Below are 56,124 nucleotides of genomic sequence, written 5' to 3'. Positions count from 1 at the left end.
GCGGAGCAGGTGACCCAACAGGAATAGCGCAGCGATCCGGCCCGGCAGAGCATGCCCCCCACCGAGATCAGGCCTGCGCCCTCCCGGAACACGTCGGTCGGTCGATATGGCCGCCCGCGCCCTTTGCCCCAGTAGATGCGGGCGTGGCCATCGGACTTCCGGCGGACCATCAGGTCCGGCGTCCCGTTGTTGTTCAGATCCAGAGGCTGGGGTTTGGAGCGGAGAGTCGGCCGGTCCGACTTTCCGCTCCCCCGCGCGCCCGCGGGGCTCGCCCGCCCGCGCGCCGGCCACCGCAGGCGGTGGCCGGGAAGCACGATGGCCTGCCGCTCCACCGGGGAGAGGCAGGCCATCCGCACGAGTTCGGTCAGTCCAGGCCGAGGGCCGGGAGCATGTAGTAGAACGCGAACACCGCGGCGACGGCGTACAGGGCGATCGGTACGCTGCGGCCGCGGCCGGCGGCCAGGCGCAGGACGCAGAAGGTGATGAAGCCGAAGCCGATGCCGTTGGTGATGCTGTACGTGAACGGCATCATCACCATGGTGAGGAAGGCGGGTACGGCGATGGTGTAGTCGTCCCAGTCGATCTCGCGGATGGAGTTGGCGAGGATCAGGAAGCCGACGGTGACCAGGGCCGGGGTGGCGGCCTGGGCGGGGACCATGGTGGCCAGCGGGGTGAGGAAGAGGGACACCCCGAAGAGGCCGCCGGTGACGATGGCGGCGAGGCCGGTCCGGGCGCCCTCGCCGACGCCCGCCGTGGACTCCACGAAGCAGGTGTTGGCGGAGGAGGAGGTCGCGCCGCCCAGGGCGGTGGCGACGCCGTCGACCATCAGGATCCGGTTGATGCCCGGCAGGTCGCCGTTCTCGTCGAGCAGGTGGGCCTCGTCGGCGACGCCGAGGATGGTGCCCATCGCGTCGAAGAAGCAGCTCATCAGCACGGTGAAGACGAACAGCACACCCGTCAGGACACCGACCTGGGAGAAGCCGCCGAACAGGCTGACGTTACCGAGCAGCGCGAAGTCCGGTGCGGCGACCGGGTTGCCGGGCCAGGCCGGGACGGTCAGGCCCCAGTCGAGCGGCGCGATGTCGGCGATCTGGTCGATCACGACGGCGACGCCGGTCATCACCACGATGCTGATCAGGATGGCGCCCGGCACCTTGCGGACCAGCAGCACCAGGGTCAGCAGCAGGCCGAGCACGAAGACCAGCACCGGCCAGCCGAGCAGGTGGCCGTTGCCGCCGAGCTGGATGGGCACGGTGGTGTGCGCGGCGTCGGGGATGCGGCTGACGAAGCCGGAGTCGACCAGGCCGACCAGGGTGATGAAGAGGCCGATACCGATCGCGATGGCCTTGCGCAGGCCGAGCGGCACGGCGTTCATGACCCGCTCGCGGAGCCCGGTGGCGACCAGCAGCATGATCGCGAAGCCGGCCAGCACGACCATGCCCATCGCGTCCGGCCAGGTCATCCTGGGGGCGAGCTGGAGGGCCACGATGGTGTTGACGCCGAGTCCGGCCGCGAGGCCGATCGGGACGTTGCCGATCACGCCCATCAGCAGGGTGGTCAGCGCCGCGGTGAGGGCGGTCGCCGTGACCAGCTGGGCGCTGTCCAGGTGAGTGCCGTTCACGTCGACGGCGCTGGACAGGATGATGGGGTTGAGGACGAGGATGTACGCCATCGTGAAGAAGGTGGCGACTCCGCCGCGGAACTCGCGGACGAGGCTGGAGCCCCGCTCGGAGATCCGGAAGAAGCGGTCGACGGCGCCGGCGGGGGGCGACGACGGGGACGGCTCGGGCGACTCGGTGGTCGGCTGGGCCACTGGCATTCGTGCGTCCTCTGGTGGGGGCTGAGGAGGGGGTCCTTGCCCGGGGCGACGGTGGCCGGGCGGTTCGGAGGGCTCGGGGGGGTCACGCTGGCAGGTGGTCATGCTCGCGTGCCGGGGCCGACCGGAGCCTCAAGTATGGAATCCACGATCGTGCACGCGCTATCTTCGCGCGTAGAACGATCATTCGAGCCGACCCTCGATCAGGCCCCACCTGCTCCCGGCGCGCCCCCACCCGGCCCGCCGCCGGCCTGCGGCCACGCCCGAGCGGCCGCTGCCGTGTGGGCGCTGCACGCCACCCCGGCCCCCGCCGTACCCTAGCCACATGCCCAAGACCCCACTGCGCCCCTCACCCCCACCCCTGGAGGCCAACGACGTCGCCATCGTCGGCGGCGGCACGGCGCTGTGGTTCGTCGCATTCCTGGCCCTCCTCCCGTTCTGGGGCACGCTCTCCGACCACGGCCACGGCAGCTGGCCGTGGATCTGCCTGTCCGGCGGCGGCCTCGGGCTGATCGGCCTCTGGTACTGCCGCGCCCGCCGGGACGCCATCGCACGCGGCCGGGCGGCGGCCGGGAGCACCTCCCCGACGAACGGCGAGGCCCCGGCCACCCGGTCGGACTGAATCGGTCTTCGGCAGGGCGCATCGGACATATCGCCCCCGTAGAGTCGGTGCCATGACGCACCCCCCGGGAGAGACGGAAGGCTCTGGGAGCACCGGTCCGGGGGGCGACACGCCCGGGGCCCGCCCGCTCGGCCCGGCCGACGGCGGCCGGGGGGTCGTGCGGCGCGGTGGCCTCAGCACCGCCGAGGTCGCCGAGCGGGTCGCGCGCGGCGAGGTCAACGACGTTCCGGTGCGTTCCAGCCGCTCGGTCAAGGAGATCGTCCGGGCGAACGTCCTCACCCGCTTCAACGCCATCATCGGCGTCATGTTCGGCATCATCCTGGTGGTCGGCCCGATCCAGGACGGCCTCTTCGGCCTGGTCATCGTCGCCAACACGGCGATCGGCATCGTCCAGGAGCTGCGCGCCAAGAAGACCCTGGACAGCCTCGCGCTGATCGGCGAGGCCAGACCACAGGTCCGCCGGGACGGCCGGTCCCAGCAGGTGGCGACCGCCCAGATCGTGCTGGACGACACCGTGCTGCTCGGCATCGGCGACAAGGTGATCGTCGACGGCCGGGTCACCGAGGCGGACGGCCTGGAGATCGACGAGTCGCTGCTCACCGGCGAGCCGGACCCGGTCCTCAAGCACCCCGGCGCCGAGGTGATGTCCGGCAGCTTCGTGGTCGCGGGCGCCGGCGCGTTCACCGCCACCAAGGTCGGCCGCGAGGCGTACGCCGCCCAGCTCGCCGAGGAGGCCAGCCGGTTCACGCTGGTCCGGTCGGAGCTGCGCAGCGGCATCAACAGCATCCTGAAGTTCATCACCTGGCTGCTGATCCCCACCGCGATCGGGCTGGTCGTCAGCCAGCTCGCGGTGGAACGGAACGACTGGCGGGAGGCGGTCCGCCGGATGGTCGCGGGCATCGTGCCGATGGTGCCCGAGGGTCTGGTGCTGCTCACCTCCGTCGCCTTCGCGATCGGTGTGGTGCGGCTGGGGCGCAAGCAGTGCCTGGTGCAGGAGCTGCCGGCGATCGAGGGCCTGGCCCGGGTCGACACCGTCTGCCTGGACAAGACCGGCACCCTCACCGAGGGCGGCATGGACGTGGTGGAGCTGCGCCCGCTGGCCGACGGCCTCCCGCAGGCCGACGGGCAAGGGCGCGCCGGGAGTCGGGCCGCCGGGCCCGCCGCAGACGCCGCAGACGCCGCCCACGCAGCCCACGCAGCCCACGACGATGTCCGGCTCGCCGACCGGGCGGTCCTGCAGACCGCCCTGGGGGTGATGGCCGGCGCCGACGCCCGCCCGAACCCCAGCATGCAGGCCGTCATCGACGCGTACGGCAGCTCCGCCGCCGAGGCGGACGGCGTCTGGCGGGTGCTGGAGGCGATGCCCTTCTCCTCCGCCCGCAAGTGGAGCGGGGTCCAGCTGCTGGAGCCGCAGGGCGGCGAGGCCAGCTGGCTGCTCGGCGCGCCGGACGTCCTGCTGCCCGCCGGTCACGACGCGCTCGCCGAGGTGGACGAGCTGGGCGCCAAGGGCCTGCGGGTGCTGCTGCTCGGCCGCACGCTCGTCCCGCTGGACGCGCCGGACCCGGCCGCCGGCCTCCAGCCGCTCGCCCTGGTGGTGCTCCAGCAGCGGCTGCGCGACGACGCCGCCGACACCCTGCGCTACTTCGAGAGCCAGCAGGTCGAGGCGAAGGTGATCTCCGGCGACGCGGCGGTGGCGGTCGGCGCGGTCGCCGCCCACCTGGGCCTGCCCGGCGCCGAGCACCCGCTGGACGCCCGTAGGCTGCCCACCGAGGCCCGGGCGCTGGCCGAGGCGGCCGACCGCACCACCGTCTTCGGCCGGGTGACACCGCAGCAGAAGCGCGAGCTGGTCGGCGCCCTCCAGGCGCGCGGGCGGACGGTGGCGATGACCGGTGACGGCGTCAACGACGTGCTCGCCCTCAAGGACTCCGACATCGGCGTGGCGATGGGCTCGGGCAGCGAGGCGACCCGCGCGGTCGCGCAGATCGTGCTGCTCGACGACCGCTTCGCCACCCTGCCCTCGGTGGTCGCCGAGGGCCGCCGGGTGATCGGCAACATCGAGCGGGTGGCGAACCTGTTCCTGGTGAAGACGGTCTACTCGGTGCTGCTGGCGCTGCTGGTGATCTTCACCCACTCGCCGTACCCGTTCCTGCCCAGGCACTCCACCGTGCTCTCCACGCTGACCATCGGGGTGCCGGCCTTCTTCCTGGCGCTGGCGCCCAACAACGAGCGGGCCAGGACGGGCTTCGTCCGGCGGGTGCTGCGCCTGGCGGTCCCCGGCGGGGTGATCGCCGGCACGGCCACCTTCACCGCGTACGCGCTGGCCCGCGCCAACCACAGCACCGACCTGGAGGCCGACACCAGCGTGGCCACGCTGACACTGTTCCTGGTGGCCATCTGGGTGCTGGCCATCGTGGCCCGGCCGTACAACTGGTGGCGGCTGCTGCTGATCGCCACCATGTGCGGGGCGTTCACGCTGGTGCTGACGGTGCCGTGGCTGTCCGACTTCTTCCAGCTCTCGCTGGCCGGTGTCCGAGACGCCTGGGGCGCCGTGGGCATCGCGGTGGTGGCCGGAATCGTGCTGGAAATCGTCTGGTGGGTCATCAACCGCCGAACGGACGATTGACGGCCGAGGGGGGTGGCGACATGGGCGCGCCGGGGCCGGAAGCGATGAGAGCCGGGGCGAGGGACAAGCGGCTGAGGACACCGAGGACGCGACCCGGGACACGGCGCGCGACGCCGCGCAGGCGCGGGCGGTGCCCGCCGCGCGCCGGCCGTAGCGCCGGCGGGCGGCGGGTCGCCGCGGCGGCCGAGGCGGTCAGGGCCGCCACGGTGGGCCGGTCAGCCCTCGAAGTCCCGCGCGGCGGAGAGCTCGTACGCCCGGTCCGGCTCGGTGAGCGCGGCCAGCACCTCGAACCGGCGGTGCCACTGCCCGACCGACCAGGCCAGGCCCGCCGCCAGGCCCTCCGGGGTGGCGGCGTGCAGCAGCCCGGGTACGGGCGGGACCTCGAACTCGTCGTCCTCGTCCGCCTCCTCGGCCGTCTCCGGGTCGTACGGCACCTCCGGGGTGCCGGCCGAGGTGTCCCAGCGCCAGTCGACGGCGGCCTCCCCGCCGTCCGGGCCGACCACGAGCAGCTCCTCGTGCTCCTCGTACGCGGCCGGGCAGCCGGGCAGCAGCTCCCGCACCACCGCCGGGACCCGGTGCAGGACGCCCTCGGAGAGCACCCGGCCGCCGGCCACCTCGCTGGCCAGCGAGACGTGCAGCCGCTCGGCGAGGTCGGCGGCCAGCGCCGGGGCGACGGGCAGCAGCGGGTACGGGTGCAGCAGCTGGACGAGGTCGGGCGCGTCGGCGACGACCGCGTCGGTGGCGTCGACCAGCACCGTGCCGTCCGGGCGGCGGCCGGTCTCCGGATCCAGCGGCGGCACCGCGCGGACGGTGTCCAGCGGCTCGATCCGCTCCACCGGCACGGCGGCCAGCGCGCTGTGGATGCCGTGCAGCTGGCGGTGGCCGACCTCGGAGGCCGGGTCGGTCAGCCGGTCCAGCAGCTCGTCCGGGCCGTGCGGCTCGGCCAGCAGCGCCGCCAGCGTGGTGCGTACGCCCAGCGCGTGCAGGAACTGCTCGTCCAGCGTGGTGCGGGCCTCGTCGTACAGCCCGCGCAGCAGCGGGTCGGCGCCGGCCGCGCGCAGGCCGGCCGGCTCGCGGCCGTCCAGCACCGGGTGGTCGCGCAGCCACCAGGCGGTGTACGGCGGCAGGTCGGTGTAGCTTCCGCCCGGCAGCAGGGTGCGTACGGGGCCGACCACCGCCTCGCGGTACGGCGGGCGGGCCAGCAGGGCCAGGGCCTCGGGCCAGGCGTCGTCGTCCACCAGGTCTAGGTCGCGCACGGCGAGCAGCTCGGCGGCGACCGGCGGTGCGCCGAGTTCCCCCGAGTCGTCGGCGTGCAGGGCCTCCAGGGTGTCCTCGCACCACTCCGCCAGCCCGTCCGGTGCCTCGTCGATCAGCCCGGTCGGGGAGCCGCCGGCGGCGCGGTCCGCGGGGGCGGTGGGGTCGAGCCGCTCCAGGTCGTCCGGGTCGAGAACCACGTCCTCGGCGCGCACCAGCACGAAGTCACCCAGCACGCCGACGGCGGCCAGCACCTGTGGGCCCCAGCGCTCCAGCAGCTCGTCGTCGACGTAGCCGGCGTCGTCCTCGCGCACCAGCGCGGCGAGCGGGCTGTCGGGCAGGATCAGCTCGCCCGCGCGGGAGGCCTCGCCCTCGTCGTCCAGCAGGGCGAGCCGGGCCAGCCAGGGGTGGTCTCCGGGGGCCGCCTCGGCGGCCTTGACCAGCGCGAGGACGGAGTCGGCGAGGTCCGCGGCGGCGTCGAAGTCGTCCTCGGCCAGCTCGTAGGAGCGGGCCACGGCGGCCCGCACCTCGGGGGTGTCCAGCACCCCGGCGGGGGTGGCGGTGGCGGCGCCCAGCTTGGCCAGCAGCGGGTGGGCGGCCTCGGGGTGGGCCAGCCGCAGGTCGAGCCGGGCCAGGGCGCCGGCCAGCGCGTCGGGGTAGCCGGGGAAGGCGGCCCAGTCGGCGTCGTCGGAGGGCAGCAGGACGCGGCGCGGGCCGGTGACGATCCGCCCGTCGGCGAGCGGGACGGGCAGCGCCCCGAGCGACTCCGGGTCGGCCGCGCCGAGCGCCGCGTACAGGTTGCGCCACCAGGCGGGCTCCCGCTCCAGGCCGCCGAGCTGGTCGACCACCTCGGCGAGCGGGATCCGCCGGACGTTCAGCACCCGCAGCTCGCTGCGGCGTTCGAGGCCCGCCGGCAGCAGGCCGGGGAAGATCGGGGCGAGCGCCTCGACCACGTCCCGGTCCGCGCCCTCCAGCAGGGTGGCGTCGCGCGGACGCAGCGCCGGGGTGCCCTCCTCGACGGGCGCCGGATGCGGCAGGAACGGGATGCCGGGCAGCCGGCTCAGGACGGCGGCGCGCAGCGCGTTGTCCAGCGCACCCTGGCCGAGCGGGCCGGGCACCAGGCCCAGCGAGCCGAGGTCGCCGCCCCGGGCCCGCAGCAGGTCCGCGTAGCCGTCGGCGGCGCGCTCGGTGAGGAAGTCGGTGAGCGGCCCGGGCGCGACATGACGGCGGGTCGGGTCCAGCGGGTACGAGGCGATCAGCAGCGCCGGGATGCCGAGCGGCTCGTCGCTGGGGGTGGGGGCGTGCACCACCGGCGCGACCCGGGGCTTGCGCGGGCTGCCGTCCTCGTCGACGGGCACGGCCCAGGTCACCGTCCAGTACGGGCGGGCGCGCTCCTCGGTGGGGCGGTCGGCGAGCAGCGCGGGGTCGGTGGTGCCGGCGAGCGTGACGCTCTGCCAGACGGTGCGCGCGGCGCCGTCGGTGAGGGTGATGGTGGTGATGCCGTCCGGGCGCTGGTCCCCGGCGGAGCGGGTGAGGACGCGGGTGCCGTCCGGCGTCTCGACCACGACCTCGGCGAGGCCGGGCAGGGTGAGCAGCAGCGCGTCGTCGATCTCGGCGAGCAGCCGGCGGGTGAGGTCCTCGGCGGCGGAGTCGCGCAGCGGGAGGACCACCACGGTGTCGTAGCCGGTGGGCGCGGCTCCCTCGGCGGGGAACGGCAGCCGCAGCAACGGCACATGGCCCTCGCGTCGGCGCAGTTCCTCGGCGAGCGAGGGCCGGGCCTCCACCAGCGTGTGCGCCTCGCTCAGCGACCAGCGCACGCCGCCGTGCGAGCCGAGCACGGCTGGCTCGTCCGTGACGGCGAGGACGGCCGCGAAGCCGACCCCGAAGCGGCCGACGGTCGGGCTGCGGTCGGCCCGCTTGGAGGAGGCGCGCAGGGTGGAGAGCGACTCCACGGCGGCGGCGTCCAGCGGGGCACCGGTGTTGGCGGCGGCCAGGACCCCGTCACGCAGGGTCAGCCGCAGGCGCCCGGGCTCACCGCCGGCGCGGGCGGCCGCGTCGGCGGCGTTCTGGGCGAGTTCGACGACCAGCCGGTCGCGGTAACCGCCGAGCGCGAGCTCCTCCTCCGCGTTGGCGTCCTCGCGAAAGCGCGCCGGGGCGGCCGTCCAGGCCTCCAGCACCCGGTGGCGCAGCCCTGCCGTGTCGAAGACGTCGGCGGCCTGATCGTCCGTACCGCTGCCGATGATCCGAGGCTCCACTGGACTGCCACCTTCCGCCGCTGCCACCCTGCCGTGCCGTACGGGGGCATTCTTCCCTGCCCCGGACGTGCCGCAGGACCAGGGGCGCGCCCCGGCCGCCGCGCCCGGCTCACGAGCGGCCCTGTCACGTGCGACACGAGGCCCGACAAGGCCGCTGACGCCGCCTGAGGAACGGACCCGCGAGCGGTCCAAGGCAGCACCGGCGTCCACCCCGCGCCCGCCCCCACGCCCGAAGGAACGGCAGAAGCAGACCCGCGAGCCGAGCCGAGCCCCAGAAGTACCGCGAGCCGAGCCCCCAACAATCAGCTGTGCCCGAGCTCCTCGGCCGGGGCGTCGGGCTCGACGGAGCCGCTGGAGCGGTCCGGGTGGAGCTGGAGCGGCTCGATCACCAGCTCGTCGAGGATCAGCTCGGACGGCGCCGGCGGAGCCGGGATGACGGCGGCCTCGGAGTGCCCGCCGCAGCCGTACGCGAAGGAGACGATCTGGCCGTCGGCCGGGCCGAACTCGTTGCCGCAGACGCCGAACGCCTGGCCGAGCGAGCCGCCGATCGGGATCAGGAAGCCGCAGCTGTTGCAACTGGCCGGGGCGGCCTGGGCCATCGGCGTCTGCGGGCCGTGCGCCTTCTCCCAGCGGTCGGCCGCCAGGTGCAGGCCGAGCCGGGAGAGCACCCGGGAGCGGCCCATGCCGAGCTCCTCGGCGATGGCGCCGATCCGGGCCCGGGCCGGGGCCGGCTGGATGTGCGGGTCGGTGATCTCCAGGTCGTCCTCGGCCACCAGCGCGGCGACGGAGTTCGGCGCGGGCTCGTCCTCGCCCGTCCAGCCGGGCTCCAGCCGCAGGTCGTCGGCGTCGGTCGGCAGCAGGTCGCCGGGGCCCATGTCGCCCGGGCGCAGCCGCTCGCTCCACGGCACCCACTGCGGGGCGAGCACCGCGTCCTGGCCGGGCAGCAGCACGACCTCGTCCAGCGTGATGTTCTTGGCCCGGGGCGCGCGGGCGACGGTGACGGCCCAGTGCCAGCCGCGGTAGGCGGCGTCCAGGCACTCGAAGGTGTGGGTGACGACCCGCTCGGCGTCCGCCTGGGCGCCCAGGTGCGCCCCTACCGTCTCGGGGCCGACCGCCTCGACCGCTGCCTGCCGGGCGAGCTCGACGGCCTCGGCACAGAGCCGATCGGGGGTACGGCTTCGCATCGCAGCACTCACGGCGTCGATTCTCTCCCAGTTCTTCTGTTGCCTACGGCGTGTTGCCTGTTCCGTCGCGGCCAGGGGCTTCTTCCCCTATTCTGCGCGACTACCGGCCCCGTCGGGTACCGACCGCGCCGCCCACCCGCCCGGTTCCCCCTCGGCGGCCCTGGCGCACGGATGGCGACGTACAGGACAATGACGCAAGGGGCAGGCTACCCGCCGGTCGGCTGCCGGGGACACCCCGGGGCCGCGGGGGCCGCGCCGAGAGGAGCGGAATCCCTCGTCCCGGTCGGGTTTCTCGGGCAGGATGGCTACGTGGCGGACGAGAAACCGTCGCAGCACACGGTGCACGCCTCACAGGACGGCAGCCCCGACGAGCCGGCCGCCGTGCCGCGACATCAACCCCCGGTCCTCCCTGCGGACGACGTCGATCCGCAGCAGGCGGACGGGTCCGCGCGGCCCGAAGGCGACCCCGCTCCCGACGCCGGCGGGCCGGCCCCGCCGGAGTACGAGGAGCAGTCGCCCGAGCCCCCGCACCGCAACGTCCTGGTCCGTGGCGCCTCCTCGGTCGGGCTGCGTACCGGCCGGGTCGTGCACGGCACCGGGCGCCGGATCCGCCGGGCCACCTCCGCCGAGGGCGCGGGCGAGTCGGGCCTGGCCAAGCTGATCGAGCTGCACGCGCTGAACTCCTTCGGCGACATGTTGATCACCATCGCCCTGGCGTCCACCATCTTCTTCTCCGTCCCGACCGGCGAGGCCCGCGGGCGGGTCGCGCTGTACCTGCTGATCACGATGGCGCCGTTCGCCCTGCTGGCCCCGGTGATCGGCCCGCTGCTGGACCGGTTGCCGCACGGCCGCCGGGCCGCCATGGCGATGTCGATGCTGGCCCGCGCGGTGCTGGCCTGGACGATGGCCGGCACGGTCGCCACCGGCGGGCTCGCGCTCTACCCGGAGGCGCTCGGCGTGCTGGTCGCCTCCAAGGCGTACGGGGTGGTGCGCAGCGTCGTGGTGCCCCGGCTGCTGCCCAAACGGCTGTCCCTGGTGAAGGCGAACTCCCGGGTCACCCTGGCGGGTCTGCTGGCCACCTTCGTGGCGGCGCCGATCGGCGCGCTGCTGCATCTGGCCGGGCCCGGCTGGCCACTGCGCGGGGCGTTCCTGGTCTTCGTGATCGGCACCCTGATGGCCTTCCACCTGCCGCACAAGGTGGACTCCGCCAAGGGCGAGCAGCGCGCCGTCCTGCACGCAGACGACCACCCGCACGGGTTGCTGCACGGGCACGGGCAGCACCACGGCGCGCACGCCTCGCCGGGCGGGACCTCCCTCGGCGAGCGGGCCCGGGAGCCCGCCCCGCAGCCCGCCGCGAAGCCCCCCAAGGCGAATCTGCGCACCGTCGGCCCGTCCGTGATCCTGGCCCTGCGGGCGGTGGCGGCGCTGCGCGGGCTGGTGGGCTTCCTGGTGATGTTCCTGGCGTTCCTGCTGCGTGACGACCCGATCGGCGGCCTGGACCCGACGGTCGCCCTCGGCCTGGTCGCGGTCGCGGCCGGCGCGGGCAACGCGACCGGCTCGGTGCTCGGCTCCTGGCTGCGTACCCGGGGCTCGGAGGCGACGGTCACCGCGATGCTGGCGCTGGCCACCGCGGCCGCCGCGGCGGCGGCGCTCTGGTACGGCGTGGTGACGGTGGTGGTGGTCGCGGCGGTCGCGGGGATGGCGGCCTCGCTGGGCAAGCTCGCCCTGGACGCGGTGATCCAGCGGGACGTCCCGGAGTCCGTGCGGACCTCTGCCTTCGCCCGCTCCGAGACGGTGCTCCAGCTGTCCTGGGTGGCGGGTGGCGCGCTGGGCATCACGCTGCCGCTGGACGGCGCGCTCGGCCTGTGGGTGGCGGCCGGCGTGGTGGGCTTCGTCCTGCTGCTGACGGTGCGCTCGCTGATCAGGGTCGGCCCGCGCGGGCGCCCGGCGACCGCCCGCGTGGCGTGAGCGGCGGCCCGCGCGGTGGTCCGAGCGGCCCCGGCGGCCCGGGCGGTGGCCGCGCCCGGGTGACACGGTCAACACGCGGTTGCCGACCCCCGCGTAGCGTGATCGGCAAAGCCCGGTAGCCTCTCTGCCATGAGCCTCAGCACCCGTGTCATCGCCGCCATCGGCGCCGTCGTCGTGATCGGTGGCGTCACGGTCGGCGTTTCGGTCGCCCACGCGAGCGACAAGGACAAGCCCACCGACCAGCGCGCCACCCTGACCGTCGGCCGGTCCTCCCAGGAGGTCGCACCGCTCTGCAGCAACGGCGGCCAGCCGCTGGACGACCAGGCGCAGGAGGCGTGCCAGGCCAAGGCCCAGGAGGCGCTGAAGGCCGGCACGCTGCCCTCATCCGACGTGGTCGCCAGCGACCGGATCGGCGTCGGCGTCACCCCGGACGTCGCGGACAAGGGCTGGTTCGCCTTCACCAGCGGTGGCCCGCAGGGCCGGTTCAACCTGAAGAGCGCGGGCAAGGACTCCACCTACTCGGGCTCCGTCCCGGCCGGCCAGGCGCTCCAGGCCGACGGCAAGACCCTGGTCACCGTCGTCGAGTCCGACCCGAAGAGCCAGACGATCTACGGCGTCTGGTACTTCCAGCTGAACAACAAGGACGCCTGACGCGATGAGCGTCGCCGCCGGTGACGGGCGGCCGGGCCTGCCGCAGGCCCGGCTGCTGGTCGTCACCGCCGTGCCGGCCGAGGCCGAGGCCGTGCTGCGCGGCCTCGGCGGTGACGCACGGCCCGTCCCGCTGCCCGGCGGCGCCCTGCACCGCGCCCGGCGGGCCGGCGGTGTCGAGGTGGACGTGCTGGCCGGCGGGGTCGGCCCGGCCGCGGCCGCGGCCGCCACCTCCGCCGCGCTCGCGGCGCACCGCTACGACCTGGTCGTCTCGGCCGGGATCGCCGGCGGCTTCGCCCCTCGGGCACCGCTGGGCGCCGTCGTGGTCGCCGAGCAGATCGTCGCCGCCGACCTGGGCGCCGAGACACCCGAGGGGTTCGCCGACGTCACCGAACTGGGCTTCGGGACCGTCCGCCACAGCCCGCCCCCGGCCGCCGTCGCGCTCGCCGTCGAAGCCCTGGGCGCCGTGGCCGGCACCGTGCTCACCGTCTCCACCGTCACGGGCACCGCCGAACGGGCCGCCGCGCTGGCCGCCCGCCACCCGCGTGCGGTGGCCGAGGCCATGGAGGGCTTCGGAGTGGCCGAGGCGGCCGCCCGGTACGGCCTGCCGGTGTTCGAGATCCGCGCCGTCTCTAACGCCGTCGGCCCGCGCGACCGCTCCGCCTGGCGGATCGGCGACGCACTGGCCGCGCTGGAGCGGGCACTGCGCGCATTGCCCTGTCCGGAGCTGCTCAAGGAGGCCGGCCGTGGCTGAACGGCTGAGCGTCGCCTACTCGCCCTGCCCCAACGACACCTTCGTCTTCCACGCCTGGGCACACGGCCTGGTGCCCGGCGCCGAGACGCCCGAGGTCACCTTCGCGGACATCGACGTCACCAACTCCCTCGCCGAGCGCGGGGAGCTGGACGTCCTCAAGATCAGCTACGGTGCGCTCCCCTGGGTGCTGGACGAGTACGCCCTGCTGCCCTGCGGCGGGGCCCTGGGCCGCGGCTGCGGACCTCTGGTGCTGACCCGCCCGGACGCCGGCGACGACCTCGGCGGCAGGACCGTCGCCGTCCCCTCCGAGCGCTCCACCGCGTACCTGCTGTTCCGCCTCTGGGCGGCCTCGGCGGTACCCGGCGGGCTCGGGAAGATCGTGGTGCTGCCGTTCCACGAGATCATGCCCGCCGTCCGGGACGGCCGCGTGGACGCCGGCCTGGTGATCCACGAGGCGCGCTTCACCTACCAGCAGTACGGGCTGCGCAAGCTCGCCGACATGGGCGAGGCGTGGGAGCAGGACACCGGCCTGCCGATCCCGCTCGGCGCGATCATCGCCCGGCGCTCGCTCGGCACCGAGCGGCTGGCGGCCGTCACGGCGGCGATCCGCAGCTCCGTCCGGCTGGCCTGGGAGGACCCGGAGGCCAGCCGCCCGTACGTGCTGGCGCACGCCCAGGAGATGGACCCGGCCGTCGCCGACCAGCACATCGGGCTGTACGTGAACGAGTTCACCGCCGACCTCGGCGAGGCCGGCTACGCGGCGGTGCGGGCGCTGCTCACCCGGGCCGCCGCCGAGGGGCTGGTGCCCCCGCTCGGCCCGGGTGCGCTGGAGCGCTGAGGGCGTACTCCCTCGCCGCCCGTCCCAGGCGTGCTCAGACGTCGAACTGGTCGGCCACCGCGCGCAGCAGGCCGGCCAGCTTCTGGCCGGTCGCCTTGGCCGGGTACCGGCCGTGCTGGAGCCCGGGGAGCACGGCGTCCAGCGTGGTGATCAGGTCCTGGACGATCGGCGCCATGTCGTCGGCGCTCCTGCGCTGGGCGGCGGCCACCGAGGGCAGTGCCTCCAGCAGCGTCACGGACATCGCCTGGTCGCCACGGTGCCCGGCGACCACGCCGAACTCCACCCGCTGGCCCGGCTTCAGCACGGTGACACCGGCGGGCAGCGCCTTGGTGTGAACGAAGACGTCGCCGCCGTCGTCGCGCGACAGGAAGCCGAAGCCCTTCGTCTCGTTGAACCACTTGACCTGGCCGGTGGGCATCTCGAACAGTCCTCGGTGTGGGTGTGAGGGATCCCGGCCCGGGCCGGGGATCTCTGGATGGAGGGCGGGCCGCGCCCGACGGGCGGGCGTGGTCGACACGCCGCAGGGAGCAGACTAACGGGCCGTCAAGGCGTCATTCCCGTTCCGCCCGAGGTCCGCGCTCGGCTCTCGCGGGCGAACCGGGGCCGGGCGCGGCAAGACCAGGGCGCGGCATGGCGCTGCCCACTGGCTCTCACCCCCGGTCGGACGGCGGGGTGTCTGGACGCACCCCGTGCACAGCCTGCATACCCCCGCCCAGCAGCGATCAAAACTCCCAGCTGCCGGGAAACTGCGTAACGTGACGAGCCGGGGGCCGGGCCGCGACCGGCGGGCCCGGGCCGGGCGCGCCGCCGGGGCCGGGCCGCGGGTGCTCAGGCCGGGTCGGCCAGGTGCTGCCCGATCCAGCCCAGCGACGCGGGGAGCATCCGGGACCAGGTGTTGAAGTTGTGCCCGCCGGTGTCCAGGGTGATCGAGGAGACCTTCGTCGGGCTGCCCTTGGCGGCGGCCACGAAGGCCTGGGTGCTGCGGTAGTAGTCGCCGTCGCCCTCCCGGCTCCCGCCGACCAGCAGCGCGACCGCGGGCTTGGGCAGGTGGGCCAGCCGCCACTCCAGGTTGGCCTCGTCCCGGCGCCGGCCGTCGCCGGCGAAGAGGTCGCCGGTGGTCGGGTCCTCGGCGGCCTGGTAGTACCCGGCGAGCGAGACCCCGGCACCGAAGACGTCCGGGTGCTTCATCGCCAGCTTCAACGCACAGTAGCCGCCGGTGGAGTTCCCCATCACGGCCCAGGAGCGGGCGCCCGCGCCGACCCGGTAGGAGGCCTGGACGGTACGCGGCACGTCCCGCGTGAAGTACGTCTCGGACTGCGGGCCGCCGGGGACGTCCTCGCACTCGGTGTCGCGCGGCATCGACTGGGAGGGACGCATCAGCACCAGCACGGTGGGGCGGGTGCGGCCCTCGCGGATCAGCTGGAGTTCGGCCGCCGGGTAGTTCAGCTTGGTGACCAGGTTCTTGGCGTCCCCCGGGAATCCGGTGATGACGATCGTCGCCGGGAAGCGCTTCTCCTTGAACTCGGGCTGGAAGTACTGCGGCGGCAGGTAGACGTAGCCCTCGGTGGCCAGGCCGCTCGCCACGCCGGGGATCCTGATCCGGTCCAGCTTGCCGGCCTGTGCCGGGTCACGGCCGACCGCGCCGCCGCCCCGGACGTTCTCGCCCGCGATCCGCTGCACCAGCGCGTTGCCCTGGGCGTCCGCGCCGAACTGGTCCTGGATGGTGACCGGACCGTCGTCGCCCGTGCCCAGCAGGTCGTCCCAGCTGCTGTAGAAGGCGAAGGAGTTGTTGGCCAGCAGGCCGAGCGTGCAGACCACGGCCAGCTGGGTGGCCACGATGGTGCCCAACCGGCCGGCCAGCACCGCCCAGCCGCGCCCCGCCAGCCGGGGCCAGAGCCAGATCGTGGCGGCCACCATCAGCACCGACAGCAGCGCGGACAGCGCCAGGACCTTGTGACTCGTCAGACCCATGCGCGCGCGTCCCCCGTTTGCCGACACCGGCGGACCGGGCCGCCACCTACCCCCTTCTAAGGGTGCCCGCCCGGCCCGCGCCGCGACTGACCGCCAGGGTGGAACCGCACCCCCGCCGATCGACGGGGGTGCGGGGCGCTCTGCGACACTGGGGGCACCTTCCGTCGCAGGAGCCTTCCGTCGCAGGAGCCGAGGAGCACCCGAGTGAGCAGCCAGACCGCCGACCGAGGCGACGCGTACGTCCGGGCCGGTGCGATCGTCTTCGGGCTGGGTGCGATCGCCACCCTGGTCACCTTCGTGCCGCTGTTCTTCCACCTCACGCCGCTGCCGACGGCCGCGTACTGGCTGAGCATGCTGATGCCGCTGGGCTTCCTGCTCTGCCTGGTCGGGCTGCTGCTGTCGGCCCGCGCCCAGCGCCGCCGCGCCAACGCCGGGGCGTAGCGCCCTCAGGACGCCCGGGCGCTCAGGCGCTCAGGCGCTCAGGCCTCGGCGAGGTGGGCGGCCAGCCAGGCGGGGAACAGTGTCAGGTCGGCCAGGACCACGTCGGCGCCCGCCGCGCGCAGCTCGTCCGCGCCGTAGGGCCCGGTGGTGACACCGACCGCGACCGCGCCGGCGAACAGCGCGCCCCTGATGTCACCCAGGTGGTCACCGACGTAGACGGTGGCGCCGTGCTCGCGCAGCGCCGCGCCCTTGGTCTCCGCCCAGAGGTCCCCCACCACCACGTCGGCGTGCAGGCCCGAGTGCTCCAGGTGCAGCAGGGCGTTCGGCTCGTACTTCCCGGTGATCACCGCGACCCGGCCACCGGCCTCGCGCACCGCCTCGACGGCCGCGTGGGCGCCCGGCAGCGGGACGGTCGGGGCGAAGGCCAGCTCCCGGTACAGCGCGCGGTAGCGGTCGGCCACCTCCGACACCCGCTCGGCGGGGAACCAGTTGCCGATCTCCTGCTCCAGCGGCGGGCCCAGCCGGGTGACCACCAGATCGGCGTCCACGTGCACCCCGGTCTCCGCCGACAGCGCGACATAGGTGGCACGGATGCCGGGCCGGGTGTCGAGCAGGGTCATGTCGAGATCGAAGCCGACGGTGAGCGGGGCGTTCGGGGTGGCAGACATGCCGTCAGGCTACCCAACGGCATTTCGGCGGCTCGGTCCGGCCGCTGCGGCCAGGACGGCGAGCCCCGAGGACGATTTCGGACATAATCGACGAATCGCCGAGCCCAAGGGGTGCCGATGACGCAGCAGATCTCCCGCCGGGCGCTGCTCGCCGGGCTCGGCGCAGCAGCCCTCACCGGCTGCCACGGCATCCTCGGCGGCGCCCCGGACACCGCCCTGGCCACCGGCCCCGACGGATCCCCCAGCCCGACCCCGCCACCGCCCGTCACCGTCAACACCGCCCGGGGCCCGGTGACCGTGCCCGGCGCGCCGCTGCGCGTGGTCACCCTCGACACCGCCGAGCTCGACTCCGCGATGACGCTCGGCATCACCCCGGTCGGAGCCGCCCGCGCCCCCGTCGACCAGGACCTGCCGGACTACTGGCCGGTCTCCCGGCTGGCCCGGATCCGGGACGTCGGCACCATCGGCAACCCCGACTACACGGCCATCCGCGCCCTGCGCCCCGACCTCATCCTGAGCAACCAGACCACGGACGGCACGCACTACGACGTCCTGCGCGAGCTCGCGCCCACCGTCCTCACCCAGACCACCGGCTCCGCCTGGAAGGACAACTTCCAGCTGCACGCCCAGGCCCTCAGCCGGCAGCGCGCCGCCGCCGCCTTCGTCGGCTCCTACCAGCGTCACGTCTCACAGGTCGTCCAGGGCCTGTCGGCCGCCGGGAGGGCGGGCCGCAGGATCAGCCTCGTCCGCTTCGTCGAGGGCGCGGGAATCCGCCTGTACGGCCGGCAGAGCTTCCCCGGCACGCTGCTCTCCGACGTCCAGCTCGGGCGGCCCGACGCGCAGAACGTCGACCAGTTCGCCGTCGAGATCCCCGCCGACCAGATCGCCAGGGCCGACGGCGACCACCTGTTCTACGCGACCTACGGCGACCCCGGCCGGGCCGGCGCCACCGCCGTGCTGGCGAGCCCCGGCTGGCAGGCCCTCGGGGCGGTCAGGGCGCATCGCGCGTTCCCCGTCGACGACCAGCTCTGGTTCCAGGGCATCGGCTACACCGGGGCGAACGCCGTGCTGGACGAGCTGCTGCGGCTCCTCGGCGGGTGACCCGGGAACACCCGCCCGTACCTCACCCCCCGCTCGGCGCCGCTCTCACTGCACCCGCCGGCGCAGCGCCACCGCCAGCAGGAACAGCGCCGACAGCACCGCCGCCAGCCGCAGCACCCCGGGCGCGGCTCCCCACGCCTCGTGCCCGACCTGCTGCCCGGGCTGCAGGGCCGCCCCCCAGCGCCCCTGCGCCCGGCCCCAGAACCACACCGTCGTACCGGTCATGGTCGCCAGCGGGATGCCGAGCACCGCGAACTTCCGGGACAGATCGCCCAGCTGCCGGGACAGGTACGCCAGCCCCCACCCGGCCAGCATCACCAGCAGCATCCCCGTGACCGCGCCGCCCACCAGCACCGCCGAGGAGAGCAGCAGCAGCGGCGAGGGCCGACGGCCCGTCAGCAGTCCCCGCCGCGGCGCCCGGACGGCCGCCACCGGCTTGGGCGCCGGCCCCGGCGCCGGCTCCGGCTCCAGAGCCACCGGCGCGCGCTGCTCCGGCACCACCGGGGGCGGCGGCTGCTCGATGTCCGAGAAGTCCAGCGAGACCGAGTCCCACCCCGGGAAGTCCGCCGCCGTCGGCAGCCCCCCGGCGGCGGCCGGGGCGACCAGCAGCGCCCGGGCCGGCTTCGGCGGTACGGGCGCCGCCGGCCCGGCCGGTTCCTCGGGGCCCTGCGAGGCGTACACGCTCTCGTCCTCGCCCGGCTCCGCCGGGCCCTCCCGCTCCTCGCCGGCGCCCTGGCCCACCACCCGCCACGGCCCGGCCACCCGCCACCACTCGCCGTCCGCCATCACCCACCACCGCCCCTGCTCAACCACCCGACCCGCCGCCCGAGACGCTACCCACCGGCCCCCCGCCGACGCGAGCCCCCTGCCCGGCCCGTGCCCTCACGGGGGCCCGGGAAGGACGGCACCCCCAAAGGAACCCGTACCCGACTAACCTAGGTCGGATGACCGCACAGCAGAGCGAGCCCCGCGAGCCCCGCCCCGGCAAGCCCGGCGCGGGCCCCCGCACCCTGGCCGAGGAGCTCCGCACCCGCCCCGACGAGGCCCTCGCCGCCCTGCTCCGGTCCCGCCCCGACCTGCTCAACCCCGTCCCCGGCGACCTCACCCAGCTCGCCGCCCGGCTCTCCTCACGCGCCTCCGCCCTGCGCGCGCTGGAACGCCTGGACCGCTTCACCCTCCAGGTCGCCGAGGCCCTGGCCGCCGCCCCCGACGGCAGCCCGCACACCGCGATCCGCAACCTCCTCACCGGCCCGGCGCGGGTCAAGCCCCACCCCCTGGCGGAGCCGGTCGACCGCGCGGCCGTCACCGAGGCACTGCCCGCCGCCCTCACCACGCTGCGCGAACGCGCCCTGCTCTGGGGCCCGGACAACGCCCTGCGCCTGGTGATCGCCGTCCGCGAGGCGCTCGCGCCGACCGCCACCAACCCCGGCCGCACCGGCCTCGGCCCGACCCTCGCCGAGGCCACCACCGGGATGTCCCCGGCCCGCCTCCAGCAGCTGCTGGCCTCCGCCGGCCTGCCGCCCACCCCCGACCCGGTCACCGCGATCGCCGCCCTCGCCGGCCTGCTCACCGACCGCAGAAGCTGCGCCGCACTGCTCGCCGAGGCCCCCGAACCCGCCCTGCGCCTGCTGGAGCGCCTGGTCTGGGGCCCGCCCACCGGCACCGTCCCGGACGCCGCCCGCCCCGTCACCGCCGAGGAGGTCCGCAGCCCCGTCGAGTGGCTGCTCGCCCGCGGACTGCTGCTCCCCTCCAGCACCGGCAGTGTCGTACTGCCCCGCGAACTCGCCCTGCACCTGCGCGGCGGCCGCAGCCACCGCGCCGTCGAGGCGGCCGCGCCGGCCGTGGTCCCCGCCGCACCGCCCCGCGATCCACAGGCTGTGGACAGCGCGGCGGCCGGGCAGGCGCACACGGCCGTACGCACGATCGAGGAGCTGCTCGACCACTGGGGCCTGACTCCGCCGCCCACCCTGCGCGCCGGGGGCGTCGGCGTACGCGACCTCAAGCGCGCCGCCCAGTTGCTGGAGACCACCGAGCAGACCGCCGCGTTCTGGCTGGAACTCGCCTACGGCGCCGGTCTGCTGGCCCCCGACGGCGAGGCCGACGAACGCTGGGCCCCGACCCCGGCGTACGACAGCTGGCTCCAGCGCACCACCGCCGACCGCTGGACGCTCCTCGCCGGCAGCTGGCTCGCCGCCACCCGGATCCCCGCCCTCACCGGCACCCCCGACAGCAAGGGCAAACCCCGCGCCGCCCTCGGCCCCGAGCTGGACCGCACCCTCGCGCCGTCCGTACGCCGCGCCGCCCTGACCCTGCTCGGCACCCTCCCGGCCGGCACCGCCGCAACCGCCGAGGAGCTGCTGCCCACCCTGCGCTGGCAGCGCCCGCTGCGCAGCGGCCCCACCAACGCCGAGGGCCACGAGCTGCGCGACGACCTCGTCCGGTGGACGCTGGGCGAGGCCGAACAGCTCGGCATCACCGGCCGGGGCGCGCTGGCCGCCCCCGCCCGCGCACTGCTCGCCGGGCTCGACCCGGCCCCAGCCCTCACCCCGCTGCTCCCCCAGCCGCTGGACCACGTCATCCTCCAGCCGGACCTCACCGCGATCGCGCCCGGCCCGCTGCTCACCCCGCTCTCCCAGGCGCTCGCGCTCTGCGCGGACATCGAGTCCAAGGGCGGGGCGACGGTCTACCGGTTCAGCGCCGAATCCGTCCGCCGCGCCCTGGACGCCGGCCGCACCGCCGCCGACCTGCACGTCTTCCTGGACCAGCACTCCCGCACGCCCGTGCCGCAGCCGCTCAGCTACCTGATCGACGACGTCGCCCGCCGGCACGGGGTGCTGCGGGTCGGCGCCGCCTCCTCCTACCTGCGCTGCGACGACCCCGCACTGCTCGCCGAGGTGCTCGCCGACCGCCGCTCGGTGGATCTGCGCCTTCGCCTGCTCGCCCCCACCGTGCTGGCCGCCCAGGCCACCCCGCAGGCACTGCTCGCCTCGCTGCGGATGATGGGCTACGCGCCGTCCGCCGAATCCGCCGAGGGCGATGTGCTGATCAGCCGCCCCGGCAGCCACCGCACCCCGCCGCGCGCCGCCCCCACCCCCGTGCCGGACGGCCCGCCGACCCCGGACGACAGCCTGCTCGGCGCCGCCCTCAAGGCCATCAGGGCCGGCGACCGGGCCGCCACCGCCGTCCGCCGCGAGACCGTCAACGGCCCGGCGGCCAACGTCCAGCAGAGCGGCCCGGCCCGCAGCGACACCCGCCAACTCCCGCGCACCGCGGCCGCCGACACCCTCGCGGCGTTGCAGACCGCCGTCATGCTCGGCGAGCGGATGTGGATCGGCTACATCAATGCCGACGGCCTCGCCTCGCAGCGGGTCATCGATCCGGTGAAGGTCGAGGGCGGCTTCGTCACGGCCTTCGACCACCACGCGGACGAGCTGCGCCGCTTCGCCCTGCATCGCATCACCGGCGTCGCCGAGCTGGACGAGAAGGCCTGAGCCGACGCGCCGTCACCCCGCCTCGGGGCGTGCGGCGCCCGGCTCTGCGACTTCACCGCCCGGCCGGCCGGCGTCCTCGGGTCGCCCGGGGAGAGAGGCATGCTGCCGCCGCTCACCACGTCGGCGAGCAGGAAGCCGCCCGCCGCGAGTGCGGTGAGGAGGCGCTCGGGCTCGTTGGTGCCCGGTTCAACAACCGGCGCGGGTTCCGGTCACCTGCGCTTGACGCGCCCAGCGGCACGGCGTACGCCGGAAGGTGGGGACCACGAGCGAGCCGAAGGGGCGCGCCGGTGCCGAAAGCGAGGAGCGAGGAAGGGAGCGAAGCGAGCGGGGGAGCGACGACCGTCGGCACCGGACCGGAGCGCCTCGGCGGCGAGCCGAGCCCAATCCAGGGGGGTTCCGGAAGGAGGCGTCATGCTCGGTGACCTGATAGGCGAGATCCAGAGCACGGACAGCGGCCGGCGGGTGCTGGCCACCACGGACGGGTTGCACCCGGTGATCGAGGTGTCCTTCGAGGCGACCGGCCAGGTGCTCGGGGTGCCCGTCACGGAGTTCGCGTCGTACGAGTCGCAACTACGGACCGACGGCTCTCTGTTCGGCGAGGGCCAGGGCGTCGGGATGAGCGAGAAGGGCGAGACGTACAGCTGGCACGGCAGCGGCATCGGCCACTTCACCGGGCCGGGCGGCGCGATGAAGTGGCGCGGAGTGATCTACTTCGAGTCGCCCGCCGAGAGCTTCGCCAAGCTCAACGACGTGGTCGGCCTCTTCGAGTACGACACCGACGGGAGCGGGAAGGGCGCCTCCAAGGTCTACGAGTGGAAGTGACCGCACCACCCGCGCGGGGAATGCGCGACACTGGAGGGTCTGCGTCGAACCAGCCGAGCCAGTGGAGGGCTTCCCCGCGTGAATGACGGACCACTCATCGTCCAGAGCGACAAAACACTTCTCCTGGAGATCGACCACCCGAAGGCCGCGGACTGCCGCCGCGTCATCGCCCCGTTCGCGGAGCTGGAGCGCGCGCCCGAACACGTCCACACCTACCGCGTCACCCCGCTCGGACTGTGGAACGCCCGCGCCGCCGGGCACGACGCGGAGCAGGTCGTCGACGCGCTGGTGAAGTACTCGCGCTACCCGGTTCCGCACGCCCTGCTGGTGGACGTGGCCGACACCATGGCCCGGTACGGGCGCCTGCGGCTGAGCAAGCACCCCACCCACGGCCTGGTGCTCACCACCACCGACCGCCCGGTGCTGGAGGAGGTGCTGCGCTCCAAGAAGATCGTCCCGCTGGTCGGCGCGCGGGTCGACCCCGACACCGTGGTGGTGCACCCCTCCGAGCGCGGCCAGATCAAGCAGGTGCTGCTCAAGCTGGGCTGGCCCGCCGAGGACTTCGCCGGGTACGTGGACGGCGAGGCGCACCCGATCGACCTGGAGCAGGACGGCTGGCAGCTGCGCCCGTACCAGCAGCAGGCCGTCGAGGGCTTCTGGCACGGCGGCTCCGGCGTGGTCGTGCTGCCCTGCGGCGCGGGCAAGACGCTGGTCGGCGCGGCGGCCATGGCGGAGGCCAAGTCCACCACGCTGATCCTGGTCACCAACACCGTCTCGGCCCGCCAGTGGAAGCACGAGCTGGTCAAGCGCACCACGCTCACCGAGGACGAGATCGGCGAGTACAGCGGCACGAAGAAGGAGATCCGCCCGGTCACCATCGCCACCTACCAGGTGATGACGACCAAGCGGAAGGGCGCCTACGCGCACCTGGAGCTGTTCGACGCCCGCAACTGGGGCCTGGTGGTCTACGACGAGGTGCACCTGCTGCCCGCGCCGGTCTTCAAGTTCACCGCGGACCTCCAGGCCCGCCGCCGGCTCGGCCTGACCGCGACCCTGGTCCGCGAGGACGGCCGCGAAGGGGACGTGTTCTCGCTGATCGGCCCCAAGCGCTTCGACGCCCCCTGGAAGGAGATCGAGGCACAGGGCTACATCGCGCCCGCCGACTGCTGCGAGGTCCGCGTCACCCTCACCGACTCCGAGCGCCTGGCGTACGCCACCGCCGAGCCGGAGGAGCGCTACCGCTTCTGCGCGACCACCGCCACCAAGCGGCGGGTGGTGGAGGCGCTGGTCAAGAAGCACGAGAAGGACCAGACGCTGATCATCGGCCAGTACATCGACCAGCTGGACGAGCTCGGCGAGGTCCTGGACGCCCCGGTGATCAAGGGCGAGACCAGCAACGCCCAGCGCGAGAAGCTCTTCGAGGCCTTCCGGACCAAGGAGATCAGCGTCCTGGTGGTCTCCAAGGTGGCCAACTTCTCCATCGACCTGCCCGAGGCGACCGTCGCCATCCAGGTCTCCGGGACGTTCGGATCCCGCCAGGAGGAGGCCCAGCGCCTGGGCCGCGTACTGCGCCCCAAGGCGGACGGGCACTCGGCCCACTTCTACTCGGTGGTCGCCCGCGACACCGTGGACCAGGACTTCGCCGCCCACCGGCAGCGCTTCCTGGCCGAGCAGGGCTACGCCTACCGCATCATCGACGCGGACGACGTGCTCCAGGGCTGACGGCGGCTGACGCCCCAGGTCACAGGCCGACGCCGTCCCGGCCGAGGAAGACGACCCGGGCGGTGGTCCCCAGCGCGATGCCGACATTGCGGACGGCCGTCGCCAGCCGGTTACGGCGGCGGCCGGGGCGCACGGGGCTGGCGCCGCCGCCCGCGGGGCGGGTGGTGGTCTTCGGTGCGCGCACCCGGCGGGTCGTGGCCGCTGCCCGGGGCGCCGTCATCTCTACGGTGCTCATGCCTTCCACAGTAGTTTTCGGCCACCCCCGGCACATCACCCGAAAGGCCGTATCCCCCCGCAGCGGATGTCGTACCTGCGGCGTACGGCGCCCCCGAGGTGAGCCGGGGGGAAATCCGTTAGCACCCTGACTCCGACGGGTCTAGGATTCTCCGTCTGCCCCCTCCCGAACCGTGGTGCCGTCCGTCGGCAGCCGGGGGAGGTACCGACCGCTCGGCAACCGGCCGGTGTCCCCCACCGTGAGCTACGACGAGTCCGCTGCACCTGCACCAGGGCAGCCGGAAAGGTTCGCTGTGCCCGCCAGTCCCACCACCGACCCCCTCCAGCGCGAACGCGAACACCTGGCCGCGTCCCGGGCCGCACTGCGCGCGATGCGCGAGGAGGCCGAGTCCCTGGACATCCGTGACGTCACCGGCACCTGGGTCGCCGCCGTCGTCCTGCAGAACCAGATCACCAGCCGGATCGCGGCGCTGGCCGACCTCGCCCACACCCCGCTGTTCTTCGGCCGGCTGGACTACCTGCACGCGATCAGCGAGGAGCTGGCCGAGGGCGCCACCGGCGAGAGCTTCTACATCGGGCGCCGCCACGTGCACGACGCCGCCGGCGACCCGATGGTGATCGACTGGCGTGCGCCCGTCTCCCAGCCGTTCTACCGGGCCAGCCGCACCGAGCCGATGGACGTCGAGCGCCGGCGCCGCTTCGGCTACACCGGCGGCGAGCTGACCGCGTACGAGGACGAGCACCTGAGCGACCCGGCCGAGGCCGACACCGCCTCCGCGCTGCTCGCCGCCGAGATCGAGAAGCCCCGCGTGGGCCCGATGCGCGACATCGTCGCCACCATCCAGCCCGAGCAGGACGAGATCGTCCGCGCCGACGTCGGCGGCACCATCTGCGTCCAGGGCGCCCCCGGCACCGGCAAGACCGCCGTCGGTCTGCACCGCGTCGCCTACCTGCTGTACGCGCACCGCGAGCGCCTGGCCCGTACCGGCACGCTGGTGATCGGCCCCAACAACGCCTTCCTCTCCTACATCGAGCAGGTGCTCCCGGCGCTCGGCGAGCTGGAGGTGGCCCAGGCCACCGTCCAGCAGCTGGTCGCGCACGTGGAGGTGCGCGGCGAGGACGACGCCGAGGCGGCCAGGCTCAAGGGCGACGCCCGGATGGCCGAGGTGCTGCGGCGGGCCGTACGGGCCGGCATCACGCTGCCCACCGAGCCCTGCGTGGTGGTCCGCGGCTCCCGCCGCTGGCGCGTCCCGGCGTACGAACTGGTCGAGATCGTCGAGGAGTTGAAGTCCCGCGAGATCCGCTACGGCGCCGCGGGCGAGGCCCTGCCGCAGCGGATCGCGCACGCCGTGCTGCTGAAGATGGAGCAGGGCGGCGAGGCGCCGGACGACCGGGTGCAGGACGCCGTCGCCCGCAACCCCCAGGTCAAGGCCGTGGTCAAGGCCTGCTGGCCGCCGGTGGACCCGGCCAAGCTGGTGCACCGGCTGCTCTCGGACGAGGAGTTCCTCGCGCGCTGCGCCGAGGGCATCCTCGACGAGCAGGAGCAGCGCGCGATCCGCTGGGCCAGGCCCGGACGCTCGGTCCGCACCGCCCCCTGGACGCAGGCCGACGCCGTCCTGGTGGACGAGGCGACCGACCTGGTGCAGCGCACCCCCTCGCTCGGCCATGTGGTGCTCGACGAGGCGCAGGACCTCTCCCCCATGCAGTACCGGGCGGTCGGGCGGCGCTGCACCACCGGTTCGGCGACCGTGCTCGGGGACCTCGCCCAGGGCACCACGCCCTGGGCCACGGCCGGCTGGCCGGAGGCCCTGCACCACCTGGGCAAGCCGGGCGCCCACATCGAGGAGCTGACCAAGGGCTTCCGGGTGCCGGAGGAGGTGATCGCGTACGCCTCCCGGCTGCTGCCCGCGATCGCCCCCGGGCTGGCCCCGGCCACCTCGATCCGCGACACGCCGGGGTCGCTGAGCGTCACCCGGATCGAGGACGACCTGGTGCCGGCCGTCGTCGAGGCCTGCCGCAAGGCGCTGGCCCACGAGGGCTCGACCGGCCTGATCGCGGCGGACGCCCGCATCCCGCTGCTCGCCGAGGCGCTGGCCGAGGCCGGGCTGGCGTATCTGACGCCGGGCGAGGAGACCACCGCCGAGGCCCGGCTGACCCTGGTGCCGGCCTCGCTGGCCAAGGGCCTGGAGTACGACTACGTGGTCCTGGACGAGCCCGCCGCCGTCGTGGAGGGCGAGCCGGACGAGCGCACCGGGCTGCGCCGGCTGTACGTGTCGCTCACCCGAGCCGTCTCGGGCCTGGCCGTGCTGCACGCCCGCCCGCTGCCGGAGCAGCTGGGCTGAGGGCGGCGACGCCGAGGGGGCGGGCGCCGTACGGGCACCCGCCCCCGTGTCCGCCCCCGGTATCCGCCCCTCAGTCCCCGCAGGCGGGCGCGGGCCCGCGCGCACGGTGGCTCAGGCGTCCAGCAGCGCCCGCCACTCGGCGACCTTGGCCGCGTCCACCGGCGACTCCCAGCCGTCGGCCCGGACCGCGCCGCCGACGTGGAAGGCGTCGAAGCCGGCCGCCCGCAGCCCGGGTACGTGCTCGGCGCGCAGGCCGCCGCCGATCAGGATCCGCTGCCGGTAGCCGGGCTCCCCCGCCCTGGCCAGCTCGGTCGCCAGCACCTCGCGGCCGGCGTCCACGCCCGCGGCCGACCCGGACGTCAGGAAGGTGTCCAGACCGGGCAGGTCACCGACGGCGGCCCGTACGGCGGCCCGGTCGGCGCTGTGGTCGACGGCCCGGTGGAAGGTCCAGCGGCAGCCGGCCACGGCCTCGGCGACCGCCCGGGTGGCGGCGAGGTCGACGGCGCCGTCCGCGGCCAGGAACCCGAGGACGAACTCGTCCGCGCCCTCCGCGCGCAGCGCGGCGGCCCGGGCCCGCAGGTCGTCGACACTCCCGGGCGCGAAGCCGTCCCGGATCCGGAGCATCACCCGCAGCGGGATCCGTACGGCGGCGCGGATCCGGGCGAACTCCGCCACCGCGGGCGTGAGCCCGTCGGCGGCCATGTCCGAGACCAGTTCGAGCCGGTCGGCGCCGCCGGACTCGGCGGCCCTGGCGTCCTGGGCGGTCAGCGCGATCACTTCGAAGATTGGTCTAGACATGTGCTCACCCTGCCACATCGCCCCACCCCCCGGCGAGCCCCGCACGCCGGCGCACGGCGGAGCGCACCGCAACGCGTCCGAGCGCACCGGGGCACGCCGAAGCGGGCAACCGGGCGCCCACACGCCCGATTGCCCGCCGCCTACCGCCCGGCCTCAGTCCGCGACCGACGGCTGCTTCGAGAACGCGACCTCGGGATGCTGCACCGAGCGCAGGCCGATGGCGACCACCACGGCGAGGGCCGGCATCATCAGCACGAACACCGGGTTGTGGAACGCACCGGCCGTGTAGTGCATGCCGTTTAGGCTGGAGGCCATCAGCAGGGGCAGGCTCGTGACGGCCAGCGCGGCCGGTAGCCAGCGCCCGCGCGCCGCCCCCACCACGGCCGCCAGGGCGAGGCAGAGCACCCCCGCGTCCCAGTACGTCAGCTGCCTGACCGACTGCCCGAGGACGTCGGACATCCGCCACGCGGCGAAGACCGTCAGCATCGAGGCCAGCACCGCGGCCCGGCGCGCCCAGGTCATCCGGGGCAGCAGGTCCGACGGGATCGCGAGCAGCATCAGCGCCCAGAGCACGGGCGGGGCCACCATCGCGGCCCACCGGGCCAGTCCCCAGCTGTTCAACGCCTCGTACCTGAACAGGTAGGAGTAGTCGAAGCAGGCCTGCGCCGCGACGGCGAGCGCGCCCAGCACGGCCAGCGCGCGGGTCACCGCCCAGCGCCCGAACAGCGCCGCCACCACGGCCAGCAGCGCCGGCACCCAGGCGACGCCGAACGACGGGCCGGCCTCCAGGTTCAGCAGCCCGCCCCGGAACCGGCGCTCCAGCAGCGCCAGCGGGACACCGGCCGCCGCGCCGACCGCGAACGGCGCGGCCATCGCGGCCAGCCGGGCCGGCAGTGCGCCGGACGCCAGCCCCAGGCGCAACCGCAGGCCGTACGCGGCGAGGTCGAGGACCTCCCGCGCGGCCGCGTGCCCCGAGGACCCGGCCGTGGTCTCGGCGAAGGTGGCGGCCATCTCCTCGCCGCGCTCGCGGCGGTAGCGGACCGGATAGAGCCGCAGGGCGGCCCGTAGTGCGGAATCGGTCATGGTCATGCGAAGGCTCCCCTGACCCTCGGGCGAATGATGGTGAGGCGGCGGTCCGCCTCGGCGACGACCGCCCGCAGACGGTCGGCCTCGGTGGCCAGGGCCGCACGGCCGGCCGAACTCAGCGCGTACGTCCGGCGCGCGCGGCCGTCGACGATCCCCTCCTCGGCCACCTCGATCAGGCCCTGCTGGAGCAACCGGTCGAGGGCGCCGTAGAGCGTGCCGGTGCGCATCTTCACACGGCCACCGGAGATCTCGGCGACCTCCTGGATGAGTGCGTAGCCGTGCCTCGGCGCATCGGCGAGTGCGGTGAGCAGAAGCAGCGTCGGCTCCTGCATGGAGCGTTCTGTCATGGTCCATATATATCGGTGACCGGCATATTCTGTACAGCGACTCAAGGGGCCGGCCTGACGGGACGTCCGGCGCAGGGATCAGAATGTCCCCATGCCGTCGCCCGAACCCATGCCGTCGCCCGAAGCCGTACCGCCCTCCGGAGCCGTGCCGTCGCCGGCCGAAGCCCTCGCCGAGCGCTGGTCCGCCCTGCTGCGCCGCTGCGGCGCCACGGTCGACCCCGAGCCGTACGGCCGCGAGCTGCTGACCCGCTGGGCCGAGCCGCAGCGCCGGTACCACACCACCGACCACCTGCGGGCGGTGCTCGACCACGTCGACGCACTCGCCGGGCACGCGGACGATCCGGACGCCGTACGGCTGGCGGCCTGGTTCCACGACGCCGTCTACCGGCCGGACCGCTCGGAGAACGAGGAGCGCAGCGCCGCACTGGCCGTCCGCGCGCTCACCGAGGCCGGGCTGCCGGCCGACCGGGTGGAGCGGGTGGCCCGGCTGGTGCGGCTGACCGTCAGTCACCGCCCCGAACCCGGCGACCGGGACGGCGAGGTGCTCTGCGACGCGGACCTCGCCGTCCTCGGCGGCGAGCCGGGCGCGTACGCGGCGTACGCGGCGGCCGTCCGGGAGGAGTACGCCTTCGTGCCCGAGCCGGACTTCCGCGCCGGGCGCGCGGCCGTCCTGCGCCAACTGCTGGCGCTGCCCGCGCTCTACCGCACCCGCACGGCCCGCGAGCGGTTCGACGCCCTGGCCCGCACCAACCTCGCCGCCGAGCTGGAACGCCTGGAGGACGGCCGGTAGCACGCCACCCGCCCCGACCGGGCCCGCCGACGGCGGAGCCGGGTCGGGGCCGGCGACGGGGCCGGTGGCGGGGGCCGGGGTCAGCTGGCCCGCCGGGTGAGCGGCACCCTGGAGCGGGTGAGAGCGGCGCTGAGGAGCCCGGCCAGGACGGGCAGTGCCAGCACGAGCAGGGCAATCGTCGTCCAGGGCACGGCGAGCGGGGCGGTCGGCCCCATGTGGCCGGCGGCGCGGGACCTGAGCAGACCCAGCGCGGGGACGAACCCGCTGACCGTACCGAGGGCGGCCCCGATCAGGGCGATCAGCGCGCACTGGAGGCCCGCCTGGGTACGGCGGATCCTCGGCGGTGCGCCGATGGCGGCCAGGGTGGCCTGGTCCTGCCGGGAGTCGGCGGCGGCGAGTCCGGTGGCGATGGCGGCGGCGCCGATGACGATCAGGGCGGCGAAGGCGCTGAGCGAGAGCGTGGCCACATCGCTCTTCGGCTGGTAACCGCGCTCCACGTCGAGCAGGGCGTACGGCATGATCCGCACTGCGGTCGCGGCGGCACGCTGCTCGGACTTGCCGCCGGGCGCGTCGGCGGGCAGCCAGACCGAGCCGATCGGGTCGGCCCGCAGACCGGCCTTCTGCACCGTCGCGGGGCTCACCAGCGCGGGCCCGAAGCGGGCCGCGGCCGGGTTGTCGATCAGGACGGCGTCCAGCGGGACCTCCTGGACCGCGGGCTTGGGGATCTCGCCGGGCTGCGTCGGGCCGCCGCCGCTCCCGCGCAGCTGGAGGACGGCCTTGCCGTCCTGGAGGTAGGCGCGGTCGAAGACGACGACCTTGCCCGCCGCCAGGGCGCTCTCCGCAGCCGGGTCGTGCAGGCCGAAGAGGTTGCGCAGCGCGGCGGCGTCTCCGGCGACCAGCCGGCCCTGCTCCTGGTCACGGCCCGGCCGGCCGCCCGGGGCGCCCTTGAGGTAGACGGTGCTCTGGCAGCCGGCGCAGAAGACGTGGACGGCCTGGTAGAGGTCGGCGCGTTCGCCGAGCCCGGCCAGATCCTGCTCGACGGCCCTGCGCAGCTGCGGCAGTTCGGGGCTGTCGGCCTTGGCGTCGACGGTGAGGGTGACGGCGTTGACCGGCGTGCGGGGGCGGTAGTCGGCTCGGGCCTGGGCGTCGCTGCCGGCGGTGTAGACACCGACGGCGACGGCTCCGGCGACGGCGGCCATCACGGCGGCGACGGCGGGAGCCGTACGGGCGCGGTGGCGGGCGGAGTCCCGCAGCGCGAGCCGCGGGCCGAGCGGCAGCGAGCGGGCGAGCCGCCCGCAGAGCGAGAGCAGCAGCGGGGTGAAGAGCAGCAGGCCCAGTTCGGCCGTCACCGCACCGCCCAGCACGGAGAGCGTGCGGGTGGTGAAGCCGCCGACGACGGGCATCGCCCCCGTCTCGTACGCGCTGGTGCCGTACAGGGCGGCGCCGACACCACCGGCCACCATCAGCAGGCCGAGCACCGTGACCCACTTGCTGGGGGCGGTGACGGTGTCGCGGCCGGCGAGGCCGGCCGTGATGTCCCGCCGGCTCGCCTGGACGGCGGGCAGCACCGCGGCGAGCAGCGCGGTGACGACGCCGACGGCGGCGATGGCGAGCAGATCCAGCGGCCGGAACTCGATGTGCCCGAAGCGGCTGCCGCCGGCCTGCTCGATCCAGGCGCGCAGCACTACGACCAGCCCACTACCGAGCAGCACACCGCCGAGCGCGCCGGCCAGGCCGAGGACGATGCCGCTGCCGAGAACGACGGCGCGGACGTGGCCGCGGTGGCCGCCGGCGGCGGCGAGCAGCGCGAGCTGGCGGCGGGAGCGGCGGGCGCCGACGGCGAAGGCGGGCCCGGCGAGGAGGGCGACCTCCAGCAGCGCCATGCCGGCGACGGTGCCGACGAGAACGGCGGTGCCTGCGCCGACGGAGGTGTCGGAGCCCCAACGGCCGTTCTGGTAGTAGGGGACGTCGGCGCCGGCGGGCGGGTCGAGCGCGACGGTACGCGAGGTGACGCTGTATCCGTACCGGTTGAACTCCTGGACCTTGGCCCAGTCCAGGCGGGCCCCGGCGGGCAGTTGCACCAGCCAGGCGTTCTTGCTGACCGCGGACCTCTCGGCGTCCGCCTGCCCGGCGGCCGGCTGCCCGGCGGCCGGCTGCCCGGCGGCCGGCTGCGCTCCGAGGACGGCCCCGGCCGCCGGGGCGGCGTCGGCGAGCGCGGCCAGCGGGGCGATGACCTCGCCCGGGCGGCCGATGAACTCGACCTTCGAGAGGTCCCCGGGGTGCTCGACGACGCCGGTCAGCGTGAACGGCGCGGCCTCCAGGCCCTTGAGCGTGGTGACGTCGCCGAGTCGCAGCCCCGACTCGTCGAGGAAGGCCTGGGTGACGGCCGCCTCGTGCGGGGCCCCGGGCGCACGGCCCTTGACGAGATCGAGCCGTCCGGACCAGAGCGGCCTGGTGAGGTCGGCCTCGGTGGTCTCGGTACGCAGCAGGCCCTCGCGTGAGCGCGCGCCGGCCTCGGGGCCGGGCCGGGCGGGGGTGAGGGTCGTGCCGGGCAGCAGCAACCCGGCCACCAGCGCGGCCGGTTCGGTGGTGGCGCCGCGCTGCTGTTCGGCGGTGGCGGGCCGGCCCTCGACGGCGGCCTCCGCGCGCACCCCGTCCTCGGCGAACGGCGCCTGCTGGACCTCCTTGCCCGGGGCGTAGGCGCTGATCAGCGCATCGGCGCCGCCCATCAGCCGCTCGACGCGTTCGACCGGGGTGAGCTGGCCGCTGCGGTGCACGACGTCGGCGCCGGCCACGCCGAGCACGGGCAGCGCGACCATGGCGACGATCAGGGCGCTGCGGCCCTTGGCCCGCAACGCGTCGCGGCGGGCGATGCGCAGGGCGACACTCCAGGCGGAGAGCTTCACCGACCCACCCCCACGTGCCCGTTACCGAAGCCGTGGAGCGTGTCGACGTTGTGGCGGACGGTCTCGTCGGCGATCACGCCGTCCTGCAGGAAGACCACGCGGTCGGCCCAACTGGCGTGGCGCTGCTCATGGGTGACCATCACGGCGGCGGCGCCGGCGTCGCAGCGGGCCCGCAGCACGCCGAGGACGGCTTCGCCGGTCGCCGAGTCGAGGGCGCCGGTGGGCTCGTCCGCCAGCATCAGGCGGCGCTCGCCGATGAGGGCGCGGGCGATCGCCACGCGCTGCTGCTGGCCGCCGGACATGTCGTCGGGGAAGCGGTCGGCGAGTTCCGCGATGCCCAGCTCCGCCAGGGCGGCGAGGGCCTCGCGGCGGGCGGCGCGGCCGGAGAGGCCGTCGAGCTCGCGCGGCAGCGAGACGTTCTCGGCGGCGGTGAGGGCGGGGATCAGGTTGTAGTCCTGGAAGACGTAGCCGACGGAGCGGCGTCGTACATCGGCGAGGCCCCGCCGGCCGAGGCCGGCGAGGGTGACGCCCTCGACGAGGACCTGACCGGTGCTCGGGGTGTCCAGGCCGCCCGCGAGGGTGAGCAGGGTGGACTTGCCGGAGCCGGAGGGGCCCATCACCGCGACGAACTCACCCGCGTGGACCTGGAGATCCACTCCGCGCAGTGCGTGAACCTCGGACGCGCCGTGGCCGTGAACCCGGGTGACGTTCTCCAGGTGCAGGACGGGCCCGCCGCCGGACCTGCTCGGGTCGGACGTGGACATGGTTCCCCCTTGTGTCGCTGGACGCTTGACATGCCGTTGCCGGTGCTGCGGTCGCCGGCTCTCGGCCGGACCGACCTCCTCGGCTTGCATACCGAGTATGTATACAGCTCCCGGAGGGCATACACAAGCGAACGGCATAAGCAGGTCACCGGCATATAGCGAAATCCGGAGGAACCAGTACGAATCGTCGCCCTTGGAGCAGCCATGGGCACGCCGCGCGGCGGCCGGCAGCGGCGGCGGCGGCGCAAACGGGAACAGCCACCCCCGCGCCTTCGGGGGCGCAGCGGTGGCTGTGTCAGGAGGTGTCAGGAGGTGTCAGGAGGTGTCAGGAGGGTGGCCGCGACCAGGCTCACGCGTGCCGCGCGGCGCCTACCGCAGCTGGCCGACGGGCGCCAGCACGGCGCCCTCCTTGCCGCACACCCAGTGCGGCTCCGGCCCGAGCTCCGGCTCCACGCTCAGCGCGTGCGGGTCGCCTGCGGCCGCGCAGGCCTCGCAGAGCGGCCAACGCCCGTAGGCCTCCAGCAGCGCGTCCTGGACGTCCTGGGCGACCAGGCCGAGCACGTACTCGGTGCCGTCCGGCCACTGCTCCAGCCACCAGCGACGGTGGGTCACGGCGTTCTCGACCAGCGACACCACGGCGGCGTCCGCCACGTCCCGCGCGGTCAGGTCGGCGAGGATCAGCGCCCGGGCGTTGTGCAGCGCGGCTTCGATTTCAGGACTGGACATCCGTCCATTGTCCCGCACCCCACCCCGAGCCCCGCTGCCCGAACGGCGAGCGGCCAACGGCGAACGGCGGCAACAAGCACAGCCGCGAGCGGCGCCAGCAAACACAGCAAGGGCGGCCCCCCGGAGGGGACCGCCCTTGCGATCAGGAACCAGCCGATCCGGAAGCCGGATCAGAAGTCCATGTCACCGCCCGGCATGCCGCCGCCCGCGGGGGCACCGGCCTTCTCGGGCTTGTCGGCGATGACGGCCTCGGTGGTGAGGAAGAGCGCCGCGATGGAGGCGGCGTTCTGCAGCGCCGAGCGGGTGACCTTCGCCGGGTCGATGATGCCCGCGGCGATGAGGTCGACGTACTCGTTGGTGGCGGCGTTCAGGCCGTGGCCGGCGGGGAGGTTGCGCACCTTCTCCACCACGACACCACCCTCGAGGCCGGCGTTGGTCGCGATCTGCTTGATCGGGGCCTCCAGCGCGACCTTGACGATGTTGGCACCGGTGGCCTCGTCGCCGTCGAGCTCCAGCTTGTCGAACGCGATCGAGGCCTGGAGCAGCGCGACGCCACCACCGGCGACGATGCCCTCCTCGACGGCCGCCTTCGCGTTGCGAACGGCGTCCTCGATGCGGTGCTTGCGCTCCTTGAGCTCAACCTCGGTGGCCGCGCCGGCCTTGATGACGGCCACGCCGCCGGCCAGCTTGGCGAGGCGCTCCTGGAGCTTCTCGCGGTCGTAGTCCGAGTCGCTGTTCTCGATCTCGGCACGGATCTGGTTGACGCGACCGGCGACCTGGTCACTGTCGCCACCACCGTCGACGATGGTGGTCTCGTCCTTGGTGATGACCACCTTGCGGGCGGTGCCCAGCAGGTCGACGCCGGCGTTCTCCAGCTTGAGGCCGACCTCCTCGGAGATGACGGTGCCACCGGTGAGGATGGCGATGTCGCCGAGCATGGCCTTGCGGCGGTCACCGAAGCCCGGGGCCTTGACGGCGACGGACTTGAAGGTGCCACGGATCTTGTTCACGACCAGGGTCGACAGGGCCTCGCCCTCGACGTCCTCGGCGATGATGACGAGCGGCTTGCCGCTCTGCATGACCTTCTCCAGCAGCGGGAGCAGGTCCTTGACCGAGCTGATCTTGGAGTTGGCGATCAGGATGTACGGGTCCTCGAACGAGGTCTCCATACGCTCCAGGTCGGTGGCGAAGTACGCCGAGATGTAGCCCTTGTCGAAGCGCATGCCCTCGGTGAGCTCGAGCTCCAGACCGAAGGTGTTGCTCTCCTCGACGGTGATGACGCCTTCCTTGCCGACCTTGTCCATGGCCTCGGCGATGAGCTCGCCGATCTGGGTGTCGGCGGCCGAGATGGAGGCGGTGGAGGCGATCTGCTCCTTGGTCTCCACGTCCTTGGCCTGGGCCAGCAGCTGGTCCGAGACGGCGGCGACGGCCTTCTCGATACCGCGCTTGAGGGCCATCGGGTTGGCGCCGGCGGCGACGTTGCGCAGACCCTCGCGCACGAGCGCCTGGGCCAGCACGGTGGCGGTGGTGGTGCCGTCACCCGCGACGTCGTCGGTCTTCTTGGCGACCTCCTTGACGAGCTCGGCGCCGATCTTCTCGTAGGGGTCCTCGAGCTCGATCTCCTTGGCGATGGAGACACCGTCGTTGGTGATCGTGGGGGCGCCCCACTTCTTCTCAAGGACGACGTTGCGGCCCTTGGGGCCCAGCGTGACCTTGACGGCGTCGGCAAGCTGGTTCATCCCGCGCTCAAGGCCGCGGCGAGCTTCCTCGTCAAACGCGATGATCTTTGCCATGTGAAGTGGTCCTCCGGGACGCGGTCGACTGCACCGGACCGGAAGGTGCCCGCGACGGACGGCCCTGGTGTGCGGGGGTCCCTTCCCCTACCGCTCCCGGGGGCCTCACCGACCCGGTCCGTTGTCACTCTCAAGCTGTGAGTGCTAACGCCAATGATTAGCACTCTCGGGTGGTGAGTGCAAGCCCTATCGGCGAGTGTCCGGGCCCGACACCGGGGCGCGCCGCGAGGACGCCGCCGGGTCGGCGCACGACGCCGGCGGGGAGAGGGCGCGGACGCGGCGTGGACACGGCGACGGGCCCGCACGACGCGTGTCGTACGGGCCCGTCGAAGAAGCTGGAGGTCACCAGCCCGTGGGCCGAGCCGAGGCTCCTGGGTCCGGAAGGGTCAGACCGCCGCGCGGACCATGTCCGCCTGCGGGCCCTTCTGTCCCTGGGAGATCTCGAACTCGACCCGCTGGCCCTCCTCGAGGGTGCGGTAGCCGTCCATCTGGATCGCGCTGTAGTGGACGAACACGTCCGCACCACCGTCGACCGCGATGAAGCCGTAGCCCTTCTCCGCGTTGAACCACTTGACGGTGCCCTGAGCCATTCCGAACTCCCCTTGTGCTGTGCTGGCCCTTCACGGTCCCGCAGGTAGCGGGCCCGGGTCTGGTTTCGAGGCCGGCCCGGGGAACCCCCCCTGGGCGCAGCCGTGCGCGCCGCACACCCCCGCCGAGGTCCACCACGGGGGTGGCAGCGAGCGGGTGAATGCGTCGACCGCGGCTGAATGTATCCGCATCAACGCCCTCTGCAACAGGCCCAATCACCGGCAATTCAGGCCGGCCGGCAAGGGGCATTGCGGGATGAAAGCGGAGGAAATCGGCATTCCGCGCCGGACATAGCGGACGTATTACGCGAACGCCGGCCGGAATTCTGACATCGGCCTGACATGTTTCACGAGCGGACCCCGAGGGCGGTCCCGGCGACCGGACGGTGGCCGGGCGCCGCGGGCGGTGCACGGTTTGTGCGCACAGGCGTGGAATCAGCCGGAAAGGGGAGGGGATACCCATCGTCGGCCGAGCCACACTTTACTCCGGACGAGGTCGCCCCAAATCCCCGGACACGCCGAAGCCGCCCGCACGACCGGAGAATGGAATTCCGGTCGTGCGGGCGGCTCGGGCGCGCGTCGGTACTGGTTGCGGCGCTGTCGCCGGTACGGGCACCGGCTCAGCAGCCGCCGGCCACCGCCGGGATGATCGAGATACTGGCGCCGTCCTTGATCTCGGTCGCCAGGCCCTCGGCGAACCGCACGTCGTCGTCGTTGACGTAGACGTTGACGAAGCGGCGCAGCTTGCCGGCGTCGTCCAGGACCCGGGCGGCGATGCCCGCGTGGTTGCGGTCCAGGTCGGCGATGACGTCACCGAGGGTGGCGCCCTCGGCGCTCACCTCGGCGGCGCCGCCGGTGTAGGTGCGCAGGATGGTGGGGATGCGGACGTTGGCGCTCATGGCGGTGGCTCTCCTTGCGAGGTGGTGAGGGGTCAGACGGACGCGAGGCCGGCCGCGCGGAACGAGTCCAGCGTCGGGCGGATCGTGGCGGTGAGACCGGCATCGGCCACCGCGTCCAGGGTCTTGAGGCCGTCGCCGGTGTTGATCGCGACGGTCTCCTTCGCGGGGTCCAGCTGCCCCGTCTCGACCAGCTTCTTCAGCACGCCGACGGTCACGCCGCCGGCGGTCTCGGCGAAGATGCCCTCGGTGCGGGCGAGCAGCTTGATCGCGGCGACCACCTCACCGTCCGTCACGTCCTCGACGGCGCCGCCGGTGCGGCGGGCGATGTCCAGCACGTACGGCCCGTCAGCCGGGTTGCCGATGGCGAGCGACTTGGCGATGGTGTCCGGCTTGACCGGGCGGATCACGTCGTGACCGGCCTTGAAGGCCGCGGAGACGGGCGAGCAGCCGGCCGCCTGGGCGCCGAAGATCCGGTACGGCCGGTCCTCGACCAGGCCGAGCTTGATGAGTTCCTGCAGACCCTTGTCGATCTTGGTGAGCTGCGAGCCCGAGGCGATCGGGATGACGATCTGCTCCGGCAGGCGCCAGCCCAGCTGCTCGCAGATCTCGTACGCCAGGGTCTTGGAGCCCTCGCCGTAGTACGGACGCAGGTTGACGTTGACGAAGCCCCAGCCCTCGCCGGCCGGGTCGCCGATCAGCTCGGAGCAGAAGCGGTTCACGTCGTCGTAGTTGCCCTCGATGCCGACCAGCTCGCCGCCGTACACCCCGGCCATCACGACCTTGCCCTGCTCCAGGTCGTGCGGGATGAACACGCAGGACTTGAAGCCGGCCCGGGCCGCCGCCGCGCCGACCGCGCCGGCCAGGTTGCCGGTGGAGGAGCAGGAGAGGGTGGTGAAGTCGAAGGCGCGCGCCGCCTCGATGGCGCAGGCCACCACGCGGTCCTTGAAGGAGTGCGTCGGGTTGCCGGAGTCGTCCTTGACGTGCAGCTGCGCGGTGAAGCCCAGCTCGCGGCCCAGGTTGTCGGCCTTGACCAGCGGGGTCCAGCCGGGGTTCAGGTTGGGCTTGGAGGCCACGTCCACGGGGACGGGCAGCAGCGGGGCGTAGCGCCAGATCGACGCCGGGCCGGCCTCGATCCGCTTGCGCAGTTCCTCGGCCTCGTAGGAGCCGAAGTCGTACGCGATCTCCAGCGGGCCGAAGCACTCCAGGCACGCGAAGCTCGGGCCGAGCGGGAAGCGGGTGCCGCACTCGCGACAGGACAGCGCGGCGGCGGGGCCGAGATCAACGGCGGGGGTGGCGGGTGCGGCGGTGTCAAGAGCCATGATGGCGGAGGCCTCTCTCCTCATCTTCCCCGTGACGCGGTCGCGCCACAGGACGGAATTGGCACCTGTCCCGCCGGGGCCGATGCCGCCGCGCGAGAAGGTTGCCGGGACGTCGACGGGCCGTTCCCTCAGTCCCTCTGGATGAGCTCTGTGAAGTTGTGGTCCTGCCCAGCGGACGACCCCGACGTGCGAAGGTCTAATCGCTGTACGAAGACTGTATCCGAAGGCGTCCACCGCCAACCCGACCGTCCGAACCGCGAGATGGCCCCGGCCCCTCGAATCCGGGCCGCGCCGACCCGACCGGCCGCCACCCGACCGGCTCGGACCCGAGCGGCTCGAACCGACCGACCAAGGAGTGTGCCGTGCACGGCGAGCTGACCCCCGCGCTCCTCCCGGAGGTGGCGTCCTGGCTGCGCCGCCGCTCCTGGAGCGCGGCCGACCGTCCGGCGCAGTCCCTGCTGGCCGCCAAACGGGCGGCCGGCCGGGCGGGCACCGTCAGCGTGGTGCTGCCCGCGCTGGACGAGGAGTCCACCGTCGGTGAGATCGTCACGGTCATCCGCCGGGAGCTGATGGAACGGCTGCCGCTGGTGGACGAGCTGGTCGTGGTCGACTCCGGCTCCGTGGACCGCACCGCGCGGACCGCCGCCGAGGCCGGCGCCCGGGTGGTGCACCGCGACGCGATACTCCCCCGGCTGCCCGCCGCCCCCGGCAAGGGCGAGGTGCTCTGGCGCTCGCTGCTGGTGACCACCGGCGAGATCGTCTGCTTCATCGACGCCGACCTGCGCGAGTTCGACCCCGCCTTCGTCTCCGGCATCGTCGGCCCGCTGCTCACCGAACCGGGTATCCAACTGGTCAAGGCGATGTACGACCGGCCGCTGGAGACCGACGGCGCGGTCGTCCCGGCCGGTGGCGGCCGGGTCACCGAGCTGGTCGCCCGCCCGCTGCTGAACCTGCACTGGCCCGAGCTGGCCGGCTTCGTCCAGCCGCTCGGCGGCGAGTACGCCGCGCGCCGGTCGCTGCTGGAGAAGCTGCCCTTCCCCACCGGGTACGGCGTCGAGCTGGGCCTGCTGGTGGACGCCCTGGAGACGGCCGGGCTGGACGCGCTCGCCCAGGTGGACGTGGGGGTGCGCCACCACCGCCACCAGGACGGGCAGGCGCTCGGGCGGATGGCCGCGACCATCTACCGCACGGCACTGGAGCGCCTGGACCGCACCCACCGGCTGAAGGCCTCCGCCGACCTGGTGCACCCGCTGCTCACCCAGTTCAGCCGCGACCCGGACACCCGGGCGTTCACCGCGCACACCCACCCCGTCGGCGCCCTGGAGCGTCCGCCGATGCACACCGTCCCCGAGTACGCGAGCCGCCGCCCGGCCGACTAGGAACCCGAGCGGTGCGGCCGCCTCGTTTCGCCGTTCGAATCCGGCGAGTGGTTTGCAACCTCCGTGGAGCGGCAAGGTTCCAACCGTGACTCCTCCCCCTCACTTCGAGGAGGCTTCCCACTCGCCCCCTGCGGAGCCTGATGGCGGCCGAGCCCTGACCGCCACCGGCAGCAGGATTCCGCCTGTACGGCTGCTCCGCGCCAAGCCCCGTCGCGCGCTCGGACCCCACCCCGTCGGGTGATCGGGCAGCCCCGGAAGAGGACCCATGGCCGACCAATCGACCGAACGTTCGAGCCGTACCGGCAGCGCCCCCGTCCTGGTGGCGTCCAACCGCGGTCCGGTGTCCTTCACCGCGGGGGACGACGGTTCGCTGACCCTCCGCAGAGGCGGCGGCGGCCTGGTCTCCGGGCTCTCCGCGATCGACGATCCCTCGGCCGTCTGGGTCTGCGCGGCGCTCGGCGAGGCCGACCGTACCGCCGCCCGGCAGGCCCCCGACGGACGGCTCGACCTGGCGGGGCACGAGGTCGGCGGACAGGCCGTCCGGATGCTGGACATCGACGCCGGCACCTTCGCCCAGGCCTACAACGGCGTCGCCAACTCCACCCTGTGGTTCGTCCACCACCTGCTCTACGACACGCCGACCGCACCGTCCTTCGGCGCGGAGTTCCGGCAGGAGTGGGCCTCCTACCGCGCGTACAACGCCGCCTTCGCCGAGGCCCTCGCCGCCGAGGCGGCCCCGGGGGCGGCCGTGCTGGTGCAGGACTACCACCTCTCGCTCGTCCCCGACCTGCTCCGGGCACTGCGCCCGGACCTGCGGATCGGGCACTTCTCGCACACCCCGTGGGCCCCGCCGGACTACTACCGGATGCTGCCCGACGACATCGCCGAGGCGGTGCTGACCGGCATCCTCGGCGCCGACCGGGCCGGCTTCCTGACCCGCCGCTGGGCCGCCGCCTTCGCCGACTGCTGCGAGGCCGTGCTCGGCGCCGAGGTCGACCGGCACGCCCTGACCGTCACGCACGCCGGGCGCACCACCCACCTGGGGGTGCACGCCCTCGGCGCGGACGCCGACTTCCTGCGCGAGCGCTCGCACCGCCCCGACGTGGCGCAGCGCCTCGCCGCGCTGCGGGCCGCCGTGGGCGATCGGCAGACCATCGTCCGGGTCGACCGCACCGAGCTGAGCAAGAACATCGTCCGGGGCCTGCTGGCCTACCGGCACCTGCTGCGCACCCGGCCGCAGTGGCTGGGCAAGGTGGTCCACGTCGCCTTCGCCTACCCCTCCAGGACGGACCTGGCCGAGTACCGCGCCTACACCGCGGCGGTCGAGCGGATCGCCCGCGAGATCACCGAGGAGTTCGCGACCGACGACTGGCAGCCGATGATCCTGCACGTCAACGACGACTTCCCGCGCTCGCTGGCCGCCTACCGGCTGGCCGACGTCGCCCTGGTCAACCCGATCAGGGACGGCATGAACCTGGTCGCGAAGGAGGTCCCGGTGGTCTCCGACGCGGGCTGCGCCCTGGTGCTCTCCCGCGAGGCCGGCGCCTGCGCCGAGCTGGCGGAGGACGCCATCACCGTCAACCCGTACGACGTGATCGCCACCGCGGAGGCCCTGCACGCCGGGCTGACGATGCCCGCCGAGGAGCGGGCCGAGCGCACCAAGCGGCTGGCCGCGGCGGCCACCGCGCTACCGCCGCAGCAGTGGTTCCTCGACCAGCTCAACGCCCTGGGCTGAGGCCCGCCGTCGCAGCGCCCGCGCTCACCACTCCGCGCTCACCGCCCCACGCCGAGCGCCGCCGCCAGCGCCGCCAGCAGCGCGACGACGCCGGCCGGGCCCGGGACCACCAGGTCCGCCCGGTCGGCCAGCTCGCGCACGGGCGCGTCGCCGTCCACCGTGCCACTGCACACCAGCACCCCGGGCATGCCCTGGGCACGGCGCTTCTCCACGGCCGCGAAGGCGGCGACATCGCCCAGGTCGTCTCCCGCGTACAGGACCGAGCGGGCGGCCCGCTCCTGGAGGAAGCCGGTCAGGGCCGCGCCCTTGTCGACCCCCGGGGGCCGCAGCTCCAGCACCAGCCGGCCGGGCTCCAGCATCAGACCGTGGGCGGCGGCGAGTTCGGCCAGCGGGTCGCGCAGCAGCTCGAACGCCCGCTCCGGGTCCTGCGCCCGGCGGGTGTGCACGGCCAGCGCCCGGCCCTTGTCCTCGGTCCAGGTACCGTCGGGGGCACCGACCCGGGCCAGCAGGGCGGGCAACCCGGCCCGCACCGCGGCCACCCCGGGGTGCACCGCGGGGGCCCGTACCTCGCCGTGCGCCGCGTCCCAGCGCTCGGCGCCGTAGTGCCCGAGGACGGTCAGGTGTTCCATCCCCGGTGCCCCGGCGAAGCCCCCGTACGCAACGGCCAGCGCCGCCGGGCGGCCCGTCACCACCACGACCGCGCCGACCAGCGGGGCCAGCGCGGACAGCGCGGGGACGACCCCGGGGTGGGCGCGGGCCTGCTCGGGGTCGGCGACGATCGGGGCGAGCGTCCCGTCGAAGTCGAGCGCGATCACGGCGTGCCGGGGGTCGGCCAGCAGGGCTGCCAGGCCCTCCCGTCCGGCTTCGGTACCCGGCTGCGGCAACTCGGTGATGGCCATGTTCCCGACCCTACCCACGGGCTCCCGCCCCATGCCCGACGCCGGCGCGCCGGTACGCCCGTACGCCAGGGCAGCCCCGGCCGGGCCGGCCGGGCACCACCGGTGTGCCGCCGCGCTAGCGTGCCTCGCGCTTGCGCTCGCGGACCCGGCGCAGGCGGTTGACCAGGACGGGGGCGTGGGCGAGCGCCTCGGGGCGGTCGAGCAGGGCGTTGAGCAGCTGGTAGTAGCGGGTGCTGGACAGACCCAGCTCCTCCCGGATGGCCCGCTCCTTGGCCCCCGCGGTACGCCAGGGGCGGGCCTCCAGGGCGAGCACCGCGAGCTCGCGCGCGTCCAGTCCGGCCATCCTCGGCACCCGCCTCCGTTCGCCCTCGCCCTGCCTCGGGCCCTACGGGCTGTCATTCTGCCCCGTCGCGCGGACACACTCTGCCGCCCCCGGCGGCGCGCCCGGGCGGCTAGCGTCGGGGCATGACCGATACCTTCGCGCTCCACATCCCCGACGCCGCGCTCGAACCCGACCCGCTGGACCCGGCCCAGATCGTCTCCGGCACCCCCGAGGTCTCCGGCCTGCTGCTCTGGGAGTCCGAGGACGGCCGCCAGCAGCGCGGCATCTGGCAGATCACCCCGGGTGTGGTGACCGACACCGAGGCCGACGAGCTGTTCGTGGTGGTCAGCGGCCGGGCCACGATCGACGTCGAGGGCGGCCCGACCCTGGAGGTCGGTCCGGGCGACTGCGGTGTGCTGCGGGCGGGCGACCGCACCACCTGGACGGTGCACGAGACGCTGCGCAAGGCGTACTCGCTCACCCTGGACTGATCGCAGGGCCGACCGCCGCACCGACCGCCTCGCGACCGCCGGCCGCGCGCCGCCCGCCCGGCTGCGCCGGCCACTCGCGGACCCGCCCGGCCTCCTGGACCGCGGCCTTCTGCAGCTCCACCGGCACCTGACGGGCGTCCCCGGTGGCCGCGCCGCCGATCTGCGGCGTGATCCGCGTGCCGACCCGTTCCCAGGCCGGGTCCCCGAACGGGTGGAAGCTCGCGTTGGGCAGCACCGCGAGGAACCGCTTCACGTCCTGGTGCTTGCCGCTGCCGGTCATCGCGGCCGGGGCGCCCCGGATGACCGGCGGCAGCGTGTACATCTCGTCGAATCTCGGGCGGGAGCTGTTCGCCGCGCCGTCGCCGTGGTCCGCCGCGACCAGCCGCAGGGTCACGGTGTTCTCGCCCGGACTTCCGCCGCCGCCGAGCAGCAGTGCCGCGAGGACCGCCGCGACGCCGGTCAGCCGGCCGGGAACGTGGGCATGCCTGTTCACGCGATCGCCGCCTTCCGGTGCTCCATGAGGGAGCAGTGGCGGCCGCAGTGCCGAACGACGTGCATAGTGGTCCAGACCTCTGCGCGACAGTCACCGAGTGCCGGGCGACGTCGCGGCCCGCGCAGCGGGAGTCGGGCGACACCCGACATGGCGGACACCCCGCGCCGTTCGGCATCGGGCCGGGCACCGGGCGGGAGACTGGAGGCGGGAAGCGCCCGCGGCCTGCGCAAACCACCCATCCGGCCCGCTATCGCGACAAAGCTCACTCGCTATGGACCAGACCAATCCGGCAACTGGACTAGACCTCTTCGACCTGGCCAAGGGAAACTGTCCCTCGTGAAGCACGTCATCGCACTCGATGTAGGCGGCACCGGCATGAAAGCCGCGCTGCTCGCCCAGGACGGCTCCGTGCTGTTCGAAGCACGCCGACCGACCGAGCGGGAGCACGGCACGGACGCCGTGGTCACCGCCATCCTCGACTTCGCCGCCGACCTCGCGGAGGAGGGGCGCGCCCGCTTCGGCCGCGCGCCCCTCGCCGCCGGCGTCGCCGTGCCCGGGACGATCGACGAGCGGAACGGGGTCGCGGTCTTCTCCGCCAACCTCGGCTGGCGGGACCTCCCGCTGCGCACGCTGATCGGCGAGCGGCTGGCCGGCCCGGACGGCAGGGCGGTGCCGGTCGCGCTCGGCCACGACGTCCGCTCCGGCGGACTGGCCGAGGGCCGGCTCGGCGCGGGCCGCGGGGTCGACCGGTTCCTGTTCATCGCGCTGGGCACCGGCATCGCCGGCGCCATCGGCATCGACGGACGGATCGAGGCCGGCGCGCACGGCTACGGCGGCGAGATCGGCCACGTCGTGGTCCGCCCCGGCGGCCCGGCCTGCGGCTGCGGCGCCCACGGCTGCCTGGAGACCCTGGCGTCGGCCTCCGCCGTCTCCCGGGCCTGGGCCGAGGCCGGCGCCGGCCCGGACGCCGACGCGGCCTCCTGCGCCGCCGCGGTCGACGCCGGGGACGAGCGGGCGCTGGCGATCTGGCGGCGGGCCGTCGACGCCCTCGCCGACGGAATCGTGCTCGCCCAGAGCCTGCTCGACCCGTCCACCGTGATCGTCGGCGGCGGGCTGGCCGAGGCCGGGGACACCCTCTTCACGCCGCTGCGCGCCGCGGTGACCCGGCGGCTGACCTTTCAGATGCCCCCGAAGGTCGTCCCGGCGACGCTCAAGGACACCGCCGCCTGCCTGGGCGCGGGCCTGCTCGCCTGGGATCTGCTCTCGATGGAGGTGACCGCGTGACCACCGCGGACCGCACTGCACTGTCCGGCGCCCGGCTGGTCCTGCCCGGTGGCGTCCTCGACCACGGCCGCCTCGTCGTCGAGGGTACGGCCATCGCCGGGATCGGCGGCGCCGCGCAGCCGGGCGACCTGGACCTGGCCGGGTACACCGTCGTCCCCGGCTTCGTCGACCTGCACGTGCACGGCGGCGGCGGCGCCTCGTACGCCTCGGGGATCGCCGAGGAGGCGCTCACCGTCGCCCGGACCCACCTGGAACACGGCACCACCACCACCGTCGCCAGCACCGTCACCGGCGAGATCGACGAGATCTGCCGACAGGCCGCGGTGCTCTCCGAGCTGGTGGAGGACGGGGTGCTCGCGGGCATCCACTTCGAGGGCCCGTTCATCTCGCACAACCGCTGCGGGGCCCACCGCCCGGACCTGCTGCGCGACCCGGATCCGGCCCTGGTGCGCAAGCTGGTGGACGCGGCGCGCGGCCACGCCAGGATGGTCACCCTGGCACCCGAACTGGCCGGCGGCCTGGAGTCGGTGCGGATGCTGGCCGAGCTCGGGGTGATCGCGGCCGTCGGGCACACCGACTCCGACTACGCCAGGACGCTGGCGGCCATCGAGGCCGGCGCCACCGTCGCCACCCACCTGTTCAACGCGATGCCGGGTATCCAGCACCGCGCGCCGGGGCCGATCGTGGCGCTGCTGGAGGACGAGCGGGTCACCGTCGAGCTGATCAACGACGGCATCCACCTGCACCCGTCGGTGCTCGACCTCGCGTACGGCACAGCCGGGGCCGGGCGGGTCGCGCTGATCACCGACGCGATGGGCGCGGCCGGCATGGGCGACGGGCTCTACCCGCTCGGCCCGCTCCAGGTCCGGGTGGAGAGCGGGGTCGCCCGGCTGGTCGAGGGCGGGGCGATCGCCGGCTCCACCCTCACCCTGGACGTGGCGTTCCGGCGGTCCGTCACCGTCAACGGGCTGACGCCGGAACAGGCGGTCGAGTCGCTGTCCGCGGTGCCGGCCAGGCTGCTGGGGCTCTTCGACTCGATCGGTTCGCTGGAGCCGGGCAAGAACGCCGACCTGGTCGTCCTGGACTCCGAGAGCTACGAGCTGGTCGCCGTGATGCGCCGCGGCGAGTGGGCCGTCGGCGCCGACCGGCTGGCCAGGGCCAAGGTGGCCTGAGCCGGACAGCCGTCCGCCCCGGGGCCGATGCGGCTCCGGGGCGGACGAGGGGTCAGCGGGGCCCTACGCGCCGACGGTGATCTGGTCGATCAGCACCGTGCCGCTCGTGACGGTCACGGTGACGGTGTTCGGGCCGGCCTGGAGCTGCGGCAGGATCCAGGTGTTGTACCAGGAGACGGCGGCGTCGCCGCCCGGCTGGTAGTTCTTCAGGTCGATCCCGCCGTCGCGGTCCTTGCCGTTGACGTTGACGGTCGCCTTCGCGTCGGCGGAGGCGTTGTTGAAGTGGACCGTGAACTTGTACGCGCCCGCCGCCGGGGCGTCGCCCTTCCACGTCACCGAGGAGCCCGGCTGCATGGTCAGGTAGCTGCCGTCCGCGGACTTGGCGCCCTTGACCGTACTGGCGGCCGGGGCGTTCTGGGCCTGGAGCTGGGTGGCGTCCGTCGTGGTGAGGCCGCCCGCGGTGGCGCTGCTGGTGGGCGAGGCGCTCGGGGTGCCGGTGGCGGGCGCCGTGCCGGTCGGGTTCACCGGGGCCGTGGTCTGGACGCCCTTGGCGTTCTTGTCCTTGTCCTTGTCCTGGCCGCCGGTGGACAGCGCGATCCCGGCGCCGATCGCGATCGCCGCGACCACCGCGACCGCGCCGATCACCGCGCCCTTGCTGCGCCCGCTGCTCGCCCGCTCCTCACCCGGCTGGGGGCGGGAGTGCTCGGCGTAGCGGATCTGCTGGGTCTGGGCGTGGCTGCCGTACTCGGACGGCGGCACCGGCTGGCCCTGCTGCCGGGGCTGCGGCTGGGGGCGGTACTGCGGCTGCTGCCCGTACTGGGCGCGGCCGACCTCCATCGGGCGGCTGTAGGAGCTGCGGGGCGCCCCCTGCTGCTGGCCGGCCGAGGCCGGCGAACCCTCGGCCGGGCGGTAGAGGTAGCCGAAGGGATCATCCTCCTGCGGGGCACCACCCTCCGGGCCCTCGGGCACTCCGTTGCTGCCGGCGGTCGTCACGGTGGTCAACTCCCCATCGCAGTGCACCGCACGGCTGCCATGCCGTGGGCGCAAGTGGTGGCGCTCGTACCCGCGAACCCTACCTGCCTGACCCGATCCACGGTAAAAGCACCCTCTGGGGTGGTATCAGCCCGCCCGGCGGTGCGAACGCTCGCCGCGGGCCCCGCGCACGGCCCCGCCCCTGGCCCGCTTCTCGTCGTACATCCGCTCGTCGGCGGTGTGCAGGACCTCTTCGATGCTCATGCCGCAGCCCGCCCAGCCGATGCCCAGACTGACGCCGACCCGCATCGCCCGGCCGTCGATGCGCATCGGCGGGATGATCGCGTTGCGCAGCCGGGCCGCCAGCTCCTTGGCCTCCTCGCGCCCGATGGAGTCGGCCAGCACCACGAACTCGTCGCCGCCGAGCCGGGCCACCGTGTCACCCTCGCGTACCACCTGCTGCAACCGCCGGGCGACCTCCACCAGGACGGCGTCGCCGGCGTTGTGGCCGAACCGGTCGTTGATCGACTTGAAGCCGTCCAGATCGCAGAAGAGCACCGCCAGGCCCTTCTCCCCGCCGCCCGCGCCCGGCGTGGCGGCCCGGAACGCCCCGCTCCACAGGTCGCCGCCGGGGACCTGGTCGGCGGGCACCACCGCGTGCACGTGCTCGGGGACGGCCAGCTGGTTCGGGGGGCGCCCGGCGGCGTGCTCCCCGCCGTAGCCGGTCGGCGCGGCCGCGCCCTCGGGGGCGCCGTACCCGTGCACCGGGCCGGCCCCGCCGCCGTAGCCCTCAAGCGCGCCGACGGCGCTGTGCGCGCTGTACGACCCCTCGTACGGGGCGACGTGGGAGCCGCCGTACACGTCGCCGTGCGAGTCGTCGTGGCCCTCGCCCGGCCCGCCGTAGCCGGCGCCGCCGTGGTGGACCGCGGCGCCGTGCGCGGACGCTCCACCGGGCGCCTGCGGCAGGGCGCACAGCCGCCGGCCGAGCCGGGCCTTCAGCTCGGCGCCGTTGGGCAACCCGGTCAGCGCGTCGTGGCTGGCCCGGTGGGCGAGCTGGAGCTCGTGCCGCTTGCGGTCCTCGATGTCCTCGACGTGGGTGAGCAGGAAGCTCGGCCCCTCGGCGGCGTCGGCGACCACCGAGTTGCGCAGGCAGACCCACTGGTAGCCGCCGTCCCGCCGGGACAGCCGCAGTTCGGCGCGCCCGCTCTCGGCGCTGGTGCGCTCCAGCAGACCGCGGTCCTCCGGGTGCACCAGGTCGGCGAAGCTCTGCTGGCGCAGCACCGCGCGCGGGCGCCCGAGCAGCCGGCAGAGCGCGTCGTTGACGCGGGTGAGCTGGCCCCGCCCGGCGCCGTGCAGCTCGGTGATGGCCATCCCGCTGGGCGCGTACTCGAAGGCCTGCCGGAAGCTCTCCTCGCTGGCTCTCAGCGCCTGCTGCTCCTTCTCCAGCCGGGCCAGCGCGCGTTGCATCTCGGCGCGCAACCGGGCGTTGCCGATGGCGATGGAGGCCTGGAGGGAGAACATCTCCAGCGCCTCGCGGGTCCAGGCGCCCGGGCGCTTGCCGCTGCGCGGGCGGTCCACGGACAGGACGCCGAGCAGGTCGCCGCCGGCGCTGTACATCGGTGCGAGCAGGGCGTCGGCGGGGTGCCAGTCGTTGGCGTAGACGGGCAGCGGGCCGTCGCCCGTCCAACGCGGGATGTCGCCGCCGACCGCCCAGCCGCGGTCGTGCGGGAGGAAGCGCAGGGTGCCCCAGTGGTCGCTGACGCCGAGCAGGCGGTCCCAGGACTCGCGGGAGCCGACCTGGCCGAGCAGGACGGCCGGGCCGCCCAGGGCGCTCTCCTCCAGCTCCCACACGGCCGCCACCACCAGGTCGCCGTCCGGCCGCACCAGGCTGACCGCGGCGGCATCGAAGCCGAGTCCGTGCACCGCCCCCTCGACCACCGCCTGGAGCGTCCCGGCCAGGCTGCGGGCAGCGTTGAGGTCCGCCACGACCCGGTGCAAGGTGCGGAGGGTCGCCAGGCGGACGTACGGCTCCGACTCGGCTTCCATGCGGGGGCTCCCCGGCTGCTTCGGATAGTTCTTGAATGGTTATCGTCCGATTGCCAGAAGAACTGAATCACAGGGAGCACAACGATCGGCACGCTCGGTCAGCAATAGGATGTCACTTGTGACCCAAATCACACGATACTTATGCACTCTTAATCAGTTCATCCATCCGATAACGGGACGAATGGCTATATCAGGACCGTTCTCGTCGTCGGTTCCGACGACCCGGCGCTGAAGTCCGCTGACGCCCCTCAGGCTCCCCGTTTCACCCCTGGGAGTGAGCATCGGCACCCGCCCGCAACCCGGCCCGAAGGTCCTACGACCACCGTCCGATGCCGTCCACGCCACCCGGCGACTACCGTGCGGTACGTGTACCCGTCCCCGCAGCCCGAAGCTGCCCCCCTCGCAACGCCCGACGAGTTCCGGGCCGCCCTGTCCCAGCTCGCCTCCGGGGTGACGCTGGTGACCGTCCACGACCCGGACGAAGGAGCGGAGGGGGAGGACGCGGGCATGACCGCCACGTCGTTCCTCTCGGTCTCGCTGGAGCCCCCGCTGGTGCTGATCTCGGTCCGCGAGGACTCCCGGATGGACGAGGTGCTCTCCCGCGTCGACACCTGGGCCGTCTCGCTGCTCGCCGAGCAGCACCGGGCGCTCGGCTCGCGCTTCGCGATGAAGGGCCGGCTCAGCGACCGGCTGCTGTTCGCCGACACCCCGCACCGGCGCGGCCCGCTCAGCGGCGCGCCGCTGATCGAGGGGGCGCTGGCCACCGTCGAGTGCCGGACCGAACAGCGGATAGCCGCGGGCGACCACACCCTGCTGCTCGGCCGCGTCCTGGAGGCGCGCGTGCCGGATCCGGCCGGGCGTCCGCTGATCTACTTCCGCGGCGGCTACCGCAAGCTCGGCTGAGCCGGCCCGGCAACCACACGGCGAACCGTTACTGCGCCATCGCCGACGCCCCGGCTCGGGCGAACGGGCGGGTCACTCCCCGCGCGTCATTCCCCGTGCGGGGCGCGCCGGCCCTGCTTCAGCTCCGACCGGCGCTTCTTGTTGGACAGCCGCCGCTCGACCATGCCCCGGCTCGGCTTCGTCGCCCGCCGGGTCTTGGGCGGCGGCGCCGTGGCCTCCCCCAGCAGCGAGGCCAGCCGGGCCGCCGCCACCTCGCGGTTACGCCACTGCGAACGGTGCTCGGAGGCCCGGACCACCAGCACCCGGCCGTCCACCAGCCGGCCGGCGAGCCGCTCCAGCGCACGCTGCTTCCACACCTCGGGCAGCGCGGCCGAGGCCACCAGGTCGTAGCGCAGCTCGACCTGGGTGTCCGAGGTGTTGACGTGCTGGCCACCGGGGCCGGAGGAACGGGAGAAGCGCCACTGGAGCTCGGCGTCGGGGACGACCACCGACCCCCGTACGCGGATGGGCTCAGGCATGGCTCCATCATCCCGTGTGCCCGGGCCGCCGGTCACCCGGTTATCGGGTCGCCCGTCCGGGCGTCCCCGGGCGTTCCCGGCCGGGGACGCCCGGACCACCGCAGGGCCCGGCGTCGAGGCCGGTGTCGTCCGCAGCCGCCCGCTACCCCGACAATGGCCAGTGTGATCGAGCTCGGCTACTCCCTCTCCAACCGCTTCCCCGACCCCCCGCAGACGGACTACCGCAGCGCCCCCGTGCGCTCGCTGCGCTACGACCTGTTCTGCGGCGACGTCTACCTCGACGCCGACGGGCAGGAGCTGTCCACAGGCTGGGGATGGGTGCCGGTGCTCGACTTCGCCTGGGCCCTGTGCGACATCGTCGAGGAGCTGGACCGCGACCCGGACGGCAGCCGCGCCGCCCGGGTGCAGACCGCCGACCTGGACTTCACCCAGAACACCGAGCTGATGCGCTTCGCCCGCCGCTTCAACTGGGTGGAGATCGGCGCGACCTGGCTGCCGGACGCCCCGCCCGCCGTGGTGCGCCACTCGGAGCTGCGGCGCGAGGCCCGCGACTTCCTCCAGGACACCCTCGCAGACCTCTTCGACATGCATCCCGACCTGGCCGACAATCCGAACATCTGGTCGCTTCAGGGCCGCTTCCCGCGGATCTGACCGACTGCGCGCCGCCCGTACGCCTCACCGGCGCGGCGGCGCAATTCCCGGCCCGCACTTCCCGCTCCGTGGTTCCCGGCTCGTCGTTACCGCGACACCTGCGGCGATGCCGTCGGCAGAACGCCGCGGAGCTGACAGGATTTCGGGGTCGCACGGGCATCCGGGTGACGATCATTGAGCTGCCCATTGCTCAGATGTGATCCGACCAAAAGAATCTACCGGTGGGTGCGGAACCAAGCCCGCGCACTCCCGCGTTATCCCGGGCAATAGCAACGAAGGGACAGCAAACACCATGCCAGTGAGCCTCTCCAAGGGTGGCAACGTCTCGCTGACCAAGGAGGCCCCCGGGCTGACCGCGGTCACCGTCGGCCTCGGCTGGGACGTCAGGACCACGACCGGTGCCGAGTTCGACCTGGACGCCAGCGCCATCGTGCTGAACGCGGACGGCAAGGTCCTGTCCAACGGTCACTTCGTCTTCTTCAACAACACCAGCACCCCGGACAACACCGTGGTGCACACCGGCGACAACCGCACCGGTGAGGGCGCCGGCGACGACGAGGCGATCAACGTCAACCTCGCCTCGCTGCCGGCCGAGGCCGCCCGGATCACCTTCCCGGTCTCGATCTACGACGCGGTCGCCCGCTCGCAGAGCTTCGGCCAGGTCCGCAACGCCTACATCCGCGTGCTCAACGCGGCCGGCGGCGCCGAGATCGCCCGCTACGACCTCTCCGAGGACGCCGCCACCGAGACCGCCATGATCTTCGGCGAGCTCTACCGCAACGGCGCCGAGTGGAAGTTCCGCGCGGTCGGCCAGGGCTACGCCTCCGGCCTCGCGGGCATCGCCCAGGACTTCGGCGTCCAGATCTGACGCACCCCGTACGCGCCCGACGCCCGGCCCCTCGGCTACGAGAGGGGCCGGGCGTCGGCGTTGTACGGGCCGGGTGCGGTACGTACCCGGGCGGCGGGCCTCAGCGGGAGGCGCGCAACTGCGGGAGTTCCAGGTACTCGGTGTCCTCGTCGGGCGTCAGATCCACCACCCGGTGGTCCTGCTCCTCCCTCGATGGGGACTGCGCCCGCGACTTCGCCGTGGCCTGCGAATGGGCGTCGGCCTGTGCCGGGGCCTCGGCGGCCTGCGCGGCCTCGGCGGCGTACCGGGCGCTCGCCGCCACCGCCTCGTCGCCCACCACGTCCGCGAGGTCGGCACGCTCGCCGAGCTCCGCGACGCTGCCCACCCCGGGCGCCGGTGCCGCCGCCCGGACGGCCGCCGAACCGCTGCGGCCGAAGAAGCTGAACCCCTGCGGACGGGCCGAGGCGGCCTGCACCGGGCGCGGACGCTGCCGCTCGGCCGGAACCACCGCGGCCGCCGAGGCGCCGCCCAGGTGCTCGACGGTCGCCGTCAGCACCGGCCGGACGGGAGAGGCCCCGACGGCCGGACGCTCGGTGGCCGGACGCTCGGCGGCAGCCGGGCGCTCCGCCGCAGCCGCCGGTACCGAGGCAGCCGGCACCGGCTGCGCCGGTGCCACGGGGGCGGCGGGCGACACCACCGCGGCGGACGACCGGGCCAGTACCGCGGCGGGCACGGCGCCGCGCGGCGCCAGCTCGGCCGAGCCGGTCGAGCCGGTCGAAGCGGTCGAGGCGGTCGACCGGCCGGCCGGCAGCGCCGCGGGCTTCGCCCGCTCGCGCTGGGCCGCCGAGGCAGCCGCACGCCGCTCCAGATGCCGCAGCACGGCCGCGGCACGCACATAGGCGGCCGGTGAGGCGGGGTACTTGGGGCGGCTCGCGGCCAGCGCGCGCTGCGCCGCCTCGGCGTCCTTCAGGGCCTGCTCCGCCACCGCCACCGCGCGCTCGCGCAACAGCCGGGCGATCTCCGTCTCCGCCTTCGCAAGCCGGGACTTCTCCGCCGTCAGCCGCCGCCCGAAGCGGGTGGCCCGCTCCTCGGCGACCTCCGCCGCGTACTCGGCCTCGGCGAGCTGCTCCTCGAAGCGCTCCTCGGCCCGCAGCCGCTGGTTGGCGGCGAGTTCGGCGGCCGCCCTGGCGGTGCGGTCCCGCTGGCGCAGCAGCACGACGACGCCGAGGGTCGCGAGCACGGCGGCGACACCCACCGAGCGGACCAGGACCTGGTCATGACTGAACACCAGCGCGGTCACGGCGGCGACGATGAGCACACCGGCGGCGGTGGGGGGAACGGCCCGGCCGAGGACGGAGGAATGACGGTGGCGTCCGCGAGACATGCCAAGAAACTAGCGTGCGAATTGGGGCCGTGTCAGCCCAGGGCGGCATTCCGCCCTTGACACGCCTCCAGATCCACCCCGCGTGTGCGGGCCCTCGCCCAAGGTCACCGCCGCGGGCCGGTTCAGCGGGTCCAGGGCGGGTTCAGGGCAAGTTCAGCGCGGCGAGGCCGCCGGGCCCCTCGGGTCGTCGTGGTTCTCCGGCAGCTTGCAGATGTGCTGCAACCAGAGCGCGGCGGCGATCACCGCCGACCCCGCGAGCACGGCGAAGCCCGCCGTGACGGCCTGCGACTGCCGGGCCGCGATGTCCAGCTCGCCGAGCAGGTAGATGCCGGCCCCCGCGTAGATGCCGGTGACGACGGCCGAGACCAGCGCGCTCGCCTGTGCCAGCACCACCGCGCGGGCGGCGCCGAGCGGGTCGACGCCCTTGGCGCCCGGCTGCCGCTCCCTGCTCGCCTTGAGGCGGGCCCGCAGCGAGATCGCCGTGGCCAGCAGCACCACCGCCACCGCCGCCAGCACCACGGGTGCCGCGGCCGGCACCGCCGGCAGGGTGTCCAGGGAGGCCCAGAGCTTGGCACCGGCCCAGGACAGCGCCGTCGTGACGGCGGTGATGCCGACCAGCAGACGGAGGCGAAGCAGCTTCACTCGGACGGAGTCCTTCCCGAGGTACGGAGACAGACGGCCGCACCGGAGTGGCACGACGACGGCGCCAGGCCACCGTACCGGGCGCGGCGAGGCGCCCGGCCACTCCCGTGCGGACATCTACTCGTACGGTCGGGCCCCCCGCCCGAGTTCCCGGCGCGGCCGGGGCGGCCGGCTACTCCGGCAGCACCAGCCGGATGTCCTCGCGCCGTACGACGCCCTGCCCGGTCTCGCCGCCGAGCTCCTTCAGCAGATCGGTGACCGCGCCCAGGCCCGGCAGCTCGGCCGCCGGGTCGGCGTCCAGCCACGGGGCGAGCACGAAGACCCGCTCGTGGGCGCGCGGGTGCGGCAGCAGCAGCTGCGGGTCGTCGCTGGTGACGCCCTCGTACGCGAGGATGTCGACGTCCAGCGTGCGGGGGCCCCAGCGGACGGTGCGGACCCGGCCGAAGGCGTCCTCGATCGCGTTGCCGCGCTCCAGCAGGGAGTGCGGGGGCAGCGTGGTGCGCAGCACGACCACGGCGTTGTAGTAGTTGGGCTGCTCGTCGGGGCCGCCGAGGGCCTCGGTCTCGTAGACCGCGGAGACGGCCTTGATCCGCAGCCCGGGGGTGTCTCCCAGGGCGTCGACGGCGCCCTGGAGGGTCTCCAGGCGGTTGCCGAGGTTGCTGCCCAGAGCGACCACGGCGTAGCGCGGGTTCTGCAAGGTCGAGTCGGCGGAGTCGACCCTGTGCTCAAGGTCGAACGTGGTTGGCGAGGCGGTCGGGTCGCTGGTGCTCATCGGATTCCCTCTGCAGCTGAAGCGGCGGGACACGGCGCGCAGGTCATGCGCGGCCCCGGTGGATGGTGATCGTCACATCGTCGAAGGGCACGGTGATCGGGGCGTCCGGCTTGTGCACGGTGACCTCGACCTCCTCCACCGCCGCGTGCTTGAGGCACTGGTCGGCGATGCGCTGGGCGAGGGTCTCGATCAGGTCGACGGGCTCGCCGGCGATGATCGCGGTGACCTCTTCGGCGACGATGCCGTAGTGGGCCGTGCGGGTGAGGTCGTCGCCGGACGCGGCCGGACGGGTGTCCAGGTACAGCACGAGATCCACCACGAAGGTCTGGCCCTCGACGCGCTCGCGCTCGAAGACGCCGTGGTGGCCCCGGGCACGCAGACCCCGCAGGGTGACGCGGTCCAGCAAACGAATCACTGCTCCCAGTCGGTCGGAGCCCTGCCGGGGCAGGGCGAAGGCGGGCATCGCCGCCCGCCGGTAATCGAATCTACCCGCGAGCGCCGACAACGCCTGACCGTCCTACCCGGCGGCGAAGGCCGCCACGCACGCCGCTTCGGCGATTGACATGAACGTCAGGTGTCCGCCCGGCCACATCTCGTCCGTACCCGCCCTATCGGCCGGCCATCCGCCCGGATCAGTCCTCGTCCTCGTCGTCGCCGCTGGTCAGCACGGGTGAACCGTGATGCGACCAAAGCTTCCAGCCGTCCGGCGTACGCCGGAACAGATTGGTGGAGACGACCTTCCCGCCGACCAGCGGCCCGAGCTCGCCCTCCTCCTCGGCCTCACCGCCGGAGAGGATGTTCTCGGTGCAGGTGACAAGAGCCACATCACCCTGCACCTCGGCCTC

The 56,124-nt window shown here is 74.2% G+C and carries 50 protein-coding genes and 1 riboswitch (1 of these 51 running past the window's edge); of the genes, 21 read left to right on the top strand and 29 right to left on the bottom strand.

Annotated elements, in window-relative coordinates; all coding sequences use genetic code 11:
- Positions 1–364: 364 nt before the first annotated feature.
- A complete protein-coding gene (locus ACIBH3_RS25590) occupies positions 365–1,819 on the bottom strand; it encodes an NCS2 family permease (protein WP_396314409.1) in 1,455 nt (484 codons plus the stop codon).
- Between the two features lie 322 nt (positions 1,820–2,141).
- Here ACIBH3_RS25590 and ACIBH3_RS25585 point away from each other — a divergent pair, with 322 nt between their 5' ends.
- On the top strand, positions 2,142–2,438 hold the full coding sequence (locus ACIBH3_RS25585) for a DUF2530 domain-containing protein (RefSeq protein ID WP_396314408.1): 297 nt from the start codon (positions 2,142–2,144) through the stop codon (positions 2,436–2,438).
- Between the two features lie 52 nt (positions 2,439–2,490).
- Positions 2,491–5,061 carry a cation-translocating P-type ATPase gene (locus tag ACIBH3_RS25580; protein WP_396314407.1) on the top strand — a complete coding sequence of 857 codons (2,571 nt, stop codon included), beginning with the start codon at positions 2,491–2,493 and terminating at the stop codon, positions 5,059–5,061.
- Between the two features lie 215 nt (positions 5,062–5,276).
- Here the strand turns inward: ACIBH3_RS25580 and ACIBH3_RS25575 are convergent, their stop codons facing one another.
- Together ACIBH3_RS25575 and ACIBH3_RS25570 are read right to left on the bottom strand one after the other, a co-directional pair.
- Entirely contained in the window at positions 5,277–8,570 is a 3,294-nt protein-coding gene (locus ACIBH3_RS25575; protein WP_396314406.1) for a sacsin N-terminal ATP-binding-like domain-containing protein, read from the bottom strand.
- A 302-nt stretch (positions 8,571–8,872) separates the two neighbouring features.
- Positions 8,873–9,754, bottom strand: a complete 882-nt coding sequence (locus ACIBH3_RS25570; RefSeq protein WP_396314431.1) for a DUF3027 domain-containing protein — start codon at positions 9,752–9,754, stop codon at positions 8,873–8,875.
- A gap of 606 nt (positions 9,755–10,360) precedes the next feature.
- Between ACIBH3_RS25570 and ACIBH3_RS25565 the strand changes: the two genes are divergently transcribed.
- The 4 genes from ACIBH3_RS25565 (at position 10,361) to ACIBH3_RS25550 (ending at position 13,962) form a co-directional block, all read left to right on the top strand.
- On the top strand, positions 10,361–11,722 hold the full coding sequence (locus tag ACIBH3_RS25565) for an MFS transporter (RefSeq protein WP_396314430.1): 1,362 nt from the start codon (positions 10,361–10,363) through the stop codon (positions 11,720–11,722).
- Positions 11,723–11,851: 129 nt separating this feature from the next.
- On the top strand, positions 11,852–12,373 hold the full coding sequence (locus tag ACIBH3_RS25560) for a hypothetical protein (protein ID WP_396314405.1): 522 nt from the start codon (positions 11,852–11,854) through the stop codon (positions 12,371–12,373).
- Between the two features lie 4 nt (positions 12,374–12,377).
- Positions 12,378–13,124: a futalosine hydrolase gene (locus ACIBH3_RS25555; RefSeq protein ID WP_396314404.1), complete on the top strand. Its 747-nt coding sequence runs from the start codon at positions 12,378–12,380 to the stop codon at positions 13,122–13,124.
- On the top strand, positions 13,117–13,962 hold the full coding sequence (locus tag ACIBH3_RS25550; protein ID WP_396314403.1) for a 1,4-dihydroxy-6-naphthoate synthase: 846 nt from the start codon (positions 13,117–13,119) through the stop codon (positions 13,960–13,962). The genes ACIBH3_RS25555 and ACIBH3_RS25550 overlap by 8 nt, the downstream gene beginning before the upstream one ends.
- Before the next feature lie 34 nt (positions 13,963–13,996).
- On the opposite strand, the gene ACIBH3_RS25545 is transcribed toward ACIBH3_RS25550, so the two are convergent.
- A complete protein-coding gene (locus ACIBH3_RS25545; protein WP_396314402.1) occupies positions 13,997–14,380 on the bottom strand; it encodes a cold-shock protein in 384 nt (127 codons plus the stop codon).
- A 410-nt stretch (positions 14,381–14,790) separates the two neighbouring features.
- Entirely contained in the window at positions 14,791–15,933 is a 1,143-nt protein-coding gene (locus ACIBH3_RS25540; RefSeq protein ID WP_396314401.1) for an alpha/beta hydrolase, read from the bottom strand.
- A 204-nt stretch (positions 15,934–16,137) separates the two neighbouring features.
- On the opposite strand from ACIBH3_RS25540, the gene ACIBH3_RS25535 reads away from it, so the two are divergent.
- Positions 16,138–16,374: a hypothetical protein gene (locus ACIBH3_RS25535; RefSeq protein WP_396314400.1), complete on the top strand. Its 237-nt coding sequence runs from the start codon at positions 16,138–16,140 to the stop codon at positions 16,372–16,374.
- 38 nt (positions 16,375–16,412) lie between these two features.
- Here ACIBH3_RS25535 and ACIBH3_RS25530 read toward each other — a convergent pair whose 3' ends face one another.
- Positions 16,413–17,042 (bottom strand): HAD family hydrolase, encoded by a 630-nt coding sequence (locus tag ACIBH3_RS25530; RefSeq protein ID WP_396314399.1) that lies wholly within the window; start codon positions 17,040–17,042, stop codon positions 16,413–16,415.
- A gap of 117 nt (positions 17,043–17,159) precedes the next feature.
- On the opposite strand from ACIBH3_RS25530, the gene ACIBH3_RS25525 reads away from it, so the two are divergent.
- The gene (locus tag ACIBH3_RS25525) at positions 17,160–18,143 is read left to right on the top strand and encodes an ABC transporter substrate-binding protein (protein ID WP_396314398.1); all 984 of its coding nucleotides are present in this window, start codon (positions 17,160–17,162) and stop codon (positions 18,141–18,143) included.
- A gap of 45 nt (positions 18,144–18,188) precedes the next feature.
- Here ACIBH3_RS25525 and ACIBH3_RS25520 read toward each other — a convergent pair whose 3' ends face one another.
- Complete coding sequence (locus ACIBH3_RS25520; RefSeq protein ID WP_396314397.1) at positions 18,189–18,929, bottom strand: hypothetical protein; 741 nt, start codon at positions 18,927–18,929, stop codon at positions 18,189–18,191.
- A 158-nt stretch (positions 18,930–19,087) separates the two neighbouring features.
- On the opposite strand from ACIBH3_RS25520, the gene ACIBH3_RS25515 reads away from it, so the two are divergent.
- The 3 genes from ACIBH3_RS25515 (at position 19,088) to ACIBH3_RS25505 (ending at position 24,178) form a co-directional block, all read left to right on the top strand.
- On the top strand, positions 19,088–21,634 hold the full coding sequence (locus tag ACIBH3_RS25515) for a helicase-associated domain-containing protein (protein WP_396314396.1): 2,547 nt from the start codon (positions 19,088–19,090) through the stop codon (positions 21,632–21,634).
- Between the two features lie 411 nt (positions 21,635–22,045).
- Complete coding sequence (locus ACIBH3_RS25510) at positions 22,046–22,456, top strand: hypothetical protein (RefSeq protein ID WP_396314395.1); 411 nt, start codon at positions 22,046–22,048, stop codon at positions 22,454–22,456.
- 78 nt (positions 22,457–22,534) lie between these two features.
- Positions 22,535–24,178 carry a DNA repair helicase XPB gene (locus ACIBH3_RS25505; protein WP_396314394.1) on the top strand — a complete coding sequence of 548 codons (1,644 nt, stop codon included), beginning with the start codon at positions 22,535–22,537 and terminating at the stop codon, positions 24,176–24,178.
- A 19-nt stretch (positions 24,179–24,197) separates the two neighbouring features.
- On the opposite strand, the gene ACIBH3_RS25500 is transcribed toward ACIBH3_RS25505, so the two are convergent.
- Positions 24,198–24,413, bottom strand: coding sequence for a hypothetical protein (locus ACIBH3_RS25500; protein ID WP_396314393.1), 216 nt, complete (start codon positions 24,411–24,413; stop codon positions 24,198–24,200).
- 292 nt (positions 24,414–24,705) lie between these two features.
- On the opposite strand from ACIBH3_RS25500, the gene ACIBH3_RS25495 reads away from it, so the two are divergent.
- Complete coding sequence (locus tag ACIBH3_RS25495) at positions 24,706–26,754, top strand: HelD family protein (RefSeq protein ID WP_396314392.1); 2,049 nt, start codon at positions 24,706–24,708, stop codon at positions 26,752–26,754.
- A 111-nt stretch (positions 26,755–26,865) separates the two neighbouring features.
- On the opposite strand, the gene ACIBH3_RS25490 is transcribed toward ACIBH3_RS25495, so the two are convergent.
- The 3 genes from ACIBH3_RS25490 to ACIBH3_RS25480 form a co-directional block, all read right to left on the bottom strand.
- Positions 26,866–27,552: a copper homeostasis protein CutC gene (locus tag ACIBH3_RS25490; RefSeq protein ID WP_396314391.1), complete on the bottom strand. Its 687-nt coding sequence runs from the start codon at positions 27,550–27,552 to the stop codon at positions 26,866–26,868.
- Positions 27,553–27,705: 153 nt separating this feature from the next.
- Positions 27,706–28,641 (bottom strand): hypothetical protein, encoded by a 936-nt coding sequence (locus ACIBH3_RS25485; protein WP_396314390.1) that lies wholly within the window; start codon positions 28,639–28,641, stop codon positions 27,706–27,708.
- Positions 28,638–28,985, bottom strand: a complete 348-nt coding sequence (locus ACIBH3_RS25480) for a PadR family transcriptional regulator (RefSeq protein ID WP_396314389.1) — start codon at positions 28,983–28,985, stop codon at positions 28,638–28,640. The genes ACIBH3_RS25485 and ACIBH3_RS25480 overlap by 4 nt, the downstream gene beginning before the upstream one ends.
- A gap of 109 nt (positions 28,986–29,094) precedes the next feature.
- Between ACIBH3_RS25480 and ACIBH3_RS25475 the strand changes: the two genes are divergently transcribed.
- Complete coding sequence (locus tag ACIBH3_RS25475; protein ID WP_396314429.1) at positions 29,095–29,775, top strand: hypothetical protein; 681 nt, start codon at positions 29,095–29,097, stop codon at positions 29,773–29,775.
- An 80-nt stretch (positions 29,776–29,855) separates the two neighbouring features.
- On the opposite strand, the gene ACIBH3_RS25470 is transcribed toward ACIBH3_RS25475, so the two are convergent.
- The 7 genes from ACIBH3_RS25470 to thrC form a co-directional block, all read right to left on the bottom strand.
- On the bottom strand, positions 29,856–32,681 hold the full coding sequence (locus tag ACIBH3_RS25470; RefSeq protein WP_396314388.1) for an FtsX-like permease family protein: 2,826 nt from the start codon (positions 32,679–32,681) through the stop codon (positions 29,856–29,858).
- On the bottom strand, positions 32,678–33,445 hold the full coding sequence (locus ACIBH3_RS25465) for an ABC transporter ATP-binding protein (protein ID WP_396314387.1): 768 nt from the start codon (positions 33,443–33,445) through the stop codon (positions 32,678–32,680). Before ACIBH3_RS25465 ends, ACIBH3_RS25470 begins: the two co-directional genes overlap by 4 nt.
- A 369-nt stretch (positions 33,446–33,814) precedes the next feature.
- Positions 33,815–34,171, bottom strand: a complete 357-nt coding sequence (locus tag ACIBH3_RS25460; RefSeq protein ID WP_396314386.1) for a hypothetical protein — start codon at positions 34,169–34,171, stop codon at positions 33,815–33,817.
- A 170-nt stretch (positions 34,172–34,341) separates the two neighbouring features.
- On the bottom strand, positions 34,342–35,964 hold the full coding sequence (gene groL / locus ACIBH3_RS25455) for a chaperonin GroEL (protein ID WP_396314385.1): 1,623 nt from the start codon (positions 35,962–35,964) through the stop codon (positions 34,342–34,344).
- 386 nt (positions 35,965–36,350) lie between these two features.
- Positions 36,351–36,554, bottom strand: coding sequence for a cold-shock protein (locus tag ACIBH3_RS25450; protein ID WP_030289665.1), 204 nt, complete (start codon positions 36,552–36,554; stop codon positions 36,351–36,353).
- 617 nt (positions 36,555–37,171) lie between these two features.
- A complete protein-coding gene (locus ACIBH3_RS25445; RefSeq protein WP_396314384.1) occupies positions 37,172–37,450 on the bottom strand; it encodes a ubiquitin-like small modifier protein 1 in 279 nt (92 codons plus the stop codon).
- A gap of 32 nt (positions 37,451–37,482) precedes the next feature.
- On the bottom strand, positions 37,483–38,769 hold the full coding sequence (gene thrC, locus ACIBH3_RS25440; protein ID WP_396314383.1) for a threonine synthase: 1,287 nt from the start codon (positions 38,767–38,769) through the stop codon (positions 37,483–37,485).
- Between the two features lie 17 nt (positions 38,770–38,786).
- Positions 38,787–38,917: riboswitch (SAM riboswitch) on the bottom strand.
- A 214-nt stretch (positions 38,918–39,131) separates the two neighbouring features.
- On the opposite strand from thrC, the gene ACIBH3_RS25435 reads away from it, so the two are divergent.
- Both ACIBH3_RS25435 and ACIBH3_RS25430 read left to right on the top strand, forming a co-directional pair.
- Positions 39,132–40,148, top strand: coding sequence for a glucosyl-3-phosphoglycerate synthase (locus ACIBH3_RS25435; protein ID WP_396314382.1), 1,017 nt, complete (start codon positions 39,132–39,134; stop codon positions 40,146–40,148).
- Between the two features lie 265 nt (positions 40,149–40,413).
- Positions 40,414–41,883 (top strand): trehalose-6-phosphate synthase, encoded by a 1,470-nt coding sequence (locus ACIBH3_RS25430; RefSeq protein WP_396314381.1) that lies wholly within the window; start codon positions 40,414–40,416, stop codon positions 41,881–41,883.
- Positions 41,884–41,921: 38 nt separating this feature from the next.
- Here ACIBH3_RS25430 and otsB read toward each other — a convergent pair whose 3' ends face one another.
- Entirely contained in the window at positions 41,922–42,782 is an 861-nt protein-coding gene (gene otsB, locus ACIBH3_RS25425; RefSeq protein WP_396314380.1) for a trehalose-phosphatase, read from the bottom strand.
- A gap of 115 nt (positions 42,783–42,897) precedes the next feature.
- Entirely contained in the window at positions 42,898–43,125 is a 228-nt protein-coding gene (locus tag ACIBH3_RS25420) for a DUF3263 domain-containing protein (protein WP_396314379.1), read from the bottom strand.
- Positions 43,126–43,247: 122 nt separating this feature from the next.
- Here ACIBH3_RS25420 and ACIBH3_RS25415 point away from each other — a divergent pair, with 122 nt between their 5' ends.
- Positions 43,248–43,595, top strand: coding sequence for a cupin domain-containing protein (locus ACIBH3_RS25415; protein ID WP_396314378.1), 348 nt, complete (start codon positions 43,248–43,250; stop codon positions 43,593–43,595).
- On the opposite strand, the gene ACIBH3_RS25410 is transcribed toward ACIBH3_RS25415, so the two are convergent.
- Entirely contained in the window at positions 43,582–44,088 is a 507-nt protein-coding gene (locus ACIBH3_RS25410; RefSeq protein WP_396314377.1) for a hypothetical protein, read from the bottom strand. The genes ACIBH3_RS25415 and ACIBH3_RS25410 overlap by 14 nt on opposite strands.
- Before the next feature lie 336 nt (positions 44,089–44,424).
- On the opposite strand from ACIBH3_RS25410, the gene ACIBH3_RS25405 reads away from it, so the two are divergent.
- Positions 44,425–45,372, top strand: a complete 948-nt coding sequence (locus ACIBH3_RS25405) for an ROK family protein (RefSeq protein ID WP_396314376.1) — start codon at positions 44,425–44,427, stop codon at positions 45,370–45,372.
- Entirely contained in the window at positions 45,369–46,544 is a 1,176-nt protein-coding gene (nagA, locus tag ACIBH3_RS25400; protein ID WP_396314375.1) for an N-acetylglucosamine-6-phosphate deacetylase, read from the top strand. The genes ACIBH3_RS25405 and nagA overlap by 4 nt, the downstream gene beginning before the upstream one ends.
- Before the next feature lie 63 nt (positions 46,545–46,607).
- On the opposite strand, the gene ACIBH3_RS25395 is transcribed toward nagA, so the two are convergent.
- Positions 46,608–47,546 carry a hypothetical protein gene (locus ACIBH3_RS25395; protein ID WP_396314374.1) on the bottom strand — a complete coding sequence of 313 codons (939 nt, stop codon included), beginning with the start codon at positions 47,544–47,546 and terminating at the stop codon, positions 46,608–46,610.
- 117 nt (positions 47,547–47,663) lie between these two features.
- Positions 47,664–49,562, bottom strand: coding sequence for a diguanylate cyclase domain-containing protein (locus ACIBH3_RS25390; RefSeq protein WP_396314373.1), 1,899 nt, complete (start codon positions 49,560–49,562; stop codon positions 47,664–47,666).
- Positions 49,563–49,928: 366 nt separating this feature from the next.
- On the opposite strand from ACIBH3_RS25390, the gene ACIBH3_RS25385 reads away from it, so the two are divergent.
- Positions 49,929–50,465: a flavin reductase family protein gene (locus ACIBH3_RS25385; protein WP_396314372.1), complete on the top strand. Its 537-nt coding sequence runs from the start codon at positions 49,929–49,931 to the stop codon at positions 50,463–50,465.
- Between the two features lie 86 nt (positions 50,466–50,551).
- Here ACIBH3_RS25385 and arfB read toward each other — a convergent pair whose 3' ends face one another.
- A complete protein-coding gene (gene arfB / locus ACIBH3_RS25380) occupies positions 50,552–50,983 on the bottom strand; it encodes an alternative ribosome rescue aminoacyl-tRNA hydrolase ArfB (protein ID WP_396314371.1) in 432 nt (143 codons plus the stop codon).
- A gap of 153 nt (positions 50,984–51,136) precedes the next feature.
- On the opposite strand from arfB, the gene ACIBH3_RS25375 reads away from it, so the two are divergent.
- Both ACIBH3_RS25375 and ACIBH3_RS25370 read left to right on the top strand, forming a co-directional pair.
- A complete protein-coding gene (locus ACIBH3_RS25375) occupies positions 51,137–51,634 on the top strand; it encodes a hypothetical protein (RefSeq protein ID WP_396314370.1) in 498 nt (165 codons plus the stop codon).
- 292 nt (positions 51,635–51,926) lie between these two features.
- Positions 51,927–52,502, top strand: coding sequence for a TerD family protein (locus tag ACIBH3_RS25370; protein WP_396314369.1), 576 nt, complete (start codon positions 51,927–51,929; stop codon positions 52,500–52,502).
- A 100-nt stretch (positions 52,503–52,602) separates the two neighbouring features.
- On the opposite strand, the gene ACIBH3_RS25365 is transcribed toward ACIBH3_RS25370, so the two are convergent.
- The 5 genes from ACIBH3_RS25365 to ACIBH3_RS25345 all read right to left on the bottom strand — a co-directional run.
- A complete protein-coding gene (locus tag ACIBH3_RS25365; RefSeq protein ID WP_396314368.1) occupies positions 52,603–53,865 on the bottom strand; it encodes a hypothetical protein in 1,263 nt (420 codons plus the stop codon).
- 153 nt (positions 53,866–54,018) lie between these two features.
- Positions 54,019–54,507 (bottom strand): DUF3180 domain-containing protein, encoded by a 489-nt coding sequence (locus tag ACIBH3_RS25360; protein ID WP_396314367.1) that lies wholly within the window; start codon positions 54,505–54,507, stop codon positions 54,019–54,021.
- A 172-nt stretch (positions 54,508–54,679) separates the two neighbouring features.
- Entirely contained in the window at positions 54,680–55,279 is a 600-nt protein-coding gene (gene folK, locus ACIBH3_RS25355) for a 2-amino-4-hydroxy-6-hydroxymethyldihydropteridine diphosphokinase (RefSeq protein WP_396314366.1), read from the bottom strand.
- 43 nt (positions 55,280–55,322) lie between these two features.
- On the bottom strand, positions 55,323–55,682 hold the full coding sequence (gene folB / locus ACIBH3_RS25350) for a dihydroneopterin aldolase (protein WP_396314428.1): 360 nt from the start codon (positions 55,680–55,682) through the stop codon (positions 55,323–55,325).
- A gap of 229 nt (positions 55,683–55,911) precedes the next feature.
- Positions 55,912–56,124: the 3' portion of a nuclear transport factor 2 family protein gene (locus ACIBH3_RS25345; RefSeq protein ID WP_396314365.1), read on the bottom strand. The gene runs 270 nt beyond the window's last position; the window shows 213 of its 483 coding nt (coding positions 271–483); its start codon lies beyond the right edge, outside the window — the gene reads right to left on this strand; the stop codon is at positions 55,912–55,914.

It is taken from the genome of Kitasatospora sp. NPDC050543, assembly GCF_044457565.1.
Classification (GTDB): Bacteria; Actinomycetota; Actinomycetes; order Streptomycetales; family Streptomycetaceae; genus Kitasatospora.
Note: the sequence above shows the minus strand (reverse complement) of the source record. Positions and strands in the feature narration are given on the sequence as shown.

What these genes read in the sequence shown, in the direction of transcription:
- ACIBH3_RS25545 (WP_396314402.1), bottom strand. Translation starts at nt 14,380, where the DNA reads ATGCCCACCGGCCAGGTCAAGTGGTTCAACGAGACGAAGGGCTTCGGC.
- ACIBH3_RS25580 (WP_396314407.1), top strand. Translation starts at nt 2,491, where the DNA reads ATGACGCACCCCCCGGGAGAGACGGAAGGCTCTGGGAGCACCGGTCCG.
- folK (WP_396314366.1), bottom strand. Translation starts at nt 55,279, where the DNA reads ATGAGCACCAGCGACCCGACCGCCTCGCCAACCACGTTCGACCTTGAG.
- ACIBH3_RS25485 (WP_396314390.1), bottom strand. Translation starts at nt 28,641, where the DNA reads ATGACCATGACCGATTCCGCACTACGGGCCGCCCTGCGGCTCTATCCG.
- ACIBH3_RS25570 (WP_396314431.1), bottom strand. Translation starts at nt 9,754, where the DNA reads ATGCGAAGCCGTACCCCCGATCGGCTCTGTGCCGAGGCCGTCGAGCTC.
- ACIBH3_RS25525 (WP_396314398.1), top strand. Translation starts at nt 17,160, where the DNA reads ATGACGCAGCAGATCTCCCGCCGGGCGCTGCTCGCCGGGCTCGGCGCA.
- ACIBH3_RS25390 (WP_396314373.1), bottom strand. Translation starts at nt 49,562, where the DNA reads ATGGAAGCCGAGTCGGAGCCGTACGTCCGCCTGGCGACCCTCCGCACC.
- ACIBH3_RS25515 (WP_396314396.1), top strand. Translation starts at nt 19,088, where the DNA reads ATGACCGCACAGCAGAGCGAGCCCCGCGAGCCCCGCCCCGGCAAGCCC.
- ACIBH3_RS25445 (WP_396314384.1), bottom strand. Translation starts at nt 37,450, where the DNA reads ATGAGCGCCAACGTCCGCATCCCCACCATCCTGCGCACCTACACCGGC.
- ACIBH3_RS25555 (WP_396314404.1), top strand. Translation starts at nt 12,378, where the DNA reads ATGAGCGTCGCCGCCGGTGACGGGCGGCCGGGCCTGCCGCAGGCCCGG.
- ACIBH3_RS25540 (WP_396314401.1), bottom strand. Translation starts at nt 15,933, where the DNA reads ATGGGTCTGACGAGTCACAAGGTCCTGGCGCTGTCCGCGCTGCTGTCG.
- ACIBH3_RS25510 (WP_396314395.1), top strand. Translation starts at nt 22,046, where the DNA reads ATGCTCGGTGACCTGATAGGCGAGATCCAGAGCACGGACAGCGGCCGG.
- ACIBH3_RS25430 (WP_396314381.1), top strand. Translation starts at nt 40,414, where the DNA reads ATGGCCGACCAATCGACCGAACGTTCGAGCCGTACCGGCAGCGCCCCC.
- otsB (WP_396314380.1), bottom strand. Translation starts at nt 42,782, where the DNA reads ATGGCCATCACCGAGTTGCCGCAGCCGGGTACCGAAGCCGGACGGGAG.
- ACIBH3_RS25520 (WP_396314397.1), bottom strand. Translation starts at nt 18,929, where the DNA reads ATGGCGGACGGCGAGTGGTGGCGGGTGGCCGGGCCGTGGCGGGTGGTG.
- ACIBH3_RS25480 (WP_396314389.1), bottom strand. Translation starts at nt 28,985, where the DNA reads ATGACAGAACGCTCCATGCAGGAGCCGACGCTGCTTCTGCTCACCGCA.
- ACIBH3_RS25415 (WP_396314378.1), top strand. Translation starts at nt 43,248, where the DNA reads ATGACCGATACCTTCGCGCTCCACATCCCCGACGCCGCGCTCGAACCC.
- ACIBH3_RS25375 (WP_396314370.1), top strand. Translation starts at nt 51,137, where the DNA reads ATGGCCAGTGTGATCGAGCTCGGCTACTCCCTCTCCAACCGCTTCCCC.
- groL (WP_396314385.1), bottom strand. Translation starts at nt 35,964, where the DNA reads ATGGCAAAGATCATCGCGTTTGACGAGGAAGCTCGCCGCGGCCTTGAG.
- ACIBH3_RS25475 (WP_396314429.1), top strand. Translation starts at nt 29,095, where the DNA reads ATGCCGTCGCCCGAAGCCGTACCGCCCTCCGGAGCCGTGCCGTCGCCG.
- ACIBH3_RS25560 (WP_396314405.1), top strand. Translation starts at nt 11,852, where the DNA reads ATGAGCCTCAGCACCCGTGTCATCGCCGCCATCGGCGCCGTCGTCGTG.
- ACIBH3_RS25370 (WP_396314369.1), top strand. Translation starts at nt 51,927, where the DNA reads ATGCCAGTGAGCCTCTCCAAGGGTGGCAACGTCTCGCTGACCAAGGAG.
- ACIBH3_RS25365 (WP_396314368.1), bottom strand. Translation starts at nt 53,865, where the DNA reads ATGTCTCGCGGACGCCACCGTCATTCCTCCGTCCTCGGCCGGGCCGTT.
- arfB (WP_396314371.1), bottom strand. Translation starts at nt 50,983, where the DNA reads ATGCCTGAGCCCATCCGCGTACGGGGGTCGGTGGTCGTCCCCGACGCC.
- ACIBH3_RS25590 (WP_396314409.1), bottom strand. Translation starts at nt 1,819, where the DNA reads ATGCCAGTGGCCCAGCCGACCACCGAGTCGCCCGAGCCGTCCCCGTCG.
- ACIBH3_RS25490 (WP_396314391.1), bottom strand. Translation starts at nt 27,552, where the DNA reads ATGTCTAGACCAATCTTCGAAGTGATCGCGCTGACCGCCCAGGACGCC.
- ACIBH3_RS25500 (WP_396314393.1), bottom strand. Translation starts at nt 24,413, where the DNA reads ATGAGCACCGTAGAGATGACGGCGCCCCGGGCAGCGGCCACGACCCGC.
- ACIBH3_RS25460 (WP_396314386.1), bottom strand. Translation starts at nt 34,171, where the DNA reads ATGTCCAGTCCTGAAATCGAAGCCGCGCTGCACAACGCCCGGGCGCTG.
- ACIBH3_RS25420 (WP_396314379.1), bottom strand. Translation starts at nt 43,125, where the DNA reads ATGGCCGGACTGGACGCGCGCGAGCTCGCGGTGCTCGCCCTGGAGGCC.
- ACIBH3_RS25530 (WP_396314399.1), bottom strand. Translation starts at nt 17,042, where the DNA reads ATGTCTGCCACCCCGAACGCCCCGCTCACCGTCGGCTTCGATCTCGAC.
- ACIBH3_RS25585 (WP_396314408.1), top strand. Translation starts at nt 2,142, where the DNA reads ATGCCCAAGACCCCACTGCGCCCCTCACCCCCACCCCTGGAGGCCAAC.
- ACIBH3_RS25450 (WP_030289665.1), bottom strand. Translation starts at nt 36,554, where the DNA reads ATGGCTCAGGGCACCGTCAAGTGGTTCAACGCGGAGAAGGGCTACGGC.
- thrC (WP_396314383.1), bottom strand. Translation starts at nt 38,769, where the DNA reads ATGGCTCTTGACACCGCCGCACCCGCCACCCCCGCCGTTGATCTCGGC.
- ACIBH3_RS25465 (WP_396314387.1), bottom strand. Translation starts at nt 33,445, where the DNA reads ATGTCCACGTCCGACCCGAGCAGGTCCGGCGGCGGGCCCGTCCTGCAC.